This window comes from Dolichospermum sp. LEGE 00240 (genome assembly GCF_015207875.1).
GTDB classification, from domain to species: Bacteria; Cyanobacteriota; Cyanobacteriia; order Cyanobacteriales; family Nostocaceae; genus Dolichospermum; species Dolichospermum gracile.
The window spans coordinates 1-49,478 of sequence record NZ_JADEVZ010000034.1; the positions used below are offsets into that span (position 1 = coordinate 1).

At 37.4% G+C, this 49,478-nt stretch carries 68 protein-coding genes and 3 pseudogenes; 38 read left to right on the forward strand and 33 right to left on the reverse strand.

Features of this window, described 5'->3' with window-relative positions; all coding sequences use genetic code 11:
• Nucleotides 1–246 precede the first annotated feature (246 nt).
• Entirely contained in the window at nucleotides 247–1,173 is a 927-nt protein-coding gene (locus IQ226_RS12865) for an SDR family NAD(P)-dependent oxidoreductase (RefSeq protein WP_228039407.1), read from the forward strand.
• Nucleotides 1,174–1,290: 117 nt separating this feature from the next.
• Here the strand turns inward: IQ226_RS12865 and IQ226_RS25125 are convergent.
• Nucleotides 1,291–1,409: pseudogene (locus tag IQ226_RS25125) on the reverse strand (PIN domain-containing protein); the annotation flags it as partial.
• 441 nt (nucleotides 1,410–1,850) lie between these two features.
• Here IQ226_RS25125 and IQ226_RS12870 point away from each other — a divergent pair.
• Together IQ226_RS12870 and IQ226_RS12875 are read left to right on the forward strand one after the other, a co-directional pair.
• Nucleotides 1,851–2,096, forward strand: a complete 246-nt coding sequence (locus IQ226_RS12870) for a type II toxin-antitoxin system Phd/YefM family antitoxin (RefSeq protein WP_039201017.1) — start codon at nucleotides 1,851–1,853, stop codon at nucleotides 2,094–2,096.
• Entirely contained in the window at nucleotides 2,093–2,497 is a 405-nt protein-coding gene (locus IQ226_RS12875; RefSeq protein ID WP_039201015.1) for a type II toxin-antitoxin system VapC family toxin, read from the forward strand. The genes IQ226_RS12870 and IQ226_RS12875 overlap by 4 nt, the downstream gene beginning before the upstream one ends.
• Nucleotides 2,498–2,545: 48 nt before the next feature.
• On the opposite strand, the gene IQ226_RS12880 is transcribed toward IQ226_RS12875, so the two are convergent.
• The 10 genes from IQ226_RS12880 to IQ226_RS12920 all read right to left on the reverse strand — a co-directional run bounded on the left by IQ226_RS12880 (nucleotide 2,546) and on the right by IQ226_RS12920 (nucleotide 7,484).
• A complete protein-coding gene (locus tag IQ226_RS12880) occupies nucleotides 2,546–2,770 on the reverse strand; it encodes a hypothetical protein (RefSeq protein WP_096671319.1) in 225 nt (74 codons plus the stop codon).
• 121 nt (nucleotides 2,771–2,891) lie between these two features.
• Nucleotides 2,892–3,125 carry a hypothetical protein gene (locus IQ226_RS12885; protein WP_228039408.1) on the reverse strand — a complete coding sequence of 78 codons (234 nt, stop codon included), beginning with the start codon at nucleotides 3,123–3,125 and terminating at the stop codon, nucleotides 2,892–2,894.
• Complete coding sequence (locus IQ226_RS12890) at nucleotides 3,118–4,050, reverse strand: AAA family ATPase (protein WP_228039409.1); 933 nt, start codon at nucleotides 4,048–4,050, stop codon at nucleotides 3,118–3,120. Before IQ226_RS12890 ends, IQ226_RS12885 begins: the two co-directional genes overlap by 8 nt.
• Nucleotides 3,933–4,271, reverse strand: coding sequence for an AAA family ATPase (locus tag IQ226_RS25130; protein WP_228039410.1), 339 nt, complete (start codon nucleotides 4,269–4,271; stop codon nucleotides 3,933–3,935). The genes IQ226_RS12890 and IQ226_RS25130 overlap by 118 nt, the downstream gene beginning before the upstream one ends.
• Before the next feature lie 24 nt (nucleotides 4,272–4,295).
• Entirely contained in the window at nucleotides 4,296–4,544 is a 249-nt protein-coding gene (locus tag IQ226_RS12895; protein ID WP_193895926.1) for a hypothetical protein, read from the reverse strand.
• A 70-nt stretch (nucleotides 4,545–4,614) separates the two neighbouring features.
• Nucleotides 4,615–5,154 (reverse strand): GNAT family N-acetyltransferase, encoded by a 540-nt coding sequence (locus IQ226_RS12900; RefSeq protein WP_193895928.1) that lies wholly within the window; start codon nucleotides 5,152–5,154, stop codon nucleotides 4,615–4,617.
• Between the two features lie 89 nt (nucleotides 5,155–5,243).
• Nucleotides 5,244–5,519 (reverse strand): hypothetical protein, encoded by a 276-nt coding sequence (locus IQ226_RS12905; protein WP_193895930.1) that lies wholly within the window; start codon nucleotides 5,517–5,519, stop codon nucleotides 5,244–5,246.
• Nucleotides 5,520–5,578: 59 nt separating this feature from the next.
• On the reverse strand, nucleotides 5,579–5,842 hold the full coding sequence (locus IQ226_RS12910) for a type II toxin-antitoxin system HicB family antitoxin (protein ID WP_039201008.1): 264 nt from the start codon (nucleotides 5,840–5,842) through the stop codon (nucleotides 5,579–5,581).
• Nucleotides 5,832–6,083 (reverse strand): type II toxin-antitoxin system HicA family toxin, encoded by a 252-nt coding sequence (locus IQ226_RS12915; RefSeq protein ID WP_039201007.1) that lies wholly within the window; start codon nucleotides 6,081–6,083, stop codon nucleotides 5,832–5,834. Before IQ226_RS12915 ends, IQ226_RS12910 begins: the two co-directional genes overlap by 11 nt.
• Before the next feature lie 99 nt (nucleotides 6,084–6,182).
• Nucleotides 6,183–7,484, reverse strand: coding sequence for a site-specific integrase (locus IQ226_RS12920; protein ID WP_193896008.1), 1,302 nt, complete (start codon nucleotides 7,482–7,484; stop codon nucleotides 6,183–6,185).
• A gap of 253 nt (nucleotides 7,485–7,737) precedes the next feature.
• On the opposite strand from IQ226_RS12920, the gene IQ226_RS12925 reads away from it, so the two are divergent.
• Both IQ226_RS12925 and IQ226_RS12930 read left to right on the forward strand, forming a co-directional pair.
• Nucleotides 7,738–8,667, forward strand: a complete 930-nt coding sequence (locus IQ226_RS12925) for a DMT family transporter (protein ID WP_193895932.1) — start codon at nucleotides 7,738–7,740, stop codon at nucleotides 8,665–8,667.
• A 49-nt stretch (nucleotides 8,668–8,716) separates the two neighbouring features.
• Nucleotides 8,717–9,214, forward strand: a complete 498-nt coding sequence (locus tag IQ226_RS12930) for an NADAR family protein (protein ID WP_193895933.1) — start codon at nucleotides 8,717–8,719, stop codon at nucleotides 9,212–9,214.
• A 406-nt stretch (nucleotides 9,215–9,620) separates the two neighbouring features.
• Here IQ226_RS12930 and IQ226_RS12935 read toward each other — a convergent pair whose 3' ends face one another.
• Nucleotides 9,621–10,163 (reverse strand): isochorismatase family protein, encoded by a 543-nt coding sequence (locus IQ226_RS12935; RefSeq protein WP_193895934.1) that lies wholly within the window; start codon nucleotides 10,161–10,163, stop codon nucleotides 9,621–9,623.
• A 384-nt stretch (nucleotides 10,164–10,547) separates the two neighbouring features.
• Between IQ226_RS12935 and IQ226_RS12940 the strand changes: the two are divergent.
• The 14 genes and pseudogenes from IQ226_RS12940 to IQ226_RS13005 form a co-directional block, all read left to right on the forward strand.
• A pseudogene (locus IQ226_RS12940) lies at nucleotides 10,548–10,700 on the forward strand (nitrogenase molybdenum-iron protein alpha chain); the annotation flags it as partial.
• 162 nt (nucleotides 10,701–10,862) lie between these two features.
• On the forward strand, nucleotides 10,863–12,398 hold the full coding sequence (gene nifK / locus IQ226_RS12945) for a nitrogenase molybdenum-iron protein subunit beta (RefSeq protein ID WP_193895935.1): 1,536 nt from the start codon (nucleotides 10,863–10,865) through the stop codon (nucleotides 12,396–12,398).
• Nucleotides 12,399–12,980: 582 nt separating this feature from the next.
• The gene (gene nifE / locus IQ226_RS12950) at nucleotides 12,981–14,348 is read left to right on the forward strand and encodes a nitrogenase iron-molybdenum cofactor biosynthesis protein NifE (RefSeq protein ID WP_193895936.1); all 1,368 of its coding nucleotides are present in this window, start codon (nucleotides 12,981–12,983) and stop codon (nucleotides 14,346–14,348) included.
• A gap of 152 nt (nucleotides 14,349–14,500) precedes the next feature.
• Entirely contained in the window at nucleotides 14,501–15,832 is a 1,332-nt protein-coding gene (gene nifN, locus IQ226_RS12955) for a nitrogenase iron-molybdenum cofactor biosynthesis protein NifN (protein ID WP_193895937.1), read from the forward strand.
• 254 nt (nucleotides 15,833–16,086) lie between these two features.
• Nucleotides 16,087–16,506, forward strand: coding sequence for a nitrogen fixation protein NifX (nifX, locus tag IQ226_RS12960; protein ID WP_193895938.1), 420 nt, complete (start codon nucleotides 16,087–16,089; stop codon nucleotides 16,504–16,506).
• Nucleotides 16,503–16,979, forward strand: a complete 477-nt coding sequence (locus IQ226_RS12965) for a NifX-associated nitrogen fixation protein (protein WP_193895939.1) — start codon at nucleotides 16,503–16,505, stop codon at nucleotides 16,977–16,979. The genes nifX and IQ226_RS12965 overlap by 4 nt, the downstream gene beginning before the upstream one ends.
• Before the next feature lie 288 nt (nucleotides 16,980–17,267).
• Nucleotides 17,268–17,468 carry a CCE_0567 family metalloprotein gene (locus tag IQ226_RS12970; protein WP_193895940.1) on the forward strand — a complete coding sequence of 67 codons (201 nt, stop codon included), beginning with the start codon at nucleotides 17,268–17,270 and terminating at the stop codon, nucleotides 17,466–17,468.
• Nucleotides 17,465–17,782 carry a nitrogenase-stabilizing/protective protein NifW gene (gene nifW, locus IQ226_RS12975; protein ID WP_193895942.1) on the forward strand — a complete coding sequence of 106 codons (318 nt, stop codon included), beginning with the start codon at nucleotides 17,465–17,467 and terminating at the stop codon, nucleotides 17,780–17,782. Before IQ226_RS12970 ends, nifW begins: the two co-directional genes overlap by 4 nt.
• Nucleotides 17,783–17,792: 10 nt before the next feature.
• The gene (locus tag IQ226_RS12980) at nucleotides 17,793–18,575 is read left to right on the forward strand and encodes a HesA/MoeB/ThiF family protein (protein ID WP_193895944.1); all 783 of its coding nucleotides are present in this window, start codon (nucleotides 17,793–17,795) and stop codon (nucleotides 18,573–18,575) included.
• Between the two features lie 63 nt (nucleotides 18,576–18,638).
• Complete coding sequence (locus IQ226_RS12985; protein ID WP_096665208.1) at nucleotides 18,639–19,007, forward strand: iron-sulfur cluster assembly accessory protein; 369 nt, start codon at nucleotides 18,639–18,641, stop codon at nucleotides 19,005–19,007.
• A 140-nt stretch (nucleotides 19,008–19,147) separates the two neighbouring features.
• On the forward strand, nucleotides 19,148–19,447 hold the full coding sequence (locus IQ226_RS12990; protein ID WP_168644125.1) for a 2Fe-2S iron-sulfur cluster-binding protein: 300 nt from the start codon (nucleotides 19,148–19,150) through the stop codon (nucleotides 19,445–19,447).
• 111 nt (nucleotides 19,448–19,558) lie between these two features.
• Nucleotides 19,559–19,810, forward strand: a complete 252-nt coding sequence (locus IQ226_RS12995) for a FeoA family protein (protein ID WP_193895946.1) — start codon at nucleotides 19,559–19,561, stop codon at nucleotides 19,808–19,810.
• 99 nt (nucleotides 19,811–19,909) lie between these two features.
• Complete coding sequence (locus IQ226_RS13000; RefSeq protein WP_168636820.1) at nucleotides 19,910–20,158, forward strand: DUF433 domain-containing protein; 249 nt, start codon at nucleotides 19,910–19,912, stop codon at nucleotides 20,156–20,158.
• Nucleotides 20,159–20,512, forward strand: a complete 354-nt coding sequence (locus IQ226_RS13005) for a DUF5615 family PIN-like protein (protein ID WP_028089546.1) — start codon at nucleotides 20,159–20,161, stop codon at nucleotides 20,510–20,512.
• Nucleotides 20,513–20,879: 367 nt separating this feature from the next.
• On the opposite strand, the gene IQ226_RS13010 is transcribed toward IQ226_RS13005, so the two are convergent.
• The gene (locus IQ226_RS13010; protein WP_193896014.1) at nucleotides 20,880–21,134 is read right to left on the reverse strand and encodes a hypothetical protein; all 255 of its coding nucleotides are present in this window, start codon (nucleotides 21,132–21,134) and stop codon (nucleotides 20,880–20,882) included.
• 107 nt (nucleotides 21,135–21,241) lie between these two features.
• Between IQ226_RS13010 and IQ226_RS25945 the strand changes: the two genes are divergently transcribed.
• Complete coding sequence (locus IQ226_RS25945; RefSeq protein WP_370567137.1) at nucleotides 21,242–21,322, forward strand: hypothetical protein; 81 nt, start codon at nucleotides 21,242–21,244, stop codon at nucleotides 21,320–21,322.
• Nucleotides 21,323–21,428: 106 nt separating this feature from the next.
• Here the strand turns inward: IQ226_RS25945 and IQ226_RS13020 are convergent, their stop codons facing one another.
• Entirely contained in the window at nucleotides 21,429–21,809 is a 381-nt protein-coding gene (locus IQ226_RS13020; RefSeq protein ID WP_193895948.1) for a calcium-binding protein, read from the reverse strand.
• A 347-nt stretch (nucleotides 21,810–22,156) separates the two neighbouring features.
• On the opposite strand from IQ226_RS13020, the pseudogene IQ226_RS13025 reads away from it, so the two are divergent.
• From IQ226_RS13025 to IQ226_RS13045, 5 genes and pseudogenes are all read left to right on the forward strand, one after another.
• A pseudogene (locus tag IQ226_RS13025) lies at nucleotides 22,157–22,608 on the forward strand (AAA-like domain-containing protein); the annotation flags it as partial.
• A 151-nt stretch (nucleotides 22,609–22,759) separates the two neighbouring features.
• Nucleotides 22,760–23,023, forward strand: a complete 264-nt coding sequence (locus IQ226_RS13030) for a hypothetical protein (RefSeq protein WP_193895950.1) — start codon at nucleotides 22,760–22,762, stop codon at nucleotides 23,021–23,023.
• On the forward strand, nucleotides 23,004–23,447 hold the full coding sequence (locus IQ226_RS13035; protein WP_193895952.1) for a type II toxin-antitoxin system VapC family toxin: 444 nt from the start codon (nucleotides 23,004–23,006) through the stop codon (nucleotides 23,445–23,447). The genes IQ226_RS13030 and IQ226_RS13035 overlap by 20 nt, the downstream gene beginning before the upstream one ends.
• A 320-nt stretch (nucleotides 23,448–23,767) precedes the next feature.
• On the forward strand, nucleotides 23,768–23,998 hold the full coding sequence (locus IQ226_RS13040) for a DUF433 domain-containing protein (protein ID WP_039200981.1): 231 nt from the start codon (nucleotides 23,768–23,770) through the stop codon (nucleotides 23,996–23,998).
• Nucleotides 23,995–24,327: a DUF5615 family PIN-like protein gene (locus IQ226_RS13045; protein ID WP_039200979.1), complete on the forward strand. Its 333-nt coding sequence runs from the start codon at nucleotides 23,995–23,997 to the stop codon at nucleotides 24,325–24,327. The genes IQ226_RS13040 and IQ226_RS13045 overlap by 4 nt, the downstream gene beginning before the upstream one ends.
• 92 nt (nucleotides 24,328–24,419) lie before the next feature.
• Here the strand turns inward: IQ226_RS13045 and IQ226_RS25135 are convergent, their stop codons facing one another.
• The 8 genes from IQ226_RS25135 to IQ226_RS13080 form a co-directional block, all read right to left on the reverse strand.
• Complete coding sequence (locus IQ226_RS25135; RefSeq protein ID WP_228039411.1) at nucleotides 24,420–24,593, reverse strand: hypothetical protein; 174 nt, start codon at nucleotides 24,591–24,593, stop codon at nucleotides 24,420–24,422.
• A 15-nt stretch (nucleotides 24,594–24,608) separates the two neighbouring features.
• Nucleotides 24,609–24,755: a DUF5615 family PIN-like protein gene (locus IQ226_RS25140; protein ID WP_228039412.1), complete on the reverse strand. Its 147-nt coding sequence runs from the start codon at nucleotides 24,753–24,755 to the stop codon at nucleotides 24,609–24,611.
• Nucleotides 24,739–25,062 carry a DUF433 domain-containing protein gene (locus tag IQ226_RS13055; protein WP_193895954.1) on the reverse strand — a complete coding sequence of 108 codons (324 nt, stop codon included), beginning with the start codon at nucleotides 25,060–25,062 and terminating at the stop codon, nucleotides 24,739–24,741. The genes IQ226_RS25140 and IQ226_RS13055 overlap by 17 nt, the downstream gene beginning before the upstream one ends.
• A gap of 158 nt (nucleotides 25,063–25,220) precedes the next feature.
• On the reverse strand, nucleotides 25,221–25,442 hold the full coding sequence (locus tag IQ226_RS13060) for a hypothetical protein (RefSeq protein WP_193895956.1): 222 nt from the start codon (nucleotides 25,440–25,442) through the stop codon (nucleotides 25,221–25,223).
• A 226-nt stretch (nucleotides 25,443–25,668) separates the two neighbouring features.
• Nucleotides 25,669–25,971, reverse strand: a complete 303-nt coding sequence (locus IQ226_RS13065; protein WP_370567135.1) for a DUF5615 family PIN-like protein — start codon at nucleotides 25,969–25,971, stop codon at nucleotides 25,669–25,671.
• Between the two features lie 117 nt (nucleotides 25,972–26,088).
• A complete protein-coding gene (gene murJ, locus IQ226_RS13070) occupies nucleotides 26,089–27,702 on the reverse strand; it encodes a murein biosynthesis integral membrane protein MurJ (protein WP_193895958.1) in 1,614 nt (537 codons plus the stop codon).
• Between the two features lie 44 nt (nucleotides 27,703–27,746).
• Entirely contained in the window at nucleotides 27,747–28,268 is a 522-nt protein-coding gene (locus IQ226_RS13075) for a pentapeptide repeat-containing protein (protein ID WP_193895960.1), read from the reverse strand.
• A 79-nt stretch (nucleotides 28,269–28,347) separates the two neighbouring features.
• The gene (locus IQ226_RS13080) at nucleotides 28,348–29,853 is read right to left on the reverse strand and encodes an LCP family protein (protein ID WP_193895962.1); all 1,506 of its coding nucleotides are present in this window, start codon (nucleotides 29,851–29,853) and stop codon (nucleotides 28,348–28,350) included.
• A gap of 310 nt (nucleotides 29,854–30,163) precedes the next feature.
• On the opposite strand from IQ226_RS13080, the gene IQ226_RS13085 reads away from it, so the two are divergent.
• The 11 genes from IQ226_RS13085 (at nucleotide 30,164) to hypB (ending at nucleotide 40,516) form a co-directional block, all read left to right on the forward strand.
• Nucleotides 30,164–31,228: a mannose-1-phosphate guanylyltransferase gene (locus IQ226_RS13085; RefSeq protein WP_193895964.1), complete on the forward strand. Its 1,065-nt coding sequence runs from the start codon at nucleotides 30,164–30,166 to the stop codon at nucleotides 31,226–31,228.
• Between the two features lie 772 nt (nucleotides 31,229–32,000).
• Nucleotides 32,001–33,161 (forward strand): hypothetical protein, encoded by a 1,161-nt coding sequence (locus tag IQ226_RS13090; protein WP_193895966.1) that lies wholly within the window; start codon nucleotides 32,001–32,003, stop codon nucleotides 33,159–33,161.
• Nucleotides 33,162–33,192: 31 nt separating this feature from the next.
• Nucleotides 33,193–35,562 carry a carbamoyltransferase HypF gene (gene hypF / locus IQ226_RS13095; protein WP_193895968.1) on the forward strand — a complete coding sequence of 790 codons (2,370 nt, stop codon included), beginning with the start codon at nucleotides 33,193–33,195 and terminating at the stop codon, nucleotides 35,560–35,562.
• Nucleotides 35,563–35,622: 60 nt separating this feature from the next.
• Nucleotides 35,623–35,868 carry a HypC/HybG/HupF family hydrogenase formation chaperone gene (locus tag IQ226_RS13100; RefSeq protein WP_193895970.1) on the forward strand — a complete coding sequence of 82 codons (246 nt, stop codon included), beginning with the start codon at nucleotides 35,623–35,625 and terminating at the stop codon, nucleotides 35,866–35,868.
• Nucleotides 35,869–35,999: 131 nt separating this feature from the next.
• Complete coding sequence (hypD, locus tag IQ226_RS13105) at nucleotides 36,000–37,151, forward strand: hydrogenase formation protein HypD (RefSeq protein WP_193895972.1); 1,152 nt, start codon at nucleotides 36,000–36,002, stop codon at nucleotides 37,149–37,151.
• Nucleotides 37,152–37,175: 24 nt separating this feature from the next.
• Nucleotides 37,176–37,391, forward strand: a complete 216-nt coding sequence (locus tag IQ226_RS13110; RefSeq protein WP_168464984.1) for a 4-oxalocrotonate tautomerase family protein — start codon at nucleotides 37,176–37,178, stop codon at nucleotides 37,389–37,391.
• Between the two features lie 67 nt (nucleotides 37,392–37,458).
• On the forward strand, nucleotides 37,459–38,553 hold the full coding sequence (gene hypE / locus IQ226_RS13115; RefSeq protein WP_193895974.1) for a hydrogenase expression/formation protein HypE: 1,095 nt from the start codon (nucleotides 37,459–37,461) through the stop codon (nucleotides 38,551–38,553).
• A gap of 117 nt (nucleotides 38,554–38,670) precedes the next feature.
• Entirely contained in the window at nucleotides 38,671–38,934 is a 264-nt protein-coding gene (locus tag IQ226_RS13120; protein ID WP_193895976.1) for a type II toxin-antitoxin system Phd/YefM family antitoxin, read from the forward strand.
• The gene (locus tag IQ226_RS13125) at nucleotides 38,906–39,253 is read left to right on the forward strand and encodes a type II toxin-antitoxin system RelE/ParE family toxin (protein WP_228039413.1); all 348 of its coding nucleotides are present in this window, start codon (nucleotides 38,906–38,908) and stop codon (nucleotides 39,251–39,253) included. The genes IQ226_RS13120 and IQ226_RS13125 overlap by 29 nt, the downstream gene beginning before the upstream one ends.
• Before the next feature lie 106 nt (nucleotides 39,254–39,359).
• Nucleotides 39,360–39,701: a hydrogenase maturation nickel metallochaperone HypA gene (hypA, locus tag IQ226_RS13130; RefSeq protein ID WP_193895978.1), complete on the forward strand. Its 342-nt coding sequence runs from the start codon at nucleotides 39,360–39,362 to the stop codon at nucleotides 39,699–39,701.
• Nucleotides 39,692–40,516, forward strand: coding sequence for a hydrogenase nickel incorporation protein HypB (hypB, locus tag IQ226_RS13135; RefSeq protein ID WP_193895980.1), 825 nt, complete (start codon nucleotides 39,692–39,694; stop codon nucleotides 40,514–40,516). The genes hypA and hypB overlap by 10 nt, the downstream gene beginning before the upstream one ends.
• 46 nt (nucleotides 40,517–40,562) lie before the next feature.
• On the opposite strand, the gene IQ226_RS13140 is transcribed toward hypB, so the two are convergent.
• The 7 genes from IQ226_RS13140 to IQ226_RS13170 form a co-directional block, all read right to left on the reverse strand.
• The gene (locus tag IQ226_RS13140; RefSeq protein WP_193895982.1) at nucleotides 40,563–41,171 is read right to left on the reverse strand and encodes a class I SAM-dependent methyltransferase; all 609 of its coding nucleotides are present in this window, start codon (nucleotides 41,169–41,171) and stop codon (nucleotides 40,563–40,565) included.
• Between the two features lie 116 nt (nucleotides 41,172–41,287).
• Nucleotides 41,288–41,659, reverse strand: a complete 372-nt coding sequence (locus IQ226_RS13145) for a hypothetical protein (protein WP_193895984.1) — start codon at nucleotides 41,657–41,659, stop codon at nucleotides 41,288–41,290.
• Nucleotides 41,652–42,650, reverse strand: coding sequence for an LLM class flavin-dependent oxidoreductase (locus IQ226_RS13150; protein WP_193895986.1), 999 nt, complete (start codon nucleotides 42,648–42,650; stop codon nucleotides 41,652–41,654). The genes IQ226_RS13145 and IQ226_RS13150 overlap by 8 nt, the downstream gene beginning before the upstream one ends.
• Before the next feature lie 18 nt (nucleotides 42,651–42,668).
• Nucleotides 42,669–43,004, reverse strand: a complete 336-nt coding sequence (locus IQ226_RS13155; protein ID WP_193895988.1) for a hypothetical protein — start codon at nucleotides 43,002–43,004, stop codon at nucleotides 42,669–42,671.
• 97 nt (nucleotides 43,005–43,101) lie between these two features.
• Entirely contained in the window at nucleotides 43,102–43,413 is a 312-nt protein-coding gene (locus IQ226_RS13160; RefSeq protein WP_193895990.1) for a hypothetical protein, read from the reverse strand.
• A 2-nt stretch (nucleotides 43,414–43,415) separates the two neighbouring features.
• Complete coding sequence (locus IQ226_RS13165; protein ID WP_015079389.1) at nucleotides 43,416–43,679, reverse strand: hypothetical protein; 264 nt, start codon at nucleotides 43,677–43,679, stop codon at nucleotides 43,416–43,418.
• A gap of 37 nt (nucleotides 43,680–43,716) precedes the next feature.
• Entirely contained in the window at nucleotides 43,717–44,145 is a 429-nt protein-coding gene (locus tag IQ226_RS13170; RefSeq protein WP_193895992.1) for a hypothetical protein, read from the reverse strand.
• A gap of 360 nt (nucleotides 44,146–44,505) precedes the next feature.
• Between IQ226_RS13170 and IQ226_RS13175 the strand changes: the two genes are divergently transcribed.
• Nucleotides 44,506–44,679, forward strand: coding sequence for a hypothetical protein (locus IQ226_RS13175; RefSeq protein ID WP_193895994.1), 174 nt, complete (start codon nucleotides 44,506–44,508; stop codon nucleotides 44,677–44,679).
• A gap of 233 nt (nucleotides 44,680–44,912) precedes the next feature.
• Here IQ226_RS13175 and lipB read toward each other — a convergent pair whose 3' ends face one another.
• Nucleotides 44,913–45,599 carry a lipoyl(octanoyl) transferase LipB gene (gene lipB, locus IQ226_RS13180; RefSeq protein WP_193895996.1) on the reverse strand — a complete coding sequence of 229 codons (687 nt, stop codon included), beginning with the start codon at nucleotides 45,597–45,599 and terminating at the stop codon, nucleotides 44,913–44,915.
• A 607-nt stretch (nucleotides 45,600–46,206) separates the two neighbouring features.
• Here lipB and hpf point away from each other — a divergent pair.
• Nucleotides 46,207–46,842 carry a ribosome hibernation-promoting factor, HPF/YfiA family gene (gene hpf, locus IQ226_RS13185; protein WP_193895997.1) on the forward strand — a complete coding sequence of 212 codons (636 nt, stop codon included), beginning with the start codon at nucleotides 46,207–46,209 and terminating at the stop codon, nucleotides 46,840–46,842.
• Nucleotides 46,843–46,890: 48 nt separating this feature from the next.
• Here hpf and IQ226_RS13190 read toward each other — a convergent pair whose 3' ends face one another.
• The 3 genes from IQ226_RS13190 to IQ226_RS13200 form a co-directional block, all read right to left on the reverse strand.
• Nucleotides 46,891–47,349, reverse strand: a complete 459-nt coding sequence (locus tag IQ226_RS13190) for a peroxiredoxin (RefSeq protein ID WP_193895999.1) — start codon at nucleotides 47,347–47,349, stop codon at nucleotides 46,891–46,893.
• 24 nt (nucleotides 47,350–47,373) lie between these two features.
• Nucleotides 47,374–47,937: a PEP-CTERM sorting domain-containing protein gene (locus tag IQ226_RS13195; protein WP_193896002.1), complete on the reverse strand. Its 564-nt coding sequence runs from the start codon at nucleotides 47,935–47,937 to the stop codon at nucleotides 47,374–47,376.
• Between the two features lie 86 nt (nucleotides 47,938–48,023).
• A partial coding sequence (locus tag IQ226_RS13200; RefSeq protein WP_193896004.1) for a cadherin domain-containing protein occupies nucleotides 48,024–49,478 on the reverse strand: 1,455 nt, incomplete at its 5' end.

The window sequence follows — 49,478 nt, forward strand, 5'->3', positions numbered from 1 at the left end:
TGAAAAGTTATGGTTGATGTATCAAATATTTTTTACCCCACCCTAACCCTCCCCTTGTAAAGGGGAGGGAACTGGATTTTTATTGTTTCCCCCCTTTACAAGGGGGGACTAAGGGGGGTAGCAATGTAATGAAAATTACGGAATACCACTTTTCAAACATCCTCTTAAACAAAGCTGAAAAATTCAATATTTTCACTAAGTTGAATGTAGTATTTATTTGTGTAAATTAGTTAATTTAACTATCTTATGATGATGAAAAACGAAAAATGGAACACAGAAAATATTCTGAGTCAAAAAGGCAGAATAGTAATTGTCACAGGTTCAAGTAGCGGTATCGGTTATGAAACGGCGCGGGTTTTAGCTAATAAACAAGCATCTGTGATCATTGCGGTTCGTAATTTGGAGAAAGGAAATAAGGCGTTGGCGAAAATTATTCAACAGAATAAAGATGCTGATGTTCGGGTAATGGAACTTGATTTGGCGAATTTAGCATCGGTTAACAATTTCGCTGAAAACTTTCAGAAAAATTATTCACGTTTGGATTTATTGATTAATAATGCGGGTGTAATGATTCCACCGTATTCAAAAACTACAGATGGTTTTGAATTACAATTTGGAACTAATCATCTCGGACATTTTGCTTTGACGGGACAACTTTTAAAACTTTTGATTAGCACGCAAGCTTCACGAATTGTCAATGTTTCCAGCGGCGCACATAATTTTGGCAAACTAGATTTCGATGATTTGAATTGGGAAAAGAGAAATTATGCCCAATGGACGGCTTACGGTGATAGCAAACTTGCTAATCTTTATTTTACCTACGAACTCGACCGGAAACTAAAAGAGCAGGGGATCAACACCGTTGTAACTGCTTCACATCCGGGTTGGACTGCAACTGAATTGCAGAGAACGGCGGGTGATGTGATGAAATATCTCAATGGTATCTTTGCTCAAGATATCACAATGGGCGCATTACCAACTCTGCGGGCGGCAATTGAGGAAGGTTTAAAAGGGTCAGAATATTTCGGTCCCAATGGATTTATGGAGATAAGTGGCTATCCAGTCAAGGTGGAATCAAATCAGTTATCCAAAGATCGAGCGATCGCTCAAAAACTTTGGGTTGTATCGGAAAAACTCACCAGCGTGAAATTTGAATTTAATCAACAGGTGTAAAGTAAGGGAAAACAAGCAGTGTCCGGTAGATTTTACCGGACATTTTATTTTTGAAGATATAATTGAGATATTGATAGCGATCGCTCTACAGCTACATGAATCAATTGTACAAAAATTTTAGCTTCTCAACAATGCTCGAAACCCTGCTTGCTGAAAATGTTCATCTGTCCTTAGTGCATCAGTAATGCCTCGATTTTGCATCACAATACAATAAATGATACGCAATCAACTAACCCCAATCCAATACTGTTCGGTTAAGACTAAAAAACAAAAATACGTAGGTTGGGTTGTTCGCGTTAGCGTTGCGGAGGAATCGGAACGAAACCCAACATTTTCAATGATTTGTTGGTTTTATAGGCGTTGCTGATTAAGAGTATGATTTTATTATGCCTACGGCACGCTGCGCGAACACGCAGAGGTGCAGAGTCGCAGAGAGTAAGAGTTTCATTTTTTTGATTTTTCAATTTCATACCTCAATTCAGCAACGCCGTTTTATACAATAGGTTGTTTACGTGGAAATTTTCGTTAACCGAACAGTATTGGAACCTAAACTGTAGTGTAACTTTTTGACTATCCCGTTTCAAATGTAGCATATTGTAATTTGAAGTTTTCTTTTGAATTCTTGCCAAAATTAAGGAATCAAAGTAAACTAAGTTTGTAGACTTAGCTATAAACCTGTGGAAACTGTAAATATCCATCAAGCTAAAACCAACCTTTCACGCCTATTATCCCGTGTAGAACATGGGGAAGAGATTATTATTTCTAATCGGGGTGTTCCTGTCGCTAAGTTAGTTCCGTTTAGTGTTTCGTCTCACCGCAGAGATAGTTTAGGACAAGATCGAGGAAAATTTGTCATTCCAGAAGACTTTAATGCTCCTTTACCAGATGACATTTTGGCAGCGTTTGAGGGGTATGAGGAGTGAAACTATTACTAGATACACAATGTTTTTTATGGTGGTTTGCTGAACCTGAGCGTTTGAATGAAGAGGCCATTTCACATATTGCTGATGAAAGCAATGAACTATGGCTTTCTGTGGCTAGTGTGTGGGAAATGGGGATAAAAGTTGCAATTGCTAAGTTACCATTACCAGAACCACTGGATAGTTACGTTTCTAGCCGCATGATGAAATTGGGGGCGAAATCTTTGGAAATTACAACTTCTCATGCACTCAGAACGGTGGCTTTACCTTTGCATCATCGAGATCCTTTTGATAGAATGCTCATTGCACAAGCACAGATGGAAAGTATGATGCTTGTGACTGCGGATTCAATGTTTAAAGAGTATCAAGATACTGCTATTCTTTGGGCTGGGAATAAAGGTTAGTTTGGGAATTACTAATTATAAAGGTATTGTTTCCAATTGGATAAGCTATCATAATAATTCGGGAATATGTTCATTTTCATAGTTTTCAATTAATGCACCAATAACTTCCATAAGAGATGCGAGAGGATGAGTTTCATCTTCACCAATTTGATCAATGAGCGTATCAAGTATATTAACCAAGTATTCATATTCCTCTTTTGTGTGAGGGACAAAAACATTTTCGGCAATGGATGACCAAGCGGTGATAGTTTGATTGATGTTTAAACTTTGCATTATTTTTTCCATTTTCCTTGATCGTATTCTGAATGAGTTAATACAGCACGAGTCTATAAAAGTTTTTACTCAGATCCAAGAATTTCAGCTAATCGTTCCTCAACTTCTTGAATATAATCTGTTAAACCCGTATCAGTTCATTATATTTTAGTTGTTTTTTTGCATCATCAATAATTTTTCTAATGTCTCTCCAACAAGAAAATTCTGTCCCTTCCTCTAAACCACTCCACTGAAAACAATGTTGCAGAATATCATCATCTAACCAATCGAATTTTTCCTTTAAAACTCGCTCGGCTAATTTAGTCGCTGTTCTGGCATCTGCACCACTTTCAACTATGACAATAAACTCAATCACTGACTTCTCCTTCTGTTACCCAATCTTCACCTTCAGCATCCCAAAATTCACCAGTTGTTAAGGTTTCTTTTGCCCATTCTACATCAGGATGTTCATCCAAACGTTTAGCAATTGTAAAACCTGATTTACTGTTGTTTAATATGTGGACTTGAGAAGGGATAAGTGCATCAATAATATAAGGAGAGTGAGTAGTGAAAATAATTTGCAAATTGGGATTTTCGGCAATGATTTCTTTAAAAACATTCATTAATTCACGTTGTGCTTGAGGATGAAGTCCCTGTTCCACATCATCTAATAAAACTAAATTAGGTTGATTAGGATTCATCAGCACAGTTAATAATCCTAAAGTTAACATTGTTCCTTCGCTAATTGCATGGGCTGGAATACGTACACCTGTATTCATGTCTAATATAACTTCTTGACCTATCATTTCCTGAGTTTCTTCATAGGAAATAGGTTTACCGTCAACTTCGATTAATCGCTGACGAATGACTGGAACTTTTGCTCGTTTTATGCCAACTTTGCGGACATTTGGGACAATTCGAGTCAGCTTTTCTTCTATTAATTGAAATTTATCTGGTGCTTCATCACGGAGAAAATCTAAGGTTGGTGCTAATAATGAACCATCAAACTTTACTCTCGGTGTAATTTCTTCACTGTAAGCTGCTTTGGCAAGGTTGCTGGCAACTAATTTTAGGTAAACAGAAACAGTAGGTCCGAAAACATTAGATGGTAAAGGTGGACTTTGTGATGAGTATGAATATGAATTATATAGTTTTTCATTTGTCCAACTGTTTTTATTTCCATCTATATTCCATGATACTGTAGCAGTCCAATTGTTTGTATTTTTGTTCTCCCAACTATAGGACACTTCCCATTTTTTTTTATTCTCATTTTCCCAACCACCACTCGCAGTAACAAACATATTTTTTCCCCAATTGTTGTAATAAATTGAGGTGAATTTTCATCTTTAAAATTTTTCTCAAATGAGTAAACAGTTAGTTTACTTAAATTATGCAATGCTTGGAGGACGGTTGTTTTACCAGCACTGTTTTTTCCCACGAGTCCATGTAATCGGGAACTATCGAAATGAAGTTCTGTAGATTTATGGCTTTTGAAATTATGAAGTATTAGTTGTTCTAGCATATTGTTATCTATTGATAAAGAGCTTTAAGAATGGACATAGTGTTGAGCAGCAACAGCAGCGTTAATATAACTGAAGATGTCGTCAAGTTCTCCTATTGCTTCTAATTCTATTGCTTCTTCTGGGGTGAGGGTATTCAATTTGTTTTTATCCAGGAGTTCTTGCATCCGTTCACCTAGCTTATCGGTAAATTTGAATAGCATGAGGTTGTTGATGTGTTGAATGCAGATTCCATCAGGTAGGAATTGGGAGGGTTTGACCAGTGTAGTTGTCATTGGTGGATTATCTTTAGTTTTCTTAATTTTATCATTGGATATTTGGGAGAGTGCGATCACTCTTTGAGATTTAAGGAAGTACGATCACATTTCGTTCAGGATAACACCATAGATGCTTCCCATTCGGGTCATCGTGTATAAATCCCCGCTTGCGATACCATTCAATAAGTTTTTTACTGTCTCTCACTTCGTTTCTCTCTGCCTGCTTTTCCCAAAAATCAGGTTGCTGCATTTCCAGATATAATGATTTACTCATATCGTCTAGCTCTTCCTTGGTATATGTCTCCGTATTATGTTTTGATTTCTCTGCTAACTCCTCCATTACTTGCAGTCCAATAGCTGGATGAACTCGGATTCTTAGTCTATCAATACTCCAAAGGTAATCACGAAGATGATTAACTAATCTAGTTCCATAGCCTTGATTACGATTTTGATTATGAACGAATAAGTTATCTAGATGCCAAAACTTTCCCTGTCTATCCCGCATACATTTGACGTGAGCAGTCGCAATTCCTTGACCAGAACTTAGAACCTCAAATTTGTACTCTTTATCTGATTCTAAAGGTGGATAATCACGAAGTTCGATGCTACCAGATTTGATATCACTCATAACAGAAGTTTTTATTTCACAAATTGGATTATATTATTATATTATATTTTAGCTTGGTGAATTGAGAGTTTGAATACAGGCATTTGTATCTAAGAGATAGGCCATTTAATTTCCTCCCGTTCTTCAAAATTAAGCTGTTCTGGACCTTCAAGCGGCTCACCTTCCCAACTACCTATTACTTCTTCTAAAAACCTACGAGAATATCCTAATTCTTCCGGCGTTTTGGTTGCAGATTGTAATAATTTTTCTGCAATACGTTGAAATACAATTACTATTTCTAATTCTTCATTGGCAAATTCATCAGGAAGCTGAATTTTGAGAATTTTATCATTACCAATGTGTGGTTTAATTTTCATACTTTCCATAGACTAATCTCCTGGTTGATTATGTTGTCATAAGTTTGGATAAAATTTTTTATGGTTGTTCACGAATTAATTATAGAAATTAGTTTAGAAGGTAAAGGAATTTGTTTTTTACCACTACAATAAACAGTTTCTATCCATAACTCTCTCGCTTCATTAATATTTTCTATTGCTTCTTCTAAATTGTCTCCCTGACTCATACAACCTGGTAAGTCAGGAATAATTACTGTATATCCTCCGTCCTCTTCTGGATAAATAGACATGGGATATTTTAAAGATAGATAATATTCTAAAGATTGATGCTCAAGTTGAGAATTAGTTTTCATCTTGCCAATTTTCCAAATCTAGTAATCTAATCGTTTCTTCAATATACGTTCGCTTAACTTTTTTACCACCTTTTTTGGGAATAATAATGACTTCTCCTTGATCATTCTCAAAAGCGTGATGACTTCCTCTTACTCTAGTTTCCTGATATCCAAAAGCTTCAAGAACATAACTAATCTCTTCAAATCTGGCTTCAGGAGGGCGAGAGAGAAGATATTTAACTAATTTACTTAGTTTACCCATTAACTAATCGTAGCATTTTTTTCGCTAGGTGGTTGAGATAATTATTTATTGACCGATTATACCACAGCACACAAAAATGATATTCTTGATTCACCAAACTTAACTCCGTTTATAAACCATTTCCATTCTCAACTTCTCCACCTCAATCTTCAACCGTTCATTCTCCATTTTCAACCCTGTATTTTCATCCTTAATCAACTCCACCTCATTCCGTTTACTCAAAGCCTGATTAATTGCCAACTTCCGCATATCCAAGGAAAACCAACGTTGATAAGTTTTCGTGTGAATCTGCACACTATGACCTAAATTATCCGCCGCAGCTTTAATAGGAATCCCTAAAATATGCGCTCGAATTGCCCAACCATGACGTAAATCATAGGGTTTAAAATCTAAACCAATTTTTCTAAACCACCAACTCACCCTTTGAATTAAAGCCGTGATTTCTGCATGATTATTCTGGTCTTTTTTACTAATTGCTATTGCTAACATTTCTAAATATTTCGGATTTCTTAAATCAAATTCATCAATCCATTCCTTATATAAAGGTAAAGCTTCCCTTTCACCAGTTTTACAATCTTTATCAACCTTCCAAGTTAAATCTACATTTTCATCACTTAACCACCAATCAATATGAGGATTAACAAAAATCTCACGGGGACGTAAACCAAAAACCGCCAACATTCCATAAGTCCAACGCCAAAGTTGCCAACTATCTTTCACATCTTGATTAACTTGTTTACCTCTGTTATTGAGATATTCATCAAACTTGTAAAATCCAGTAAGTATTTCCTTATCTGTAGGAACATTACGAGAATTACTTTCAGGAACTTTGGAATAATTAGTTAAATTAATCTCAATTTTAAAAAGCTGACAAAATACAGAAATAGCTCTCACAGTATTATATTTAGCCCATTCCTTATCTATTTGATCAATCGCATGAATTAAAACCTCCCCAATTGCCAAATCATCAGCATTTGTATAACGTTTAATTCGAGAACAATAATAGAAAAAAGTATGTTCACTTTTCGTCGTGCGTTTATGGGTTTTAAAATATTCATCTTCAAACTTTTCTAATAGCTCACCAATAGTTTTTAACTCCTTTTTAATTCCTTCATTTCCCAAATATTTATCATTCCAAACAAAACTTTTTCTAGCAATTAACTTACCTAACTCATAAGCTTCCTCCTCAGCAGTTTTTAAACCTGGTAAATTTGCTGGAAGATTCAAACTGAGATTGTATTGTTTTTTGCCAGTTCCCCTGATGTCCTCATCTCCTGGTTTAATGGGTAAAGTTGCCCGTAATTGCAGACATCCATTTGATTCCCGAATTGTTACTCTGGTTTTTGCAGACTTCAAACGCAGATTTACTTGCTGTATTTCCTGTGTTAGGTTGGTTCTCATGTTGGGTTGTTTGTGGCGATCGCTATTCACTAAAAATAAACAAGAAAAAGTAGAACTCAAAACCACTTTTTTGATTTTGAATTGTTTATTATAATATGCTTAATTTTAAAATAAATATGTTAACTGCAAACAACTAGATCCGTGACTTGTTTAAGAAGTTGGGAATCTATACAAATTAAAAATTTCCGGTGTTATGGACGGAGTAATTTTGTGTAAAAATTAAAGTTTATGTAATTATTTCCCAAGAATAAAAATGAAAAATAAAAACCCTCCCGTTTCGGCGATTGCTGCTCTTATCCTCAGTTTGTTAGCCTATGCCTTTGTCCCGCTTCTAGTACGATGGTGTGAAGTGGAAATCAGACCAGAAGCCACAATGTTCAATCGTTACTGGATTGCAACTGTCATTTTACTTTGTGGACAAAAGTTACAGCAGTTTGCGATCTGCTGTAACTATAAAATACTTCTATTATTGATGATCACAACGATAGCTTCTACTTCTGCTGCGGTCCTATGGGGTTTATCTCTCACCCAAACCAGTATTGCTAACTCTGCGGTGATGCACAATCTCACCCCTTTATTTACCACCCTTGCAGGTTGGTTATTTTTTAAGTCTCAGTTTTCCGTGCGATTTATTCTAGGTACAGTTATTGCTGTGGGGGGAACGATTATATTAGCTATCAACGATTTTCAACTGGATATTCTGAAAATCCAGGGAGATATTTTAGCCATACTTTCCGCAGTGCTGTGGGCAATTAATCTACTAACAACTGAAAAACTGCGAAATCGTTTTAGCAGTGATTTTATCGTCTTGTCGGTTTGTATCGTAGGAATGCTATTAACGATGTTGCTAACACTGGCATTAGGTGAACCCTTGTTTCCTTCTTCTCTTCAAGGGTGGCTCACTGCCTTGGCATTGGCAATAGTTGGACAAATTTTTGGGTTAGGTTTGCTGACTTACAGCCTTAATTATCTGTCATCAGGGTTGGTAGCATTAGTTTTTTTACTAGATCCGGTATTGACAGCGATCGCAGCTTGGGTTACTTTTAAAGAAGCTCTAAGTACTTGGAATGCGATCGCTTTTGGTATCATACTGCTTGGGATTTATCTTGGTGTTAGCGCTGCTCAAATCTCATCTAATAGGCATAATATTCAGTCGGATAACCAACCAGATCAAAATCGCTAACCAGCAGTCTTATAGCCAATGAAAATGGCCAATTATATTTCTAGCAACTGTGACTATTTACTTTTTCACTGCTGACGAAAAACCCTACGGTTGTTTCTGTAACTTTTCTCTACACAGTTTTGAACTGGACGGACACTGGTGGACTACCTCAGAGCATTATTATCAAGCCCAGAAATTTGCTGGCACTGCCCATGAGGAAACAATCCGATTGGCAAAAAGTCCGGCAGATGCTGCTAAACTTGGCCACGCCCTTCCTCACCGTAATGACTGGAAAAAAATCAAATATGATGTGATGCAACGAGCTGTCCTCAAAAAGTTTCAGACTCATGGGGATATTCAGAAAATTCTGCTGGCAACAGGAGGGAAAATGATTATTCAAGAAGATATTGGAGATTACTATTGGGGTACTGGAAAAGATGGGAGTGGCAAGAATTATCTAGGACAGATTTTAATGGAAGTTCGAGCTACTTTACGCTGCATAAGTCTTGAGCAAATGGTTACACAAAAATCAGAGAGAATTATACAGATTGGCTCAAATAATTTATAATTTATGTATAGTTCGGCGATATTCTATCTTAAAAATGTAAAAAAAAGATAAGGCGATTGCCTACTAATAATTAATGTTGTTTGATAGTGATCGCTATCAAACAACCTAACTTTTCCCGTTATCTTTCTAATTGAGCGATTCCTACGGAGCACTTCGCTATCGCCCACTATAACCCCCGCCCCAAAGTCCTATTTTCTCGTTGATTATTCTCATTAAAGGTCGCTTGTTGAGAATTAAGCTGTAGTCTAAAACCCTTGTTAATTGGGAGTTTTACGACTTAACGGGAAAAGTCAGATCAAACAACGAGTATCTAAGACTCAATTAAAAAAAATCAGTTGTTATTTAGGCAAAACCTCGATGGCATCTAATAAAGCTTTTGATTTTAACTGCCCTGTGAAGGCGGTATTTAGTTATTAAACTTTTTTAAGTATTTATTAAGATTATGTCTATCTAGAGACTCAGCTATAATGCTATTTGTTCCAATTAGCTGACTTAGAATTAAAATAGCTGCTTGGTGATAATGATAACCTCCAGTTGAGGCAGAATAATATTCTAAAATATTAGTAATAATATTATTTTCAAAAAAATCAATTGCAGTTTTTAAAACACAGCCATCTATATCAATTCCACAAATAAAAGCTTGCTCAATATTTCTATTTTTCATAAATCTCAGGGTTTCTTGATTACAAGCAGTATATATATTTTTGTCAAAAACTATATTGGTAAATAATTCAATTTCATCAACAATTTTTTGTTCTTTCTCTGACAAAAGCTGCTCCCAACCTAGATATTTTACATAGGGACTATCTAGGGTATTAATAAATCTTGTAAAGACGACACAATCAAATATATTTTGCTCTAATAGAGACTTGATTCTTGGTATGACATGATTGGTATTTTCAGTTATGAAGCCGTTTTGAACATCAATAATAAATAAGCAATAACTCATAATTTTTTTTTATTTTATAAGTTTATTAGAGATCATAAGTTCCTTTTAAGAAGCGGTTAGACGGGTTTGTAAACGTTCCCCTTTAAACAGTTTTTCTTCCTTGGGTCGTGATGATTCTACATTGGGCATTCCTAAAATTTGTTTTTTCGGCGTTGCTGATTTTGGGTATGATACCAAGTAGTTAGTTATTGTAGCATTTGTCAGAAGTGGCTAACGCCTCCCGTTAGGGATACAGGATGTCCAGGATTTAAAGATTTACGGGATGTCATTTACTAATAATTATAGAATCTTGCAGGTAAATAATAATTTTTCCCAATCACCAATTACCAGCCCTAACATTGCTCATTGCAAACATAACGAAGTTAAAAGCTATTAAACCAGCAATATAAATACTCCGGCCCTTATCACGGTTACGACGGATTCGCAATCTTCGCTCGTGACATGGATTTGGCACTCAACAGCCCAACCTGGGGATTAATCGGCGCTCCCTGGAACAAGAAAGCTCAAGCTAAGGCTAAAGCTAAGGCTGCCGTCTAGGGAACAAAAGATAGTCTGGGGTCTTACCCCAGGAGAGTTGGGAAGTCAAGATTCAAAATTAAAAATTCAAAGTCTTGAATTTTGCATTCTGAATTTTGAGGCACATTCCCCACTCTCCACCGATCGCAAACATCATACACAGCAAGCTTGGAGATACGCAAAATGCCTCAAGATCCCAATAAGATTCAGGACCACGTTGAGTTATTCCACCAGCCAGAATACCAACAACTGTTTGAAAACAAAAAACAGTTTGAAAACGGTCACACCAAAGAAGAAGTACAACGAGTAGCAGATTGGACAAAGACCTGGGAATATCGGGAAAAGAACTTCGCTCGTGAAGCTTTAACCGTTAACCCAGCTAAAGGTTGTCAACCTTTAGGCGCTATGTTTGCGGCTGTTGGTTTTGAAGGTACTCTTCCCTTCGTTCAAGGTTCTCAAGGTTGCGTAGCTTACTTCCGTACCCACTTAACCCGTCACTACAAAGAACCATTTGCCGGTGTTTCTTCTTCCATGACAGAAGACGCTGCTGTGTTCGGTGGTTTGCAAAACATGATTGATGGTTTGGCTAACTCTTACACCCTGTACAAGCCAAAAATGATCGCTGTTTGCACCACCTGTATGGCAGAAGTTATCGGTGATGACTTACAGTCATTTATCGGTAATGCTAAGGAAGCTGGTTCTGTTCCTCAAGATTTCCCCGTACCTTTTGCTCACACACCTAGCTTCGTTGGTTCTCACATCACTGGTTACGACAACATGATGAAGGGAATTCTTTCTACCTTAACCGTAGGTAAAAAGACAGCTAAGAGCAACGGTAAAATTAACTTTATTCCTGGTTTTGATACCTACGTAGAAAACAACCGCGAAATTAAGCGGATTGCTTCTTTAATGGGTATTAACTACACCTTGTTATCTGACAACAGTGATTATGTTGATTCACCTTGTGATGGTGAATACAATATGTATCCAGGTGGTACTAAACTAGAAGACGCAGCAGATTCTATCAACGCTAAGGCTACTATTGCTCTTCAAGCTTACTCTACCACCAAGACCCGCGAATACATTGCTAAGGAATGGAATCAAGACGTTAGTGTTGCTCGTCCTTGGGGTATCAAGGGAACTGACGAGTTCTTGATGAAACTCAGCCAAATGACTGGTAAGGCTATTCCTGAAGAGTTAGAAATCGAACGTGGTCGTGCAGTTGACGCAATGACCGACTCCCATGCTTGGTTACATGGTAAGCGTTTCGCTATCTACGGTGATCCTGACCTAGTTTATAGCCTAGTTGGTTTCATGTTAGAAATGGGTGCTGAACCAGTACATATCTTGGTTCACAACACCAACGAAGTATTCGAGAAAGAATTGCAAGACTTGTTAGATTCTAGCACCTTCGGTAAGTCCGCTAAAATCTGGGGTGGTAAAGACTTGTGGCACTTACGCTCCTTGTTGTTCACCGAACCAGTTGACTTATTGATTGGTAACTCCTACGGTAAGTACCTGTGGCGCGATTGTGGTGTACCTTTGGTAAGAATCGGTTATCCTATCATGGACCGTCACCACTACCACCGTTATGCAACTGTTGGTTACAAAGGTATCATCAACCTGTTGAACTGGATTGTTAACACAGTATTTGAAGAAATTGACCGTACCACCAATGTTGCTGGTAAGACCGATATTTCCTACGACTTAATTCGTTAAGAATGTCTGCAAGGGTGGGGTAAACCCATCCTGATCATAGGAAAATCAACAAAGGGGATGGGGACATAGGCAATTTACCTAAAATCCTATCCCCTATCTTTAGTTATTAATAATTAAACGCAAATAAACGCAAATAAACGCAGATGAAATAATTTTTCTCTTTTCTCTTGCTAAACCAAATGTTATGAAAATCCCACCCCTAGAAAATACAGATAAATACATATCTTTTTTGAAAGTTTATCTGTGTAAATATTAAGTTAATCGGATTTTGCAGAAAATCTATAAAACAATCCAAGCTAAGTATAAAAACTTGGTTATTTTCTGGGAATTAGAATTATTATATTTATTATATCCTGTGGTAATCCTAAATTATTTGTGAGATATTTCTCACTTATTCTCTATTACAGCAAGTTTCTCTGATCTTTTCTGTAGAGACACAAACCCAGCAATAGATCATGCTGTCAATAGTTCCACAAATAATTTTTATTAATTTGCAATATTTTTCTCAAAATCATCATCTTGATGATTAACTTTAAGCAAGATTTGTCATGGTTGTAAACTCCATCTAGCACAAGAATAAAAATGAAAGTCACCCAAAGCAAAATTAACGAACTTCTGAGTGAATCAGGATGCGAACATAATCAAAAGAAACAGGGAGAAAAGAAAAATAAATCCTGTACCCAACAAGCTCAACCAGGTGCGGCTCAAGGTGGTTGTGCCTTTGATGGGGCGATGATTGCTTTAGTTCCTATTACTGATGCTGCTCATTTAGTACATGGTCCGATCGCTTGCGCTGGCAATTCCTGGGGAAGTCGTGGTAGTCTGTCTTCTGGACCAATGCTTTATAAGACAGGTTTTACTACCGATGTGGGTGAAAATGATGTAATTTTCGGTGGCGAGAAAAAGCTGTATAAGGCGATTTTAGAAGTTAATGAAAATTATAAACCTGCGGCGGTTTTTGTTTATGCTACCTGCGTTACAGCCTTAATTGGTGATGATATTGATGCAGTTTGTAAGGTAGCAGCCGAAAAAACTGGAACTCCGGTAATTCCTGTGATTGCTCCCGGATTTATTGGTAGTAAAAATTTAGGTAATCGCTTTGGTGGTGAGGCTTTACTAGAATATGTAGTCGGTACTGCTGAACCGGAATATACCACACCCTATGATATTAATATCATCGGTGAGTATAATATTGCTGGGGAAATGTGGGGGGTTTTAAGTTTATTTGAAAAGTTAGGAATTCGGGTTTTATCGAAAATTACTGGTGATGCTCGTTATGAAGAAGTGCGTTATGCTCACCGGGCTAAATTAAATGTGATGATCTGCTCACGAGCGCTCTTAAATATGGCACGAAAAATGGAGGAACGTTATGGAATTCCTTACATTGAGGAGTCATTTTATGGAATTAGAGATATTAACCGTTGTTTGCGAACTGTGGCTGCTAAATTAGGTGATCCTGATTTGCAGGAACGCACAGAAAAACTGATTGCTGAAGAAACTGCGGCTTTAGATATTGCCCTTGCTCCCTATCGAGCTAAATTAAAAGGAAAACGGATTGTTCTCTATACTGGTGGTGTGAAAAGTTGGTCAATTATTTCCGCTGCAAAGGATTTGGGAATTGAAGTTGTGGCCACAAGTACGCGCAAAAGTACAGAAGAAGATAAAGCCAAAATCAAAAATTTGTTAGGTAATGATGGGATTATGTTAGAGAAGGGGAACGCCTCCGAACTCCTAAAATTAATTCAAGAAACTAACGCAGATATGCTTATTGCTGGGGGCAGAAATCAATATACTGCGCTCAAAGCCAGAATTCCCTTTTTAGATATTAACCAAGAACGTCATCATCCCTATGCGGGTTATGTAGGCATGGTGGAAATGGCGCGGGAGTTGACTGAGGCTTTATATAGCCCTGTGTGGGAGCAAATTCGTCAACCAGCACCTTGGGAGTAATTGTCTCACGCAGAGACGCTCCAGGCGCAAAGGAAGAAATATCTTGTTAATTCTTGTAGGGTAGGCATCCTGCCTGCCCTTGGACGGGCTAGAAGCCCATCCCACAAGATTGTTAGATGTTCAGAAGTTTATAATTTATGAAAGATTAATTTATGGCGATCGCAATTATTCCAGAAAAGTCTGTGACTGTAAACCCCCTCAAACAAAGTCAGGCTTTAGGTGCTTCTTTGGCTTTTTTGGGTTTGAAGGGAACTATGCCTTTATTTCATGGTTCTCAGGGTTGTACGGCGTTTGCAAAAGTGGTTTTAGTTCGACATTTTCGGGAAGCAATTCCCCTTGCTACTACCGCTATGACGGAAGTTACTACTATTCTGGGTGGTGAGGAAAATGTCGAGCAAGCTATTCTCACTTTAGTGGAAAAAGTACAACCAGAAATAATTGGTTTGTGTACCACTGGGTTAACAGAAACCAGGGGTGATGATATGGAAATGTTCTTGAAAGATATTCGAGAACGTCATCCTGAACTTAATCATTTAGCCATTATTTTTGCTCCTACTCCCGACTTTAAAGGTGCATTGCAAGACGGTTTTGCAGTTGCAGTCGAAAGTATAGTTAAAGAAATTCCCAAAGCCGGGGGAATTAAACCCGAACAAATCACAATTTTAGCTGGTTCTGCCCTCACTCCTGGAGATGTCCAAGAAATTCGAGAAATTGTCACAGCTTTTGGTCTAGAACCAATATTTGTTCCTGACTTGGGAGCTTCCTTAGATGGACATTTGGAAGATGGTTATACTCCTATAACTGCTAGTGGTACAACCCTCAAACAATTGCGTTCTTTAGGTAGTTCGGCGTTTACCTTAGCATTAGGTGAAAGTATGTTAGGGGCGGCGCAAATTTTAGAGGAACGCTTTGGAACAAGTTATCAAGTATTTAGAGATTTAACAGGATTAGAACCTGTAGATCAATTTCTGCAAAAATTATCTTTATTAAGTGGAAATCCCGTTCCTGAAAAATATCGTCGTCAACGTCGGCAATTGCAAGACGCAATGTTAGATACTCACTTTTATTTTAGTTCTAAAGGAGTATCTTTAGCTTTAGAACCCGATTTGTTGTGGACAATGGTGGGATTTTTACAATCAATGGGAGCAAAAATTCATAACGCTGTCACCACAACTCGTTCCCCTTTATTGGAAGAACTTCCTATCAATAATGTCACTATTGGTGATTTAGAGGATTTTGAAAAGTTGGCATTAGGTTCTGATTTATTGATTGGTAATTCCAACGTCAATACCATCTCTAAACGCCTCTCAATTCCTCTCTATCGTTTAGGTATTCCCATCTATGACCGATTAGGAAATGGGCTATTTACCAAAGTAGGCTATCGCGGTACTATCGAGCTTCTTTTTGGGATAGGAAACCTATTCATAGAACACGAAGAATCATCCATGATGCACCAATGGTCATCAGTAATTAATAGGGAATAGGTGACAGGGAATAGGTGACAGGTGAACCAGCGCGGTCTTGGGGGTTTCCCCCATGAGCGACTGGTGAACCCAAAGGGTGACAGTCAAGAAGTAGATAAAAATTGACTTTTGGTGTTTTACTTTTTCCTTCGCTCTTCCCTCCTTCTCTCCTGTCATCTTCTTAACTCTTCCCTGTCACTTGTTACCTGTAACCTGTCACCTTCTTAACTCTTATCTGTCACCTGTAACCTGTAACCTGTCACCTTCTTAGGAGTATGAAAGTGAAAATTGCTTTTACGACAACTGACCGAATTCATGTTAATGCTCACTTTGGTTGGGCTAAGGAAATTGATGTTTATGAAATTTCCGATAATGGATATGAATTCATCGAAACTCTCAAGTTTGAAGGTGATCTCAAAGAAGATGGTAATGAAGATAAAATTACCCCCAAACTACAAGCACTAAATGATTGCACAATTGTTTATGTTGTCGCTATTGGTGGTAGTGCAGCCGCTCGTTTAATTAAGAAGAATGTAACCCCAGTTAAGGCTAAATCTGAAGAGGAAAAAATTGAAGATATTCTCAACAAATTAGTGAAAACCCTCAAAGGTAATCCTCCACCCTGGTTACGGAAAGCCTTAATCCAGAAAAAACCTAGTTTTGCTGAAGAACTTGAAAACGAGACAACAGTATGAGTACAAATGATGTGAATGGAACTGGTAACAATTCAGAGGTGGTTTTAACCCCTTTTCATAAATCATTAGTTCAACAAATCCGGGCGCAAGATAGCTATGGTTTTTACCGGAGTTGGACTGATGAATTAATCCTTAAACCTTATGTTGTTACTAAAAAAAAGAAACGGGAAATTTCCGTAGAAGGTGAAATTGATCCGGCGACAATTTCTCGTATCCATGTCTTTTTTCGGGCGATCGCATCCAGTATTGAAAAAGAAACCGGACTTATTTCCAACGTAGTTGTTGAATTGGGACATGAAGGTTTCGGTTGGGCTTTAATATTTTCTGGTCGCTTATTATTAACTGTCAAAACCTTACGTGATGCCCATCGTTTCGGTTTTGATTCCTTCGAGAAATTAGACGAAGAAGGCACAAAGTTTATCGAAAAAGGCATTGATTTAGCCAAACGTTTCCCCGAAGTTGGCAATCTTTAATGGCAAATAGAATATGGCGAATAGAATTCACGGCTACACAAACAAAGTCCACCTACGTGGACTAATAAAAAATTAAATATTAACCTGCGAAGGCAGGTTTTGCCTGTGTAGCTGCGGTTTCTAACCGCCAATTGAATTTCTAGCGAATAGAATTCACGGCTACACAAACAAAGTCCACCTACGTGGACTAATAAAAAATTAAATATTAACCTGCGAAGGCAGGTTTTGCCTGTGTAGCTGCGGTTTCTAACCGCCAATTGAATTTCTATTAATTACCAATAATCACCAATGACAATTGAGGAAATCACTAACAAGATTAAAAAGCTAAATAGTAAAGCAGGTCAAATGAAAATGGATCTGCATGATTTAGCGGAAGGATTGCCCACAGACTACCACAAACTTATGGATGTTGCTGCTGCAACTTACGAAATCTATTGTCAGTTAGATGGACTCAAGCAACAACTCAAAAAAATGGAGAATTCTAAATGAGTACCAATATTGATGAATTCAAAAAGCTCGTAGATGCAGAAGAGTTTTTTATCTTTTTTAATCTGCCTTACGACCAAAAATTTGTAAATGTCAATCGTTTACATATTTTGAAAAAGTTTTCTCAGTTCATGAGTCAAATTGATGATACTTATCCCCAGATAGGTGACGAGGAAAGATTAGAGAAATATTGCACAGCTTTACAGCAAGCTTATCAGGTGTTTATAGAATCCACACCCCATGAACAAAAGCTGTTCAAGGTATTTAATGATAAGCGGAAAAATGTAGTCACCCTGACAGAAATCACCTCAGATTAGGAGTTAAAAAGTGATCAACCTAACGCCTACCGAATTGGAACGCTATAGTCGCCAAATGATGCTTCCTAATTTTGGCGAATTAGCTCAAAAGCGCCTGAAGTCAGCGACTGTTTTGGTGTCAGGTGTGGGTGGATTAGGTGGTACGGCGGCGCTTTACCTAGCAGTAGCGGGCGTTGGGCGGCTAATCCTAGTCCGGGGTGGTGATTTGCGGCTGGATGATATGAATCGTCAGGTGTTAATGACTGATGACTGGGTGGGTAAACCTAGAGTATTCAAAGCCCAAGAAACCCTCAAAGCCATCAATCCTCATGTCCAAGTGGACGTGGTTCACGATTACATTACCGCAGAAAATGTGGATGAGTTGGTGCAGTCGGCGGATATGGCTTTGGATTGCGCTCATAATTTCACGGAACGCAATTTGTTAAATGAAGCCTGTGTGCGCTGGCGCAAGCCGATGGTAGAGGCGGCTATGGATGGAATGGAGGCTTACCTGACCACGATTATTCCGGGTGTTACGCCTTGTTTATCCTGTCTGTTTCCAGAAAAGCCGGATTGGGATCGGCGCGGTTTTTCCGTGCTGGGGGCGGTTTCTGGGACTTTGGCTTGTTTGACGGCACTGGAAGCAGTGAAACTCATTACTGGTTTTAGTCAACCGCTGTTATCAGAGTTGCTGACGATTGACTTGAACAGAATGGAATTTGCTAAACGTCGTTCTCACCGCGATCGCAATTGTCCAGTCTGCGGTAATACAGCCCCTTGGAGATATTCTCAATCTCAAACTGCAACGGTGTAAAGTACCACTTTTTGCAAAGTCCACATCCCAAATCAGAATATTCGCTACAGAATAGGAAACAAAATGACTGTTACTTTAACAGAAAAGGCTGAATTTCGTCTGCGGGCATTTTTAAAAGGTTCTGCAACCGAAGACGCTAAAAAGGGTGTCCGCATCTCGGTTAAAGATGGTGGTTGCAGCGGCTACGAGTATGGCATCGAAATTACCAGTAAGCCCCAACCTGATGATGTCGTATCTCAACAAGGAAATGTGTTGATTTACGTTGATGCTAAAAGTGCGCCTTTATTAGCAGGTGTGGTAGTTGATTTTGTTGAGGGAGTCATGGATAGCGGTTTCAAGTTTTCCAATCCCAATGCAACTGATACCTGCGGTTGTGGCAAGTCTTTTAAAACCAATGATGGTACTCCCACTGGTGTACCTTGCGGACAATAGTTATATAGCAGGTGACAGGGAATAGGTGACAGGTGACAGTGCTAAAAGTCTTTTATTTATCATTAGTTAATGTCCTACCTTCCTTGTCCGTTGCTGTAACTCAAAAACTCACTTGATTCACGTTTGAGGAGAATTGGAAAATGGCAACCTATCAAGTAAGATTGATCAACAAAAAAGAAAATATAGACACCACAATTGAGTGTGATGAAGAAACAAACATTGTAGACGCAGCAGAAGAAGCTGGGGTTGAATTACCTTTCTCCTGTCACTCTGGTTCTTGTTCTAGCTGTGTAGGTAAGATTGTTGAAGGTGAAATCAATCAAGACGATCAAGTCTTCCTAGATGATGAGCAAATGGGCAAAGGATTCGCTCTATTGTGTGTTAGCTATCCTCGTTCTAACTGCACAATCAAAACCCACCAAGAACCTTATCTTGCTTAATACAATATCTGTTAGTGTTTAGCATTACTTAACTCTTTCAATTTTACAATGATGGAGGATGTTTATCATCTTTCATCATTTCAATTTTGTCCTTTTTATTTTGATGATAAAATGTTTACTCCTTTTACTGTTATGGGTTGTTCTTTAGAGTTACTTAAATCAGGAGATTGTGGCATAGTTACTGTTTGTCAAAGTCAAGATGAGACAATTAGAAAAAAGCTGATATTAATGGGCATTAAAACAGGGAATACGATTACTGTAGAACAGCAATTTCCGACTTTTGTGATTAAATGTGGTGGTTTATCTATGACTATAGATCGGGAAATAGCACGGGCTATTTATGTGCGGTTAATTGATGGGTAAAAAGATAATTAGTTAGATATTTTGAGTTTCTTAACTTCAGTAAGAAATTTTGCTATTATAATAAATCTAACTACTATACTCTTTACCACTTGAGAATATATGATAGAACGAGAAATACTGAATCGTATTACTACAAATCCCAAAGTAATGGCTGGAAAACCGACAATTAAGGGTACACGCTTAACCGTCGAGTATATTCTTAATCTCCTTGCACATGGTGCAACAGTCGCAGAAATTCTGGAAGAATATGAAGGTTTAGTAGAAGCAGATATTCGCGCTTGTTTATTATTTGCATCTCGCTCTCTAGAAAGTACCAGTTTCATGCCTTTAATTGCGGAGATTGCTTAGATGCGATTTTTAGTAGATGAAAATACAGGTGTGACTGTCGCTCGCTGGTTACGTGAACAAGATTATGAAGTTTTCTCAGTTTATGAACAAGGACGGGGAATAGATGATGACACAATTATTCAAAAGGCCTTTGATGAAAATTGGATTTTGATTACTAGTGACAAAGATTTTGGCGAGAAAGTTTATCGAGATAAATACCCTCACCGGGGTGTGATTCTTCTGCGTTTGGAAAATGAACGTTCAGCAAATAAAATCTATATTTTACAACAGGTATTAGAGCAGCATAAGGAAAAGTTAGTAGATAGTTTTGTCGTAGTTACTGAAAATCAGATTAGATTTGCCAGATTAAAATAATTGCTGAGTCGGATATTTCGGATGTTTAAGATTATGGTGCGTTGCACTTTGGGACAACGCACCCTACTGGCTGAAAATCATAACAAATATCTGTAGGGGTTTAGCATTGCTACACCCTTTCATTTTTAACAATGATGGAGGATGTTCATCTCGTTCCCAGTCAGAGACTGGGAACGCATTTTAGAAGGCTCTGCCTTCAATGATATTAGAGGCAGAGCCTCATCAACTGCATTCCTAGTCAGAGACTAGGAACGAGATGTGGTAGGGATTTGAGATTAAGTTGACACCATTAAGCTTTTGCTTTACCTTTCATTTTTAACAATGATGGAGGATGTTTATCATCTTTCATCATTTCAATTTTCGCTTTTTATTTTGATAATACAATGTTTATTTCTTTTACTATTATGGGTTGTTCTTTAGAATTGCTGAAATCAGGAGATTGTGCAGAAGTGTTGAATCCTGCAATAAAACTTGACAATGTTTGCGTTTTACCCAGGCAAAATCCCTTATTTATTGAGAATACAGTCATTAACTGCTCAAATTTGGTATCACCAATGCCAATGCACAACTTGAACAAGATCATCAAAATCTTAACATTCAACACTTCTGGAGATTGTGGCATTGTTACTGTTTGCCAAAGTCAAGATGAGACTATTAGAAAAAAGCTGATATCAATGGGGCATTAAAACAGGGAAGACGATTACTGTAGAACAGCAATTTCCGACTTTTGTGATTAAATGTGGTGATTTATCTATGACCATAGATCGGGAAATAGCACAGGCCATTTATGTCCGGGTAATTGATTCCTGACTATATAGGAATCCGGGTTGATTCCTATATGTCTTCATTGTAGTTTGGCAATAAACAAAGAAACAAAATCTGCTCTGTTTGTTTTCAGCCTTGATTTAAACCTTAATTAAAATTTATACCCTCTCCCTAGCCAATATTGCCAATCCGCTAATGCTTCTTTGGTGTCTTCATCTGCATCTATAGCTTCAATTTCTGACAACTTGGCTGTCAAAATATCCTCGTCCTTACCACCTGGATAACCCACCTCCACAAACATATCTTTCAGACATTCATCATCAGGAGCCATTCCCAGGACTTCCACTTCTTTTTCTTCCACGACTGAAGACTTCCTACTCTTTTTTTTCCACTTGGCTAAAAAAGGAAAATTGAGAGTATCGTCTAAGTAATAATACCAACCCATTGCCCTTTCTTCTTTGTCGTCCGCATCAACAAGAATTTCTGTTTTAATGCGATGTTCCCGTCTATCATCAGATTCAATACTTGGCATAAAATTGGGATATCTAATAAAATATTTAGTATATTATAATGCAATGATTAACGATGGATGTCAACCTCTAATCTCTTATTTTTTGCAACCAAGTACGAAAAGCTCCTAAGACTGTAGAGCCTCTAAGTATATTTTTACCAAAACTGATACTAATTAGACATCTCCAAAAAAGAATGTAGAGACGTTCCATGGAACGCCTCTACAAGGGTTCTAGGATACGCATATTTAATTTCGGGAGATGTCTATTGGGCTATATACTAGTCTTCGATCTAGACCTCCTAAAAGGTTATAAGTGCCACTAATACGATTAATAAGATCTTCACCGATGGGGTCAAGTGGACAAATAAAATGAAGAAGGTATGGGTGCAAAGGTCAGTTGTACAACTTATTTAGAAGAGTATGTCTTGGCAGCAGCAGATAGTCCTCTGGTTTTATACTTAGATGATGTGGATACACTTTTCCCTTATCCTGAGGTTTATGAAGATTTTTTTGGGTTGTTGCGTTCTTGGTATGAGAAGGCCAGAAGCCGTCCCAACTGGAAAAAGTTGCGGTTAGCGATCGCTCATTCTACTGATGTTTATATCCGTCTCAATATTAATCATTTTGGTTGAATTTGCGAGAAGAACCAAAACTAATTACAGCATTGCCAACAGTGATTTCTGCTACTGAACCAGTGAGATTAGAAACAATATCAGCTTATCAGTTACAGAGTATGGGTTTGGTCAAGCTGGTGGGGAATGAAGTAGAACCGCGTTGTCAATTGTATCGGAGTTATTTTAGTGATGCGATTGGGAGTTAGGGAAATGTCAACTATCTCTAAACAGGCGATCGCTCTTGGGGATAAGTAGGGCGATCGCAACAAAGTGTTCATTTGACCGTTGCCATCCTGTAAATAAATGGAATGTGAGATATAATTTATTTGTCACTCAACCAATCTATATTAACTTGTTATGGATTCTTTCAACCTACGCACAAAAGTTATTACGGAAATAAATCTTGTTCCACCAGATAAATTAGAAGAATTATATAATTTTATTCATTATTTTCGCTTAGGTATAGAAGTATCTCAACCTTCATTTAATAAAAATATGCAGTTTGCTGGATGTTGGAATGATATGTCAGATGAAGTATTTGCTAACTTCAATGAAGAAATAATCACCCGCCGCCACCAAGCCTTTTTAGGAAGAAGAAGTGATGAAGCCAGCGTTGATTGACACAAACATTTTATCTTTTTTCTTCCGTAATCAGAGTCTAGTTATCGAGCGTTTTCAAGCCTATTTGAAAGAGTATGACAAAATTAACATTAGCATCATCACTTATTATGAAATTGTCAGTGGATTAAAACATCGTGACGCGCAAAAACAACTCACATCTTTTCAGGAATTTGTTTCATACAATACGGTTTTACCTCTAACTACAAGCTCTGCCATAATTTCTGCTGATATTTATGCCAATTTAAGAAGTAAAGGCACGCCAATTGACGATATTGATATTCTGATAGCAGGAATTGCCATAGCCAACGATTTGATTATTGTTACAAATAATACCAGGGATTTTGGAAAAATAGAAAACTTAGAAATAGTGCGATCGCCTTCCACAAATCAAAAAAGCGATCGCGCTTTGGTGAAATGGCTTTGATGAAAGAAAGGCGATCGCTCTCTTGGTTGTTTCTACCCCACTTTCCCCGTGCAAGAGAGTTTTTCTGCCTGCTAGATTGGTTGTTAGGGGCATAATTGCGATTTATCTTGTGTTCAATTTTCCGTAGATTTTGGTTTCTTGTAAAGAAACTTTAGCATTCCCAATTTGCCTCAATTGTATCTTTTCACACTTCATAGAGTTTTTATGCCTAGATGCGATTTTTGGTAGATGAAAATACAGGTGTGGCTGTTACTCGCTGGTTAATTGAACAAGGTCAATAAAGATGTTAAAATACTATAAAGTTAGAGAGATTAAATAATATGAGCTATCAAGATATTATTACCATTGAGCCAGATAAGCGGGGTGGTAAACCTTGTATTCGCCGGATGAGAATCACAGTTTATGATATTTTAGGTTGGTTAGCATCTGGTATGTCTTATGCAGAGATATTAGAGGATTTTCCCGAATTAACAGAAGACGATATTAGAGCTTGTCTAGAATTTGCTGCTGACCGTGAACATCGTTTAATTGCTACGGTAGGTGCTGCTTGAAATTGCTTTTTGATCAAAATTTGAGTCGTAAATTAGTAACTCGATTAGCACATATTTTTCTTGATTCTAGTCATGTTCAGCTTCATGATTTAGCAGAAAAAACTGATACTGAAATTTGGGAATTTGCTAAGATAAATGATTTTTGTATCGTTACTCAAGATGTAGATTTTGCAGAGAGAGGCCGTTTGTATGGTTCTCTACCTAAAGTTATATGGTTACGCTGTATAAATGCACCAACACAAATAGTTGAATCTCTACTGCGTTCTGGGGTGGAAGCAATTCAAAAATTGCTTGATAATCCAAATCTGGATTGTTTGGGATTGTACTAATTTATTCTATAACTAGCTCAATCTAAAAAAATTTCATCTGGGGTGAGTTGTGGTTAGGTAATAGCACCAGTAACTACAAAAAAGGTGCTTAATTACAAAAATTCAAGTTGATTTTTCATATCTTCTGGTTCAAGTGTTTCCCAAATCAGAATTAAAGTATTTAAAATTTCACCAATCGAACGGCGTTTCTGATCACAATATGTAATTCCTGCATGAGTTATACCGCTACGATGAAGGATCACAAAATCATCATCATGAGTAATCAAGATCCGGTTTTCAGATCAAGCAAAAGCAATTTGTTCTCTGTCTGATACACCAATTAATCCGGCTTCTGAAGTTGTAGTAACATTGATTTCTCGACGACGTAAACCTAACGCGATCGCATTACTAACACTTTCATCTAAATGAAATTTAATTCTCTCTATCATTGCGTTTTTTCAGTTTTTGTTGCAGAATCGAAGGAGTTTGTGCTTGAATTTCTTGGATTAAAGCCTCTGATTCTGATATTTGTTGCCTAATTTTTTCTCGATGATCATGATAGTATGCTAAAGCGGCATAGACATCAGATAAGGTAATACTAGGATAATGGTAGAGAATTTCATCAGGAGACATTCCCATTTGTTCATGCCAAATCACAATATCCTGAACTCGAATCCGATGTCCAGCAATGCGAGGTTTTCCTCCACAAATACCAGGAGTGATTTCAATATGTTCTTTGATGACGTTGATGGACATAGTATTATCAAGAGAATTATTTGCTCTAATTATATCACTATTTTATAAGGTAGGTTGGCGCGGAAAGTATAAAATTTTCTCTGAAATTCGCTCATTTATGGTTGGTGGTAAATTTTTCAGTTGTTTCTGCACTGATTTGGGGATAATAACTTCATAGCTCATGAGATTTGAGGATTCTGATTAGCAATATATTCTTGAATTGTTTGATAGTCGCCATTTTGATAAGCTTGACGAGCTTCTGCAATTTCGGAGATAGTTTGGGGATTTTGTTCTATTAAATCTTCTTCATCTTCTAAAAGTTGATGTTTTTCTTGTAAATTGAGAGATGAAATTGCCGCAATTAATGATTCAAAGGGAATTTGTAAGTTAACTACTGTCATTATTGATAATTTTTTCAAGGCTAATTATATTTGTAATTATGTCATATTTTCGGCTAATGTATTATCAGAGAGAGAAATTATAGCTATAGGGTAGGTTAGCAACAGTACAAAAAAGGTGCGTTATGCGATCGCTAACACACCCTACAAAACTGAGATATACGTTATTACCAAATCCAAGTATTCAGTTAACAGTGAAAGAGTTGTCAGATATCACGTTTTAGGAAATTTATATAATGTAATTATTTCCTATCTCTTGAAGAGGTTGGATTTGATTAATCCAACCTACATAACGAATCCAAATTACTTTAGGCGGAAAACCTCTCAGAATTGATAATTCATTAAAATCTGCATCTTTGGTAAAAATAATATAGTCTTGATTTTTGGCAATCTCCCACACTGTATAATCTGATTCTTGATCTAATTGCATTAAATAAAGATGATTAGAATTAGGATAAATAACAGCCAAAGAATTAACTAAACTGGGTGATAAATTATGATCAAAGAGAAACGAACACCGACGACTTATCACCCGCAACCCACGCTACAACCAGACAGATATTCCTTTACACGCTTTGGCGATGTTGGAAACTCGTCAACCGGACAAAATATTAATATCCCCGACTTCTTTAATGATTTTATAGTTCTTTCACCCGTTATTTTTTTTCAAAAACTTTTGCTGCATCTTCATTACAAAAATATTTACTTCGGGAATATTCATTCTGGAGGCAATTATCGCAAATACCCCAATTCCCACGACAGCAGATATGGATAATTCTATGAGTAAACTAATTAAAACTGGTTTACCTAACACCTGTCGGGAAGCAACCAAAGTTCCAAAACTGGCTAAACCCGCAATTATACTCCCAACTGTTAACCCCAAAATTGGTACACACCATTCTTGCCAAGGTAAGCCATTAAGTTTGCGATTGAGCAAAAATAACAACATCAACATGGAACTACAATTAACTCCAACTGTAGCTAAAACTAATCCAGGCGCACCAAAAGGTTCAACTAATATTAAATCTAATACAGCATTAAGAAAAATATTAAATATACTAATTTTAAAAGGCGTTTGTCCATCACCTAAAGCATAAAATACTCTCACCAAAACATCACGCCCTAGATAGACAAACATTCCAATTCCATAGGCCATTAATAGAGAAGATACTAACTGAGTTGCTTCTTGTTTAAATGCTCCCCGTTGATAAACTAACTGGACAATTGGCACAGATAAGGATACCATTAATGCCCCTAAAGGTAGCATGGTAACGGCAGTTAATAAAAGTCCTTGACGAATGCGTAATTTTAATTGTTCCCAATTCTCTGGGTGAGAAAGTTTGGCAAATATTGGTAATAAAGGCAGTAAAATAATGTTAGAAATAATCCCCAAGGGAGTTTGAACTAAGAGATTTGCGTAGTTAAAACCTGCGGCTGCACCAACAATAGGACTAGCGAAATAAAGGTCAGTGGCGACATTAATTTGCATCATTCCTGATGATATTGTCGCTGGAGTCATAATTTTAATTACTTCTTGAACACCGGGAGATTTGAAGTCAAATCTTAGGCGTAATCTGCCTAATCCTAAGCGCCATTGCACAATAAGCTGTACTAACCATTGCAGAATTCCTCCTGCCAAAGTCCCCCAAGCTAACACCATGCCACCCGTTAAAGCATATTCTGGACTAATAATTTCTTTTCCGTGTTGCCAGGCTAAAATAGCAATGCCGATAATAACAGTAATACTAGATAATAAAGGACTAATGGATAATAACCAATATTGATTAGCTGCATTTAAAGTCCCAAAACCAATGCCAATTAAACCGGCAAATAAGGTCAAAGGAGCCATAATTTGGATTTGACGGATAGCGATCGCTCTTGTAGTTGTCTCTAAGCCATGACCAACTAAATCAATAATATACTCAGCGCGGAAAATCTGGGCAAATGTCACCACCAGCAATAATCCACCAACAAGAGTTGTTACTGTTTCTACAATAGGTGCAGCTTCCTCCTTTTTATGTTTAGCTAAAACACTGACAATGGCACTATGTAAAGGTCCGTTGACACCACCAAGTAAAATTAAAATAAACCCGGGGATAATATAGGCATAACTATAAGCCGTAGCAGCTGCACCCACACCAAAAGCTGCAGCGATTATTTGCTGTCTAATTAAACCAAATACCTTACTAATCAATGTTGCTGCGGCAACAATACGAGCAATTTGAGCGAAAGAATGAACAGCTTTTTTTTGTTGTTGTGTCACGAATATTAGTAGTCAGTGGTCAGTTTTTAGTTGTTATTTGTTTGTTAGTTGTCAGTTTTTTTACGACAACCCAAACTATCGCGGGTAGAAATACCAGTTACCGGATTAATACCATTTGCCCTTTGACAAAGTAGGGATACTTGATAACGGTCAATAAGTGCGTCCGTGAAATCAGCACCAGTGATATCCGCATCATAAAAGCGGCTACGGGTTAAAGTTGCTTCTGTGAAAATAGCGTTTCTTAGATTAGCACTATCCAAGGTAACACGATCAACCAAAGCACCTGTTAAATTTGCAGCTTCTAAATTGGCTTTTAATAAAACGCCTTTGGTCAAAATTGCGTTAGTTAAATTTGCACCTTGGAAATTTGCTCCCCGCATTTCTGCCGCCACAAAGGTTTCCCCAACTAAATCAGTATAGGAAAAGTCACGGTTTTCCAAACTGGCATTATTGTAATTAATGGTGTTAATTTGAGCAAAAGCTGGTTGAGGATTCGTAATTACCGAAAATCCTGCCAAAATAGAAACCAATATTAAACTCAAAAATCGGCAAAAAATCTTGTTCATAAATTTTAAATTTGTAGAAGGCAAGAGGCAAGAGGCAAGAGGCAAGAGTAAATATTACCAATTACCTATTACCTATTACCTATTTCCAATCCTTACCAATGCGAATTGTGAGGTCAGATTCCAAATCACCATTGCCAGAAACTTCGATTTGTCCTAAACCTAAAACTTGTCGCAAGTCAATTCCTGGTTGTCGGCTGCCCTTTTGGACAATAATCTGAGTTTGGCGTTGAGTATCTGGCCAATCTGGGACCACATAAACATTAGTAAAACCTTTCTGTTTTAGATAAGTAACTACTTTTTCCGTTAACTGAGGTTGGTTAGTGGTATTTTGCACGGCAATTCTTTGAATAGAAACCGGTCTGGTATCTGATTTAATGCCAGTTATATCTACCCCAACATAATCATTTAATAAGGTTTGTTGTCCGGTCATGTTCAACCAGTAGCTGTTGGCATCTTGACTGAATTTACTAAATGTACCAGGTAACATGGACATTTGGAAATTATCCCGGTCTACATTGACGGAAAAATTCGCCAATGCCATCATTTCTTCCATTTTTAGGTTCGTGTCAAAATACTTTCGCATGACGCGGGTTAATTGGGGCAGCCTGGGTAAAACAGTGGGACTGTTGAGGCGTTGCATTAAAGCATTTATTAGTGATTGTTGTCGCTGAACTCTGGGTAAATCGCCTGTACCCTCTTCACGAAAACGGGCAAACTGTTCTGCCTGTTCACCGTTGAGGTTTTGCCAACCCCTGACTAAATTCACGGCAAAGCCACCAGCCTGATCTTGATAATTCATAGTTTGAGGGACAAATACATCCACACCACCCAACTGTTCCACTAATTCCCGAAAACCGCTAGTAGAAATGCGGATATACCGATCTATGGGAGCATTACCTAAACTCCGACTAACTACTCTGGCGGCTAAAACTGGGCCACCTTTGGCGTTAGCTTCCGATACCTTCGTTAATCCCTGTTCGGGAATAGCTATCATTGTCCCTCTGGGAATAGACAGTAGGCGAATAGATTTATCACTGGGATTAAGCCGCACCAACATCATGGTGTCGCTTTTACCAGCAAAACTTTCTGGTGAACCGTCTACAGTACCCGGAACTGGTTCAATGCCCATAATTAAAATATTCATGGGTTTTGATAGTTTGTACTGAGAAAGTTTAGTCCATAAGTCCCCAGGTACTTTGATTTGGTCTTGTTTATTAGAACTGAATTCATCATCTTTCCCTTGGTCGAGATTGCTCCAGAGGGGGGTCCATAGTGCCAAACTTGATGCTAGTAATCCAGATAGAATTATCCCTAAAACAATTGTTAAGACCCACAATAACCAGCGGGGAACTGTTAAGCCTAAGCGGTCATAGAGTTCGTTGGGAATAGCACCGACGGATTCAACTACGTTCCGAGAAGAGTTAACTGATGGTTTTGGTTTCACCGGCGAAGTGGCGGCTGGTGCTGGTTGGGTTGCTACCTGATTTTCCGACATTTGAACTGGGGGCTGTTTTACCTCCGGTTCTGAAGTTGGGACTTGTTGCGGTACTACCTGATTTTCTGACCATTGAATTTGTTTAATCATAATTTTCTCCCCACTCAACCACTCCTTAAAGGTATGTTAATACAAGCTACAAATACTGCGAGTTAAAACTCGTTATGGAAATTTTAGATTTTGTGAAAAGTTCATCGGATATTTTTTTATTGCTGTCCTCAGAGTTTCAATCAGTGATAATTACAACATACTCAACCAAAAAAATTCATCAGTGAAGATCATCTAAAAATGAATGAATGTACACTTACAGCAGATACCCAGGCATTTTTACTCCTGACTCCTGACTCCTGACTCGGTGAATTCTGCTGTATATTGTTCTGAATTACCGATGTATGCCAATATGAATAATTTATTTTTTCCTGTGATTCTAGCTGGTGGTAAAGGTGAGCGTTTTTGGCCTTTGAGCCGACTAGACCGACCTAAGCAATTTTTAAGCCTTGATGGTAGCTCAAGAAGTTTACTACAAGCAACTGCTGATAGATTATTAGTTCTGTCCGGTGGTTGGGAAAATTTGTGGGTGATTACTTCTAGTCCCATTGCTCAAGGGGTGCGAGAACAACTTCCTGATTTACCAGAGTCAAATTTACTGATTGAGTCCCAGGGTCGGGACACTGCTGCGGCTGTTGCTTGGACAAGTTTAGAAATTAAAAAGCGTTACGGGGAAGATGCGATTATTGGCTTTTTTCCTGCTGACCACTGGATTGCTGACCCGGAGATATTTGCCGAAACTTTAGCGGCTGCTCAGGATTTGGCGACTAAGAAAGCAGCGATTGTGACTTTGGGGATTAAACCTAATTTTCCATCCACTGGCTATGGTTATATTGAACAAGGCGAAAAGATAAGTAGTTTCAATGAGTTACCAGTGTATCATGTGAACCGTTTTACTGAAAAGCCCGACCGGGAAACGGCGGAAACTTTTTTGTCAACGGGACGGTTTAGTTGGAATAGCGGGATGTTTGTTTTTCGAGCTGGTGTTGTTTTGTCAGAATTACGCACCCATGCACCAGAAATTATGGAACCTTTGGAACAGTATGGTCCTGATATTTATCCCCAGTTACCTAAGAAAAGTATAGATTATGCTTTGATGGAAAAAACCAGTCTAGCTTATGTTTTGCCTGTAGCATTTGGTTGGGATGATCTGGGTGATTGGAATGCTATTGAACGTTTGCTGAAGCAGGATGATAATCCTAATGTAGAACTTGCTACTCATGTGGGTTTAGATACCCAAGGATCAATTGTTTATGCTTCTAATGCTGATGATGTCATTGTCACGATTGGTTTAGAGGATGTGGTAATTGTGCGCGATCGCAATGTTACTCTGGTAGTTAAGAAGGATCGCACCCAAGAAATTAAGCAGATTTTGAAAATTCTGCAAAATGATGGGCGATTTACGGGTTTATTGTAAAATTTACAACCCTTAGTAGATGGCTCAAAGTCTTGCTGCTGATTATAACTCATTGGGTAGTATTCGGAGTGGTCAACATGGGAGACTCGGTCTAGACAAGTAATTGAGCGATTGAGACTAGCCATGAACACCGGCAAAAAAACCAACAGAGACCAGGCCAAAAAGAAACACTGACCAATGGTGGCAATGCCTTGTCCATTTTCTGTAAGTTGGGTTAAGTGACAGCGCAACCCAACCCTCATGTTACCTGAGTTCGGTGTTAGGAGTTCGGAGTTCAGAGACGCTACGCGAACGGAGTTATGATTTTTTCAACGAGATCATCAGGGTTTGAGACTCATACTTGGGGCAGTTTTCCACAAATTATCTTATGTCGAACTCAGGTTCATGTTGGTTTTCAAGCTAACATAATTGCCGTTAAGTAGGTTAGCCTTGAAAATCGTCGTTATGGCAAGGCAAGAGGCAATAGTGAAGAGGGTTTGGGGGATTTTACTTTTCCTTACACAGATTGGTTTTATTGTGTTCACCTACTTATGCAAAAATATGTGAACGAAGGATGGATTTTATCGTTTAACTTTTCGGTAAATTCCAGATATAAGGAAAAATATCATCTAACTAAATTAACTCCGCAACGAAGAAATTATACAGGTTTAAAAAATTGTCATTGTTTTAACAGAAACTTTGCGACTAATGCAGGAAATTGATAGAACTATTCCAGATTTACCACTAGAGTAAAAACTGGGATAATTAATAAATATTACTTCCTGAAACCACATTGCAAACACAAGATATCCCCTGCTTAGATCTCTCCCCTCATGGTGCAAAAATAATATTAGGAAACAATATTACACCAGAACAATTAGTAATTCCCCTTGCACCTACTCCTACAACAATGTTTGGACCCCGTGCAGCTTGTTTATTATCACCAACAGGACCATTATGGGTAGCAGATACAGGACATCATCGTTTATTAGGGTGGCGAAATCTACCCACAAAAGATCATCAACCTGCGGACTGGATAATAGGACAACCTGACTTTTATACTGAAGGACAAAACGCCAAAGGTACACCGGGAAAATCTACATTTAGTGTACCTACTAGTATTTGTAAATGTGGTGATGGTTTAGCGGTTGCCGATGCCTGGAATCATCGTATTTTAATCTGGTATAATATTCCTAAAGATAGTCACATTTCCGCAGATTTAGTATTAGGACAAACAAATTTTATTGATAATGAACCAAATCGAGGTAATCAACAACCTGCGGCAAATACCTTACATTGGCCTTATGGTATTTTCTCTTATCAAGGTAAATTATTTATCGCTGATACCGGAAATCGTCGGTTATTAATTTGGAATCAATTACCCACAGAAAATGGACAACCTGCGGATATAGTTTTGGGACAACCAGATATGATATCACGCAATGAAAATGGGGGTGGTTCTCCCACTGCCGCCAGTATGCGTTGGTGTCATGATATCACCCTTTGGGATGATAATTTAGTTGTTGCTGATGCAGGTAATAACCGGGTAATGATTTGGGAAGGAATACCAACAGAAAATAATACTGCTTGTGCGGTGGTTTTAGGACAAAAAAACTTCAATTTTGTAGAATTAAATCAAGGTGTTTATTTCCCCAGTGCCAGTAGTTTAAGTATGCCTTATGGGGTAGATGTTGCGGAGGATTGGTTAATAGTTGCTGATACAGCTAATTCTCGTTTGCTAGGATGGAAAAAACGAGCATCTATTTTATTATTGCAGGGTGCAAATGCTGATGGTGTGATGGGACAAGATAACTTTACAAATAAAAGTGAAAATCGGAATTTTGGACTACCAACAAGACAAAGTTTAAATTGGTGTTATGGAATTAAGGTTTGTGGGGAAACTGCGGTGGTTGCTGATTCTGGGAATAATCGTGTTTTGATTTGCAAGTTTTAATTATCTCACGCAAAGGCGCAAAGGAAGAAAAATGCCGATTGAAGAAATTCGGGTTTGTGGGACTGTGCAAGGTGTGGGTTTTCGTCCTACTGTGTATCGCTTGGCAAAGGTTTTGGGGGTGAAGGGTGATGTTTGTAATGATGGGGAAGGGGTGTTAATTCGTGTTTCCGGTAGTGAGGAAGAAATAACGGAGTTTGTCAATAAATTATATCAAGAATGTCCTCCTTTGGCAAGAATTACTGAGTTAATTAGGAGTCAATATTTGGGTGAGTTTGATTTTGATAATTTTGTGATTTCTCGCAGTATTAATAGTGTGGTAAAGACGGAAATTTCTCCTGACGCTGCCACTTGTAATCAATGTCAAAAGGATATTTTCGATCCTTTTAGTCGTTATTTTCGTTATCCTTTTACTAATTGTACTCATTGTGGACCAAGGCTGAGTATTATTCGGGCTATTCCTTACGATAGAAATAATACTAGTATGGTGAATTTTTCAATATGTCAGGAATGTGAAAAGGAATATCAAGATGTAGAAAATCGTCGGTTTCATGCCCAACCTGTGGCTTGTTTTGTATGTGGACCGCGTGCATGGTTAGAAAGGGCTGACGGTAAACCTGTGATATCTGATATGTTTTCCATGTTAGATGATGTGGATGCTGTTTGCACTTTATTACAAAAGGGTGAAGTTGTTGCTATTAAGGGTTTAGGAGGTTTTCATTTAGCTTGTGATGCAACTTTAGAAAATGCAGTTATAAAACTCAGAAATCGTAAAGTTCGTTATCATAAACCTTTGGCTTTAATGGCAAGAGATATAAATATTATTTCTGAATATTGCTATATTAATGATTTAGAGAAAGAATTATTAACAAGTCCAGCAGCACCAATAGTTTTATTAAATATTAAAGATAACCATAAATTAGCATCTGACCTAGCACCGGGACAAAATACTCTTGGTTTTATGCTACCTTATACACCATTACATCATTTAATTCTCAGAAGAATGAAAGTACCAATAGTTTTAACTAGTGGTAATATTTCTGATGAACCACAATGTATAGATAATGAAGATGCAAAAGATAAGTTATCGGAAATAGCTGATTATTTCCTCTTACATAATCGTGATATTGTTAATAGAGTAGATGATTCTGTAGTGCGAGTTATTGATAATCAAATTCAAACTCTCAGACGCGCTAGAGGATATGCACCTGCACCAATTGTTTTACCTCCAGGATTTGCAAAAGTACCGCATATTTTAGCAATGGGTAGCGAGTTAAAAAATACCTTTTGTTTGTTAAGAGAAGGTGAGGCAATTTTATCACAACATTTAGGAGATTTAGAAAATGCGGCTGCTTTTAATGCTTATCAAGAAACATTGAATTTATATCTGAATTTATTTGAACATCAACCAGAAATAATTGCTATTGATAAGCATCCAGAGTATTTGTCTTCTAAACTTGGCAAAGAACTAACAGAAAGTAATAACATTAAATTAGCAGAAATTCAACATCATCACGCCCATATTGCTGCCTGTATGGCAGAAAATCAAATTCCCTTAAATACAAAACCCATTTTAGGCATAGCTTTTGATGGGTTAGGATATGGTGAAGATGGTACACTGTGGGGAGGAGAATTTTTACTAGCAGATTATGGTAACTCTCAAAGATTGGCGACATTTACACCAATGGCAATGATAGGAGGAAAACAGGCAATTTATCAACCTTGGAGAAATACATACTCTCAATTAATTAATGCTTTTACTTGGGAAGAACTTCAAAAAAAATACAGTGATTTAGAAATCATCAAATTTTTAGAACATAAAAACCCCAAACTACTCAATCAAATCATAGAGAAAGGTATTAATTCGCCCTTAACATCATCAGTAGGCAGATTATTTGATGCAGTTGCCGCCGCAACAGGTATTTGTCGAGAACAATGTAGTTATGAAGGACAAGCAGCAATAGAAATGGAAACAATAGCTGATGTCAATATTTTAAACAATGATGAAGAAATTCTGAATTATTCCTTTAAATTTAAAAAATCAGATAATATTTATTATATCAATACATCTCCAGCATGGCGAGAAATCCTCAATGATATTAAACAGCACATCTCCTCATCAGAAATAGCTGCAAAATTTCATAAAAGTTTAGCTATTACTGTTGTAACAATGGTTCAACAACTTAGACAAGAACATGAATTTAATCAGGTAGCATTAACAGGAGGTGTATTTCAGAACCAAATTCTATTACAACAGGTAAAAATGCGAATAGAAAAATTAGAAATTAATGTATTAACTCATAGTATAGTACCAACAAATGATGGCGGTTTATCATTAGGACAAGGTGTAATTGCCGCCGCTAAATATATAAAAAGATCCCCGACTTCTGAGATTAAGTTATAATTTATTCATTAAATTATAAAATAAGTTGGGGATCTGGAATCTTAAAAAAGGAAAACTAAAATGTGTTTAGGAATACCCGGACAAATAATAGAAATAACCAGCCCCGAACATAAACTAGCTATGGTTAATATTGGAGGAGTCAAAAGACAAATAAATATAGCCTGTATAGTTGACGAACAACACCCACCAGAAGCTTGTATAGGAGATTGGGTATTAGTTCACGTTGGTTTCGCCATGAACAGAATCAACGAACAAGAAGCCGCAGAAACATTACAATTATTGCAAGAAATAGCCGCCTTGCACTAAAGTACAAGGCTAATAGCAAAAGTCCGTTAAAACGGACTGGAAAAACAAAATGATGACATTCTAGCTAATCAATTTATGTTTTGTGAAGTAATTAATCCAAAATCCAAAATCTAAAAAAATTTAAAATTGATATGAAATATGTAGATGAATTTCGTAACCCAGAAAAAGCCCTTGCTTTACAAAAAGAAATTAAAAAACTCAGCCAACAAATAGACAGACATTTAAAAATAATGGAAGTATGTGGAGGACATACCCATGCGATTTTTAAATATGGAATCGAAGAAATATTACCCGATAATATAGAATTAATTCATGGTCCTGGTTGTCCAGTTTGCGTCATGCCTAAAGGGAGAATAGATGATGCGATCGCCCTCTGTCAACTACCCAACGTCATATTTACCACATTTGGTGACGCAATGCGCGTACCTGGTGCAAAAACTAGCTTATTGCAAGCTAAAGCCCAAGGTGCGGATATTCGCATGGTTTATTCACCCTTAGATAGTCTGAAAATAGCCAAAGAAAACCCCCATAAAGAAATCATCTTCTTTGGTTTAGGCTTTGAAACTACAGCCCCCAGCACTGCTTTTACCATCCTCCAGGCAGCCGCAGAAAATATTACTAACTTTAGTATGTTTTCTAATCATGTGTTAGTAATTCCCGCCCTCCAAGCATTATTAGAAAATCCCGATTTACAACTTGATGGTTTTGTTGGTCCAGGTCATGTAAGTATGGTAATAGGAACAGAACCCTATGAATTTATTGCCCAAGAATATCATAAACCCATCGTTATTTCTGGCTTTGAACCATTAGACATCTTCCAATCAATTTGGATGTTATTAAAACAAATAGTAGAAAATCGTTGTCAAGTCGAAAATCAATATAATCGTTTGGTAGAACCTAGCGGAAATCAAAACGCCTTAATAGCCATGAATCAAGTTTTTGCAGTGCGGGAAAAATTTGCATGGCGTGGTTTAGGAGAAATCCCCAATTCTGGTTTCAAAATCCGCGCAGAATATGCCCAATTTGATGCTGAAGCTAAATTTACAATTCCTAATTTAAAAGTAGCAGATCATAAAGCTTGTCAATGTGGAGAAATTCTCAAAGGAGTTTTAAAACCTTGGCAATGTCAAGTATTTGGAACAGCTTGCACACCAGAAACACCCATAGGAACTTGTATGGTTTCCTCCGAAGGTGCTTGTGCAGCATATTACAAATATGGGCGACTTTCAACTATGGCTAAACGAGATAAATCAGGTGTATCGTCCCAACCACTATCAATCTAAATTGCACAATTTGAGGAAAATGATATGCCTTTTGTTACTGTCCAAATTGGTAAAGGTCACTCCATAGAAAAAAAGCGAAAATTAGTTAAAGCTGTAACCGATGCTTTAGTTTCTGCTTTAGGAACAAAACCCGAATGGATAACCGTACATATTGACGAATTTGAACGGGAAGATTGGGCAGTTGGTGGCATTTTACATTACGATAAACACAATGGTAGACATGAAGAAACAGGTAGATAATTAATTAAAATGACAGGTATATTGCCTGTCATACAAGAAAAAATTATACTTATAAAGCAATTTTAAAATGCCAATTAACCCTAATCAAAATTTACTCTTTCAAAAAATCGAACAAGTCCGTCGTCGTGCAGGAAAAGTGAGAGATACTCATATTAATTTATCTCATGGTAGTGGTGGTAAAGCCATGAGAGATTTAATCGCCGATATATTTGTGAAAAGTTTTGATAATCCCATTCTTGCCCAATTAGAAGACCAAGCCACATTTGATTTAGCCAGTCTTTCTCAACATGGAAAGCGACTAGCATTTACCACAGATTCTTATGTAGTAGACCCCTTATTTTTCCCTGGTTCAGACATAGGAGAACTAGCAATAAATGGCACAATTAATGATTTAGCCGTGAGTGGTGCAAAACCTTTATATCTCACTTGTAGCGTCATTTTAGAAGAAGGTTTACCAGTGGAAACCTTACGCCGTGTAGTTGCCAGTATGCAGAAATCAGCCCAAAAAGCTGGAGTACAAATAGTCACAGGAGATACCAAAGTTGTGAATCGTGGTTGTGCCGATAAATTATTTATTAATACTGCCGGAATTGGCATAATTCCCCCAGGAATTGATATTTCTCCTCGCAACATTCAACCGGGAGACATAGTAATTATTAATGGAGAAATCGGAAATCATGGCACAGCAATATTAATTGCCAGAGGAGAATTAGCATTAGAAACAGATATAGAAAGCGACTGTCAACCATTACATGAATTAGTCGCTGAAATCATCAAAGTTTGCCCCCAAATTCACGCCATGCGAGACGCAACCAGAGGAGGTTTAGCCACAGTATTAAATGAATTTGCCCTCACTTCTAACTTAGGAATACGCATTAATGAAAACGCAATTCCTATTCGAGAAGAAGTAAATGGAGTCTGTGAAATACTCGGTTTAGAACCATTATATTTAGCCAACGAAGGAAAATTAGTCATTATTGCCCCTCCAGAAAAAGCCGATTTAATTTTAGCAACAATGAAAAACCACCCCACAGGAAAACAAGCATCTATCATAGGTGAAATTATTCCCACACCACCAGGAATAGTCCTATTAAAAACCAAATTTGGTGCAGAAAGAATCATAGATATGCTAGTCGGCGACCAACTCCCAAGAATATGTTAATCTTAGGACAGGTTGACGTAAGGAAACCCAACATTTTCTATCATGAAAGCAGAAGTTGGGGATCTGGTGCAGGAATTAGTGATATAATCATGTACAATACTTATTTGTGAAGAGAATATGTTAAAACACCTCACAATTACAGAAGCACAACAGCAAATTTTAGATTTGCCAGATGATGTACAACAAGAGCCAATAATTATTACCAAACATGGTAAACCGGTTATGGCCGCTATTAGTTTTGAGCAATATGAATCTTTATTAGAAACTTTAGCAATTTTATCTGATAAAGAATTTACCCAACAGTTACAAGAAAGTATAGCTCAAGCACACAGGGGAGAAACTATTAATTGGCATGATGCAAAACTCAAACTCGGACTTTGAAAAACCACAAACTGATAATATTGAATTTGAAATTCAGTTAACACCTTTAGCATTAGAGATGTTAGCAAATATTAAAGATAAACGTCACCAGAAAACTCTAAGTTCACGAATTGATAAACTAAAAATAGAACCAGAAAAACAGGGAAAACCTTTAACTGGACAACTAATAAATTATCGCAGTCTTAGGGCTGTAGGGCAACGCTACCGTATAGTTTATCAAGTAGAAAATGATAAGGTAGTTGTTTTAGTAGTTGGTATAGGTTTAAGAAAGGATGGTGATAAGGCAGATATTTATAATCTATTACAAAAATTATTATAGTTTAGGTTAAGCAACAGCGCAACCCAACAAATTAACAAAATATTGTTTAAAATGTTTGGTTTCCTTACGTCAACCCAACCTACAATGTTGTCTCTTAAATTATGCTATGCACGAACTAGGAATAACTCAGAATATCATCGCTATAGTTAGCGAAAATGCCCAAAATAAAAAAGTCCAAAGAGTATTATTAGAAATTGGTCAATTATCAGCTATTATGCCAGATGCAATTAAATTCTGTTTTGATATTTGTTCCCAAGGTACAATAGTCGAAGGGGCAAGATTAGAAATATTAGAAATACCTGGGATAGCTAAATGTCGTCAATGTAGTGCAACTTTTCCTATAGATAAACCTTTTGGAATTTGTCAATGTGGTAGTGTGCAATTAGATATAATAACTGGTGAAGAATTAAAAATCAAAGAAATTGAAGTGGAGGATTTATGTGTGTAACTTGCGGTTGTAATGATGATAATCAAATGAGAATTACAAATATGGAAAATGCAGATCATCATACCCATACCTTACCAGATGGGACTGTAATTACCCATACTCATCACCATCAAGAAACGCCCCAAATTCACGCTAAAATACATAATACGACAATATCTTTAGAACAGGAAATTTTAGGTAAAAATAACTTATTAGCTGCCCAAAATCGCGGCTGGTTTAAAGGTCGAAATATTCTGGCTTTAAATTTAATGAGTTCTCCAGGTGCGGGAAAAACTACATTATTAACTCGGACTATTAATGATTTAAAAGATAAATTAACTATTAGTGTGATTGAAGGTGATCAAGAAACAACTAATGACGCGGAAAAGATTAAACAAACAGGTTGTAAAGTCGTACAAATTAACACGGGTACAGGCTGTCATTTAGACGCTTCCATGATAGAAAAAGGGCTGCAAGAATTGAATCCTCCCCTTAATTCTGTGGTGATGATTGAAAATGTCGGGAATTTGGTTTGTCCGGCTTTGTTTGACTTAGGAGAACAGGCTAAGGTGGTAATTTTATCGGTGACGGAAGGGGAAGATAAACCAATTAAATATCCTCATATTTTCCGTAATAGTGAGATTATGATTTTGACAAAAATTGATTTATTACCTTATATACAGTTTGATGTTCAACGCTGTATTGAATATGCAAAACAGGTTAACCCAAAAATACAAATTTTCCAAGTTTCTGCTAATACAGGGGAAGGATTGACAGGTTTGTATGGTTGGTTATCTCAACAGGTGAATAATTCATCAAATTTGATTTCTGTTTAAATATTAAAATGGTGCGTTACGCTGTCGCTAACGCACCCTACGTGGATTATTTTTGAAAAACCGTTAATAATACAAACCCCAATAAATTATAGTGACCTACACAAGTTAATCCAGCATTATTACTCATTTCTTCTCTTTGTTTTTTGCTGTAAAACCTAATTCCTGTGGGAGAATGGGGGGTAATTTGACATGGTGATGAGTTATTAAAAGTAATATCTACTAAATAAAATTTACCACCAGGAGAAAGTACCCTTGCTACCTCATTTAAAACCTGTTCTGGGTGGGGATAATGCAAAAAGCTGATAGTATTAAAAACTGCATCAAATTGTCCCTCAGCAAAGGGGAGATGTTCAGCGTTACCTTCCAGATAAATTAATCGCGGACGGTGGCGGTTATTTTGTCTTGCTACCCGTAACATTTGGGGAGATAAATCTAAACCTGTAGCTGTGATTTCTGGAAATTGTGTTGCTAATCTATTTAATAAGCGTCCAGTCCCACAACCTAAATCTAGAATATTTGCATTTGGTTGTAATTCAACTTTTGTCAATAATCTTTTGTGGATAGCTTGGTAAATAAAAGAAGGAAATGCCCAATCATAACTATTTGCCCAACGGTCAAATAATTCTTTTTTATTATTGACAAAGTTACTAATCATGGCTGCTATATTTTTGTATTTACTTTATTATAACAAAAGAAAAAGATAGATCATATAGATCCCCGACTTCTTTGAGAAGTCGGGGATCTTGTCGTAATTAAAATATAATTTAGGACTTACAACCAATCTCGATAGGCGGAAATTTCGGTTACTCCAATTTCAAAGGGTGATCCTTTTCCAAAAGGAGGATAAACGCGAATTTTGGCATTTTTAGTCAATCTTTCTAGTCTATTTCCCAATTGGGGAATATTGCTGACTATGTGCCAATAAGCAACTATATCGGGACAGTCTACAATTAACATCAAAGTCGTCTTATCTGTAGTCATGTACCACTGACAATTAGATAGTAATACTTGGGTAATGCGATCGCACGCATAGAAAAAGCATCTACCTATAGATTGTTCCAACTCCAAATGGAGAATACCATCCTCTTTTGTCACCTTTGCAGGAGGTAAATCATCAGGTGGAAGCAAAGAAAGTTTAGACATAATTCCGCACCTCTTGATTGTAGCGTTGCAAACTTTCTCGATTTTTTTGTAAAGAAAAAGATGAGGGTTTTAACGCTAGTGTGCTGACATTTAATTCGTCCTGAAATTTCTTGATTTTGTCACGACAACCGTTAACATCACCGATAATTGAATTCTCAATCAAATAGTCTTCATCGAAACAAATATTTGTCCGATCAAATGCTGGTTGTTGAGGACTTTTCTGCATTACTTGAGTTGAGTTAGCAGTCATTTCTTTGCTGAAGTGGCGAATAAAAGGCAATGCTTCATTTACCGCTTCATCATGGGTTTTACCTACAAAAAAGAACCGGGCTAACATGAACTTTTCAGCACCACTGGAATTAAATTCCCGATACTTATTGACTGTCTTTCGCAATCTTTCTAGAGAAAAAGGTGGACCACCCATTAAGCCAAAGGAATTTTCAGCAGCAAATTTAACTGCATCATCGTCACCACTAGCAACATAAATGGGAATTGGTTTTTGCAATGGTTGGGGATGAATTGTGAGATTTTCACATTGATAATATTTGCCATTAAATGATACGTCAGTCTCATATAACAGCTTTTGAATCAATGTTACTGACTCTAACATTCTGGTACGAGATTCCTGAGTTGTCACCCCAAAATGTTTATTTTGCTGTGGAAATGGACCACCTTTAGCTACCCCAAAAGCCAGTCTTCCACTACAAAGATTATCCAAAGTAGCAATATCTTCAGCTACGCGGATTGGCTGATGAAATGGCAATAATACCGCCGCAGTTCCTAGACGAATTTGTGAAGTTACACCCGCTAAATGTGCCAATAATAATAGAATTGAAGGACTGAGATTGAACTCATTAAAATGATGTTCTGTTACCCAAGCCTCTTCAAAACCTAAATTCTCCGCTTCTTTTACCAATAAAACTTGCTCAAAGATAGTGCGTCTAGCATCTAGGTGATGATTTTCGTAATTGCAGAAAAGTCCTGTTTTCATTGTTGACCAAATATTAGATTAGGCTGCGACTAATTGCAACTCCAACCATAATCGAGGTTCAGACTGCTTTAACTTCGACATAGGGTCACGTAGCAATCGTTTAGCATTAAGAAAAACTACTTGAATTAACCCCATATTTTCGGCTAATTCTCTCAGGATTTCTTTTTGAGGTTGAATACAGGGCATTATGTCTTCTCGACAATAAATTCCTATATATTGAAACCGTTTTGCAGGTCGTCCCCAAAAACAAGTAATAACTTTCACATGACAGCCTTCTAAGAGTTCTCCCACGGCTGGGTAATAGTCATTTACGACTCTAAGAAATTCTTGGGCTAGGATGTCTTCAGTAATCATCTGACTGATTTTTCTGTAACTTCCATAACTCTATTGATTATAACATATAATAAATAAGATCCCCGACTTCTTTAAGAAGTCGGGGATCTGAAACCTTTTATCGAGAATTGCGTTCTGCTACTAAAACATCAGCAATAATATCTGGTAGACTTTTCAAATCGGTATATCCTTCTGAACCAGAAATTGGGGAAATAAAAGTATAGTTAGGGTCACAAACTCCTGTGTCATAAACCTGCATAAACCATCTATCAGGTAATCCCTCTACACCCAATTCTACAATGTACCAACTCTCACCCATTAACCGAGAATTAATCACTGTAAACCAATCTCTATAATCATCACCAATATTCCAATCTGCCAAAAGAAATTCTAATGATATTTTTCCGGCATCAGTTGCAGTCAATAACATTATTACTCCTGAGTGACAACTTGATTAGAAACTTCAGGATATAAACCTAATTCTTTTGCTAGTTGTTTAGCCACAAAAAATAGAAATTGCGCTCCATCTTGATTACCTTGATGGGCAAACATTGTGGCTACTTGTAACATTGCTTGCACTAATCCAGAATCAATTAATTCCGGTTGTGCTTCCAAAACTTCTGGTTCTTGACCATTAGGACATTGGAGAAGTTCATCAATTAAATTAAAATACTGTGTTTGGCGTTCGTCTGTCATGATAATTTAGTTTATGGTGAATGATTAATTGGCAAAATTACTGTTCGATGCTTTGTTGCCACATTCTTTCCAACATGGCAATGTGTTCTTTTAATACAGCAGCACGGTAGACAAGATATCTGTCATAAGCGATAATTCCCACACCAATACAAATTGGTGTCACCAAAAATAACCATTGCAAAATTGTGACTAATTTATATTTTTTTGCAGCAATTTTTAGTTGATGTAGAAAATTATTGTCAGATAATTTGACCTTGACTAAAGGTGTCTGAGTCTTGATAATTTTTGTTTGGGGAACTAATTGAGGAGATGCTATATTTATTTTCGGCAATTCACAGGATAAATTCTGTGTTTTAACGAACTCTCTATGTTGTTCCCAAACTATAGCAAATACTACTACCCCTGGAGAAATTAATGCTAAAGTTACCAAACTTACGGTCAGCACATTTAAAAGTTTGACTTTCATATTTTTCTCCATTACCAGGTATCAACTACCTAGAAAGAAAATTTATATTAGTAGGTTTATTTTTCGCACCTTTTTTTATTCAAAAATATGCTGATCAAAAATCTTCTCAAAAAACAAAATCCTGTCCTTTGGTATTGAGTAATACGGACAGTATTAAGATAACTTTTGAGAGATATAGAAGGTAAGAAGTCCCCCCTAATTCGTCAGACTTTCATCTTAGGAACTTCGGGGGGTAGAGGGGAATCTCTGCGTAAATCCTATATCGTTTATATCAGTTGCCCCTTTAGTCCCAATTTTAAGTGAGTTCAATTAATATTATTAAGATGATTACGACAATACTCACAGTCTGTCATCCTGACTGTGCCAGCATTAAAAAAAATATTTGGTGTGGGGGTGCTAGTATTTTTTGAGTGGGGTACTAGCATTTTTGAGGAAGGGGACGGGGTATTTTGTACTCAAAGCCAAATTAATATCGGCTATTGGTTTGAGATATTTATTAGGGAAGATTCACAAGTACAAACTGTACTCAAATGACAGGATCTCATGACAAGGCTAGACCTAAGATATCTTGAATAACTCAGAAACAAAATTAAGATATTCTAAGAAAGTTAGAACAGTATTATTTTCAACACAAACAAAGTTTTTTGCAATTAAAATAGTCAGGTATTTATGGGTAGAGATAATTTAGATGCGTTTCCTCTGGGGTTGGGGTGAATAAATTTCATAGTGTTACTGATGAATCGTTTTTGGGCGCAGGCCCTACCTCCCTACTTTCTGAATTTTGGATGGTCAGAATTTACTAGGGTTACGTCAAATACTTCTGCAAAACATTGATTTATAGAATCACGGACTTGGTTACAGCTAATGTCGGGAAGCCATGTCGCTAAACTGCTAACTGGTTTATCAATAATGCCACAGGGAATAATTTGTTTAAATCCTGTCATATCTGGACAAACATTTAAGGAAAAGCCGTGCATGGTAATCCACTTGCTCACTTTTATGCCGATTGCAGCAATTTTGTATCCTTCTAGCCAAACTCCGGTAAAACCAGGAATCCGTTCTCCTTTCAAGTCGTAATTTGCTAAAACGCGAATTAATACCTCCTCAAGTTGACGCAAGTACCAGTGGAGGTCTTGACGGTAATGACGCAAGTTTAAAATGGGATAACCTACCAATTGTCCTGGACAATGATATGTGACTTCGCCACCTCTTTCAATGCGATGCACATCATAAGCACTTTTGTCAAGATTAAATTTAATAAATTCTGGGTTTGCTCCTGTCCCCAAGGTGTAAACAGGGGGATGTTCTAGTAAAATTAGGACATCATCTAGTTCTGGGTTGTGAATGCGCTCTGCAACTAGCGATCGCTGCCACTGATGAGCAGTTTCATAAGGCATTACGCCAACATTATATAGTAAACAACGGTACGGAGTTAATTGAGTGCTAGGAATCATCAGTGAATAGGTAATAAGCAAGAAAGAGGCAAGAGGTAAGACACCCGATCCCTATCATTTCCCAAAATATAACGAACAAATGTCAAGCTATGCAAAGGATCTTAAAGGAACGTCAAGGGAATATACTTTGGAACCCACAAGGTGCTAATTTGAATATATAACCTGAATGGATGTTGGGAGGAGAGCATTAAGCTAAGACAATACCAACTAATTTACTGACTGATGGCAACTTAAAAATTTATTTGTATCAATCAGGATCAAATTTCCCAAAAGGGTTGTATTCTCTATACAATAGTAAACGAGACTGGGGGACAAAAAAGGCGAGGACTCCTATTTTGGTAAAGTTCCATAGAAGTAAGCGTTTAAAAGAACCATATCTCAAGAAGCCTAATTCAATAGTTTTGCTTAAATAGCCAATTGCTTAACAACCAGTTGGAAACAAGACGACAAATAAGCGCGAACTTGAAGATGCAAGAAGTGTTAAAAATGCTAAAAGGCAATGTCTTAGGAATAGGTGACGATTTGTACTGGTGGCAGTGATAGGCCTTACCGCAATTTCTATTCCTAACTGAAAACATCACATATAATATTGAGCGGGAGAGTTTACATGAAGCTTGTCATCCACGGTAAAAATATTGAAATCACTGATGCAATTCGTGAATATGTGCATCAAAAGATTGAAAAAGCAGTTAGTCACTTCCAGAACATCACCAATCAAGTGGATGTCCATTTGAGCGTAGCCCGCAATCCCCGAATAAGTACAAAGCAAGCGGCAGAAGTGACTATTTATGCTAATGGTAGTGTTATCCGTGCGGAGGAAAGCAGCGAAAGCTTATATGCAAGTATTGACCTAGTTGCAGATAAAATTGCTCGGCAATTACGGAAATATAAGGAAAAAAGGCAGGATCATCAAACTCAACCTATATCAACTAACGAAGTAGTAGCACCAGAAACTGTAGCAGCGGATCTAATAGGCGATCGCACCGCTGAATTACCCGAAGAGGTGGTTCGCACTAAATACTTCTCCATGCCTCCCATGACAGTAGCAGAAGCGCAGGAACAACTGCAATTGGTGGGTCATGACTTTTATATGTTTCATAATGCCGAAACAGGTGAGATTAACGTCATTTATGAACGTAATCACGGCGGTTATGGAGTCATTCAACCCCGCAATAACGGTAATGGCAACGGCAAAAATGGCAAATCGGCTAATGCTGGTGTAGCAGAAAAATCTAAAGTTTAATTGTCGAGAGTTAGATCCCCGACTTCTTAGAGAAGTCGGGGATCTTATTTATGCTGCTAGTTGTTGCAGGGTTTTTAATGCCTCTTCAACATGACCTTTAAAGTTCAACATGGAATCAAATACATATTGAACTACACCGTTTTGATCAATGAGGTATGTAACTCGGCCGGGAATGAAACCAAAAGCGGTAGTTGCGCCATATTGTTTTCGGACTTTATCACCTTGATCACTTAGAAGTGTAAAAGGTAAATTGTATTTATTTGCAAACCTTTGATGAGATTCCCTAGAGTCACCACTCACACCAATAACTTCAGCACCAGCGGCTTGAAACACTTCATATTGATCTCGAAAAGCGCAAGATTCTACAGTGCATCCTGGTGTATCATCCTTGGGATAAAAATAGAGGACAACGGATTTTTGACCCCGAAAGTCTTCCAGACTGACGTTTTTGCCATTTTGGTCAAGTAAACTAAAATCAGGCGCGGTATCTCCAACTTTGATAGACATATTAAAATTATTAATTAGGGAGTGTCAAGATTTAGAATTGCCAGTGTATTTACGTTTAGCCCAAACACCAATACCAAAAAGAATTGTACTACCTAATATTGGTAGGGTATCAGTTTCCCAAGGAACAGCCTGAATTTGAGCATTACTTAGGGTGAGAGTTGATTGACCTGTTGAATCATTAACGTCAACAACTCCAATACCAATATTATAACTTCCCGGTGAAGTGAAGGCATAACTATAAGTACCATTATTACCAGTTAAGGGTTGAATATTATTGGCAATCGTTACAAAAGCTTGATCTTGATTGTTTTGGTTAAATTGCCATTGAAAGCTAAATACATCTCCAGAATTAATGTTACTAAAGGTACTTTTAATGGCTGAACCATAAGTATTGTCTGGGATAACAGTTGAAAAATTGGTCGGGTCAATACCCAGGAAATCCTCCAAGCTACCAGTACCACCACTGGTTTCAACCGTATTCAATGAACCTGAGTAAATAACTGTGTTGTTACTAGTAACATCTCCAATGGAGTTAAAAGTGTTTAAATTAACTAAGTTGATGGAGTAAGCAGGAGCAGAGATTGCCATGGAACTGATACCAGTGGACAAGGTTATACCGATGGTGATCAGAGGGTTTTTAAATTGAGTCAACATAGAGATCCTGATAGAAAATGTTAAAACACAAAATTGTTGACGTTGTTTAACTGGGTGGTAGTGATATTATCAACCTGAAGGAAGTTCTTAAATATGGCACTACCTGAAGTACCATCCCGGTCAATTTGCAAAAAGGTACTACCGATATTACTGCCAGTTCCCGCTACAAATCTGATGTATTTATCCGCAATAGGATTAGTGCCATTATAACTAATACTACTGACTAATTTAGTAAGAACAATTTTGTCTCCTCCCACAGTAAAATCCGTAATCCGTTGTCCCACATCTCGAAGATCGGTAAACACGAACAAATCATTACCCGCACCTCCGGTAATGGTTTTTGCCCCTGGACCGCCTATAATATAGTCAGAAACAGCAGTTCCTACAATTGGGTTACGTCCATTGTTAATTGAAGGATTACCACTAATTTCATTGAGATCATTGACCCCAATAGTTAATTGTTTTTCGTAACTTAACCCCCCTTGGTCTGTGGTTTTGACAAGGATGCTGTAACTACTCTTAGTTTCAAAATCGGGAGAAGCATTAATTTTCAGTTGATTACTACTAATAGTAAAGAGATTATTATCCGTGTCTCCCGCACCACTTATCAGAGTATAGGTGAAAGTATTACCCGCATCAACATCCGTCGTGCTGAAGTTTCCAATTACAGTCAGAGGGGCGACATTTTCGTTAATATTGGTATTGCTAAGGATGAGATTTGTTGGGGTTTCGTTAACATTGGTAACACCAATAGTTAATTGTTTTTCGTAACTTAACCCCCCTTGGTCTGTGGTTTGGACACGGATGCTGTAACTATTCTTAGTTTCAAAGTCGGGAGAAGCATTAATTTTTAGTTGATTGCTACTAATGCTAAAGACATTATTATCCGTGTCTCCCACACCACTGATCAGAGTATAGGTGAAGGTATTACCCGCATCGGGATCTGTGGTGCTGAAATCTCCAACTACAGTCAGAGAGGCAACATTTTCGTTAATACTGGTATTGCTAAGGATGAGATTTGTTGGGCTTTCGTTAAGATCATTGACGTTAATAGTTAATTGTTTTTCGTAACTTAACCCCCCTTGGTCTGTGGTTTTGACAAGGATGCTATAACTATTCTTAGTTTCAAAATCGGGGGAAGCATTAATTTTTAGTTGATTGCTACTAATGGTAAAGACATTATTATCCGTGTCTCCTGCACCGTTTACCAGACTATAGGTAAATAATGTGTTACCTGCATCAGGATCTGTGGCGCTGAAATCTCCGATTACAGTGAGAAGATCAACATTTTCGTTAATACTGTTATTGCTAAGGGTTAGACTTGTTGGGGCTTCGTTAAGATCATTGACGTTAAGAGTTAATTGTTTTTCATAACTTAACCCCCCTTGGTCTGTGGTTTTGACAAGGATGCTGTAACTACTCTTAGTTTCAAAATCGGGGGAAGCACTAATTTTCAGTTGATTACTATTAATGGT

Coding starts and splice junctions, on each gene's coding strand:
- IQ226_RS25140 (WP_228039412.1), bottom strand. CDS start 24,755: ATGATAGAGAGAATTAAATTTCATTTAGATGAAAGTGTTAGTAATGCG.
- IQ226_RS12895 (WP_193895926.1), bottom strand. CDS start 4,544: ATGACAACTACACTGGTCAAACCCTCCCAATTCCTACCTGATGGAATC.
- IQ226_RS12900 (WP_193895928.1), bottom strand. CDS start 5,154: ATGAGTGATATCAAATCTGGTAGCATCGAACTTCGTGATTATCCACCT.
- lipB (WP_193895996.1), bottom strand. CDS start 45,599: ATGATTCCTAGCACTCAATTAACTCCGTACCGTTGTTTACTATATAAT.
- IQ226_RS13150 (WP_193895986.1), bottom strand. CDS start 42,650: ATGAAAACAGGACTTTTCTGCAATTACGAAAATCATCACCTAGATGCT.
- IQ226_RS13195 (WP_193896002.1), bottom strand. CDS start 47,937: ATGGCAATCTCTGCTCCTGCTTACTCCATCAACTTAGTTAATTTAAAC.
- hypF (WP_193895968.1), top strand. CDS start 33,193: ATGCCGATTGAAGAAATTCGGGTTTGTGGGACTGTGCAAGGTGTGGGT.
- hypD (WP_193895972.1), top strand. CDS start 36,000: ATGAAATATGTAGATGAATTTCGTAACCCAGAAAAAGCCCTTGCTTTA.
- hypB (WP_193895980.1), top strand. CDS start 39,692: ATGTGTGTAACTTGCGGTTGTAATGATGATAATCAAATGAGAATTACA.
- hpf (WP_193895997.1), top strand. CDS start 46,207: ATGAAGCTTGTCATCCACGGTAAAAATATTGAAATCACTGATGCAATT.
- IQ226_RS12925 (WP_193895932.1), top strand. CDS start 7,738: ATGAAAAATAAAAACCCTCCCGTTTCGGCGATTGCTGCTCTTATCCTC.
- IQ226_RS13125 (WP_228039413.1), top strand. CDS start 38,906: ATGATGCAAAACTCAAACTCGGACTTTGAAAAACCACAAACTGATAAT.
- IQ226_RS12915 (WP_039201007.1), bottom strand. CDS start 6,083: ATGGGTAAACTAAGTAAATTAGTTAAATATCTTCTCTCTCGCCCTCCT.
- IQ226_RS12890 (WP_228039409.1), bottom strand. CDS start 4,050: ATGTTTGTTACTGCGAGTGGTGGTTGGGAAAATGAGAATAAAAAAAAA.
- nifE (WP_193895936.1), top strand. CDS start 12,981: ATGAAAGTCACCCAAAGCAAAATTAACGAACTTCTGAGTGAATCAGGA.
- IQ226_RS12865 (WP_228039407.1), top strand. CDS start 247: ATGATGATGAAAAACGAAAAATGGAACACAGAAAATATTCTGAGTCAA.
- IQ226_RS12880 (WP_096671319.1), bottom strand. CDS start 2,770: ATGCAAAGTTTAAACATCAATCAAACTATCACCGCTTGGTCATCCATT.
- IQ226_RS25130 (WP_228039410.1), bottom strand. CDS start 4,271: ATGCTAGAACAACTAATACTTCATAATTTCAAAAGCCATAAATCTACA.
- nifK (WP_193895935.1), top strand. CDS start 10,863: ATGCCTCAAGATCCCAATAAGATTCAGGACCACGTTGAGTTATTCCAC.
- IQ226_RS12990 (WP_168644125.1), top strand. CDS start 19,148: ATGGCAACCTATCAAGTAAGATTGATCAACAAAAAAGAAAATATAGAC.
- IQ226_RS13000 (WP_168636820.1), top strand. CDS start 19,910: ATGATAGAACGAGAAATACTGAATCGTATTACTACAAATCCCAAAGTA.
- IQ226_RS13080 (WP_193895962.1), bottom strand. CDS start 29,853: ATGATTAAACAAATTCAATGGTCAGAAAATCAGGTAGTACCGCAACAA.
- IQ226_RS12935 (WP_193895934.1), bottom strand. CDS start 10,163: ATGAGTTATTGCTTATTTATTATTGATGTTCAAAACGGCTTCATAACT.
- IQ226_RS13110 (WP_168464984.1), top strand. CDS start 37,176: ATGCCTTTTGTTACTGTCCAAATTGGTAAAGGTCACTCCATAGAAAAA.
- IQ226_RS13010 (WP_193896014.1), bottom strand. CDS start 21,134: ATGCCACAATCTCCAGAAGTGTTGAATGTTAAGATTTTGATGATCTTG.
- IQ226_RS13120 (WP_193895976.1), top strand. CDS start 38,671: ATGTTAAAACACCTCACAATTACAGAAGCACAACAGCAAATTTTAGAT.
- nifW (WP_193895942.1), top strand. CDS start 17,465: ATGAGTACCAATATTGATGAATTCAAAAAGCTCGTAGATGCAGAAGAG.
- IQ226_RS13005 (WP_028089546.1), top strand. CDS start 20,159: ATGCGATTTTTAGTAGATGAAAATACAGGTGTGACTGTCGCTCGCTGG.
- IQ226_RS12905 (WP_193895930.1), bottom strand. CDS start 5,519: ATGGAAAGTATGAAAATTAAACCACACATTGGTAATGATAAAATTCTC.
- IQ226_RS13055 (WP_193895954.1), bottom strand. CDS start 25,062: ATGTCCATCAACGTCATCAAAGAACATATTGAAATCACTCCTGGTATT.
- IQ226_RS12995 (WP_193895946.1), top strand. CDS start 19,559: ATGTTTACTCCTTTTACTGTTATGGGTTGTTCTTTAGAGTTACTTAAA.
- IQ226_RS12965 (WP_193895939.1), top strand. CDS start 16,503: ATGAGTACAAATGATGTGAATGGAACTGGTAACAATTCAGAGGTGGTT.
- IQ226_RS13145 (WP_193895984.1), bottom strand. CDS start 41,659: ATGTCTAAACTTTCTTTGCTTCCACCTGATGATTTACCTCCTGCAAAG.
- IQ226_RS13100 (WP_193895970.1), top strand. CDS start 35,623: ATGTGTTTAGGAATACCCGGACAAATAATAGAAATAACCAGCCCCGAA.
- IQ226_RS13040 (WP_039200981.1), top strand. CDS start 23,768: ATGAGCTATCAAGATATTATTACCATTGAGCCAGATAAGCGGGGTGGT.
- IQ226_RS13140 (WP_193895982.1), bottom strand. CDS start 41,171: ATGATTAGTAACTTTGTCAATAATAAAAAAGAATTATTTGACCGTTGG.
- IQ226_RS12920 (WP_193896008.1), bottom strand. CDS start 7,484: ATGAGAACCAACCTAACACAGGAAATACAGCAAGTAAATCTGCGTTTG.
- nifX (WP_193895938.1), top strand. CDS start 16,087: ATGAAAGTGAAAATTGCTTTTACGACAACTGACCGAATTCATGTTAAT.
- IQ226_RS13190 (WP_193895999.1), bottom strand. CDS start 47,349: ATGTCTATCAAAGTTGGAGATACCGCGCCTGATTTTAGTTTACTTGAC.
- IQ226_RS13085 (WP_193895964.1), top strand. CDS start 30,164: ATGAATAATTTATTTTTTCCTGTGATTCTAGCTGGTGGTAAAGGTGAG.
- IQ226_RS13035 (WP_193895952.1), top strand. CDS start 23,004: ATGAAGCCAGCGTTGATTGACACAAACATTTTATCTTTTTTCTTCCGT.
- IQ226_RS13075 (WP_193895960.1), bottom strand. CDS start 28,268: ATGAACAAGATTTTTTGCCGATTTTTGAGTTTAATATTGGTTTCTATT.
- IQ226_RS12985 (WP_096665208.1), top strand. CDS start 18,639: ATGACTGTTACTTTAACAGAAAAGGCTGAATTTCGTCTGCGGGCATTT.
- nifN (WP_193895937.1), top strand. CDS start 14,501: ATGGCGATCGCAATTATTCCAGAAAAGTCTGTGACTGTAAACCCCCTC.
- IQ226_RS13165 (WP_015079389.1), bottom strand. CDS start 43,679: ATGACAGACGAACGCCAAACACAGTATTTTAATTTAATTGATGAACTT.
- IQ226_RS13020 (WP_193895948.1), bottom strand. CDS start 21,809: ATGCCAAGTATTGAATCTGATGATAGACGGGAACATCGCATTAAAACA.
- IQ226_RS13060 (WP_193895956.1), bottom strand. CDS start 25,442: ATGACAGTAGTTAACTTACAAATTCCCTTTGAATCATTAATTGCGGCA.
- hypA (WP_193895978.1), top strand. CDS start 39,360: ATGCACGAACTAGGAATAACTCAGAATATCATCGCTATAGTTAGCGAA.
- IQ226_RS13155 (WP_193895988.1), bottom strand. CDS start 43,004: ATGATTACTGAAGACATCCTAGCCCAAGAATTTCTTAGAGTCGTAAAT.
- IQ226_RS12910 (WP_039201008.1), bottom strand. CDS start 5,842: ATGAAAACTAATTCTCAACTTGAGCATCAATCTTTAGAATATTATCTA.
- hypE (WP_193895974.1), top strand. CDS start 37,459: ATGCCAATTAACCCTAATCAAAATTTACTCTTTCAAAAAATCGAACAA.
- IQ226_RS13160 (WP_193895990.1), bottom strand. CDS start 43,413: ATGTTATTGACTGCAACTGATGCCGGAAAAATATCATTAGAATTTCTT.
- IQ226_RS12970 (WP_193895940.1), top strand. CDS start 17,268: ATGACAATTGAGGAAATCACTAACAAGATTAAAAAGCTAAATAGTAAA.
- IQ226_RS13170 (WP_193895992.1), bottom strand. CDS start 44,145: ATGAAAGTCAAACTTTTAAATGTGCTGACCGTAAGTTTGGTAACTTTA.
- IQ226_RS13030 (WP_193895950.1), top strand. CDS start 22,760: ATGGATTCTTTCAACCTACGCACAAAAGTTATTACGGAAATAAATCTT.